This is a genomic window from Herbaspirillum sp. WKF16, from assembly GCF_028993615.1.
GTDB lineage: Bacteria > Pseudomonadota > Gammaproteobacteria > Burkholderiales > Burkholderiaceae_D > Herbaspirillum.
Genome location: NZ_CP118632.1, coordinates 2090162 through 2146254, shown reverse-complemented (window position 1 = coordinate 2146254; position 56093 = coordinate 2090162). Strand labels below are relative to the sequence as shown.

Here is a 56093-nt window from a genome sequence, read left to right as displayed (position 1 = left end):
AGATGGTGGCCACGCAGGACTGGATCACCACCCGCCTGAACGGCATCAAGTATTTCGAAAAGCCGCCGCTGCAGACCTGGATGAACGCCATCACGTTCGAACTGTTCGGCCTGGGCGAATGGCAGGCGCGGCTGTGGACCGGCCTGTGCGGCTTGCTCGGCATCGGCCTGGCCGGCTACACCGGCGCCCGCGTGTTCAGCGGGCGCGTCGGTTTCTATGCGGCGCTGGTGCTGGCGTCGAGCTTCTTCTGGGCCGGCATGGGCCATATCAACACGCTGGACATGGGCCTGTCCGGCATGATGACCATCTCGCTGTGCGCGCTGCTGATGGGGCAGCGCGACGGCGCCTCGCGCGACAGCCAGCGCAACTGGATGCTGCTGTGCTGGGCCGGCATGGCGCTGGCGGTGCTGTCCAAGGGCCTGATCGGCATCGTGCTGCCGGGCGCGGTGCTGGTGCTGTACACGCTGTTCTCGCGCGACTGGGCGATCTGGAAGCGCTTGCACCTGTTCAAGGGCCTGGTGCTGTTCTTCGTCATCACCACGCCGTGGTTCGTGGCGGTGTCGCTGCGCAACCCGGAGTTCCCGCAGTTCTTTTTCATCCACGAGCACTTCCAGCGCTTCACCTCCAAGATCCATAGCCGCACGGGCCCCTGGTACTACTTCATTCCCATCCTGCTGCTGGGCATCGTCCCCTGGCTGGGCGTGTTCTTCCAGGGCCTGTGGCAAGGCATGCGCGAGCAACGCGACACGGGCGGCTACAACAGCCTGAACGGCGGCCGCTTCCAACCCAAGAAGATGCTGCTGATCTGGGCCGTGTTCATCTTCCTGTTCTTCAGCATCTCCGACTCCAAGCTGCCGTCCTACATCCTGCCGATCTTCCCGGCGCTGGCGCTGCTGATCGCCTGCTATCTCGAACGCGCCGACTATAAGGCGCTGGCCTGGGCCGGCTCGCTGGTGGCGGTGCCCAGCGCGGTGGCGCTGGCGTTCATCCCGCGCGTGCCCGCGCTGGCCAAGGATGCGTTCTCGCTGCCGCTGGTGGAGGCGCACATCCCCTACCTGTACGCCGGCGCGCTGATCTTCTTCATCGGCGGCGTCGCCGCCATCCGCCTGGCGCGCCTGCACAAGGATGCAGCCGTGACCGCGCTGGCCGCCAGCGCCTTCATCGCCGGCCAGCTGCTGATGCTGGGCCACGACCCGCAGGGCCGCTATTCGGCCGGCGTCGACTACGTGCCGGCGCTGCAGGCCGAGCTCAAGCCGGAAACCCCGATCTACCTGGTCGGCCGCTACGAACAGGCGCTGCCCTTCTACCTGCGCCGCACGATGACGCTGGTGCAGCACGCCGATGAAATGGAATTCGGCCTGAAGCAGGAGCCGCAGCTGTGGCTGCCGACCATCGACGCCTTCGTGGCGCAGTGGGTGGCCGACAACGCGGCCGGCAAGAAAGATATCGCCATCATGGATCCGACGCGCTACAAGGAACTGCAGGAGCGCAAGCTGCCGATGCGCCTGATCGGCCAGGACCCGCGCCGCGTGATCGTGGCCAATGACCCGGCGCCGTCCGACACGGCTGCACCCGGCAAGAAGGCGGCGCAATGAACCTCGCCACCTTCGGCTTCATCTTCGCCGGCATCTGCCTCAATGCGGTGGCGCAGCTGCTGCTCAAGGCCGGCACCAATGCCGTCGGCGCGATCCACCTGACCGCCGGGAACTGGTTTGCCACCGGCCTCAAGCTGGCCACGCAGCTGCCCATCATCGGCGGCCTGTCGTGCTACGTGATCTCGGTAGTGGTGTGGATCATCGGCCTGTCGCGGGTGGATGTGACCGTCGCCTACCCGATGCTCTCGCTGGGCTACATCATCAACGCCATCGGCGCCTGGTACTTCCTGGGGGAAGTGGTTTCCGCCCAGCGCCTGCTCGCCATCGGGGTGATCATCGTCGGCGTGGTTTTGCTGACCAGAAGCTGATTTACAATAGCGCGCTGCCGGCCGCCATTGCCCGCCGCCCTGGGCGCGGGCAAGCATCGCGACCGGTGCGTCCCTCCCACGAATTCGCCTGACCAGAAACGACCCATGAGCTTGCCCTTCCTGCCGTTCGCCAAACCCACCATCGACGAGCCGACCATCGCCGCCGTAGCCGACGTGCTGCGCTCGGGCTGGATCACCAGCGGCCCCAAGGTGCAGGCGTTTGAAAAGGCCTTGTCCGACTACCTCGGCGGCCGCATCGTGCGCACCTTCAACTCCGGCACCTGCACCATGGAGATCGCGCTGCGTATCGCCGGCATCGGCGCCGGCGACGAGGTCATCACCACTCCGATCTCCTGGGTGGCGACCGCCAACGTGATCCTGGAAACCGGCGCCACGCCGGTGTTCGCCGATATTGATCCGGTCACCCGCAACATCGACCTGGACAAGCTCGAGGCCGCAATCACGCCGCGCACCAAGGCCGTGATCCCGGTCTACCTGTCCGGCCTGCCGGTGGACATGGACCGCCTCTACGCGATCGCCAAAAAGCACAACCTGCGCGTGGTGGAAGACGCCGCCCAAGCCCTGGGTTCGACCTGGAACGGCCGCCGCATCGGCGCCTTCGGCGACTTCATCTCCTTCAGCCTGCAGGCCAACAAGAACATCACCAGTTCGGAAGGCGGCTTCCTGGTCCTGAACAACGCCGAAGAAGCCCGCCTGGCTGAGAAGTATCGCCTGCAGGGCGTGACCCGCAGCGGCTTCGACGGGCTGGAAGTCGACGTACTGGGCGGCAAGTTCAACATGACCGACATCGCCGCGGCGATCGGCCTGGGCCAGTTCGCCCACATCGACGCCATCACCGCGCACCGCAAGGAACTGGCGCGCCATTATTTCGCCGCCTTCGGCGACGGCTTCGAAGCCGAATACGGCGCCCAACTGCCGGTGGCCGATTTCGAGAATTCGAACTGGCACATGTTCCAGCTGGTCTTGCCGGAGCGCATCACGCGCGCCGCCTTCATGGAAAAGATGATGGAAAAGCAAGTCGGCATCGGCTACCACTATCCGGCCATCCACCTGCTGCAGCTGTATCGCGAGCGCGGCTTCAAGGAAGGCATGTTCCCGGTGGCCGAACGCGTGGGCCGTCGCATCGTCTCCTTGCCGATGTTCAATGCAATGAGTAAAGATGACGTTCTGCGCGCGGTCGAAACAGTAAAATCGGTATTGCGTTGATTTTGTATCAATTTTCCGTTTAAATTCGGCACAATTCGCATTTTCGCTTCAAGCGGGCCTGAATGCCGCGACACCGCCGGTCGCCGCGGCTTCGGGCCTTTGACCTATTTCAGCAGCAGCCATTGATGAAACCAGAACTGTCCGTCGTCATCCCGGTATATAACGAGGAATCCGGCCTCGCCAAGCTGTTCGAGCGCCTCTACCCGGCGCTGGACGCCTTGGGCTACAGCTACGAAGTGATCTTCGTCAACGACGGCAGCCGCGACCGCTCCGCCGGCATCCTGGCCGAGCAGTACCGCATTCGCCCGGACGTTACCCGCGTCGTGCTGTTCAACGGCAACTATGGCCAGCACATGGCGATCATGGCGGGTTTCGAGGCGACCCGCGGCGAAGTGATCGTCACGCTGGACGCCGACCTGCAGAACCCGCCGGAAGAAATCGGCAACCTGGTGGCCAAGATGCGCGAGGGCTACGACTACGTCGGCTCGATCCGCCGCAAGCGCCAGGACTCTGCCTGGCGCACCTATGCCTCCAAGGCCATGAACCGCCTGCGCGAGAAGATTACCCGCATCAAGATGACCGACCAGGGCAACATGCTGCGCGCCTATGGCCGCAACGTCATCGACCTGGTCAACCAGTGCCGCGAGGTCAACACCTTCGTGCCGGCGCTGGCCTACACCTTCGCGCGCAAGCCCACTGAAATCACGGTGGAGCACGAGGAGCGCTCGGCCGGCGAATCCAAGTATTCGTTCTACAGCCTGATCCGCCTGAACTTCGACCTGGTGACCGGCTTCTCGCTGGTGCCGCTGCAGTTCTTCTCGCTGCTGGGCATCGGCCTGTCGTTCGCCTCGGCGGCGCTGTTCATCCTGATCGTGCTGCGCCGCCTGCTGATCGGCGCCGAAGTCGGCGGCGTGTTCACGCTGTTCGCCATCACCTTCTTCCTGATGGGCGTGATCCTGTTCTCGATCGGCCTCCTGGGCGAATACATCGGCCGCATCTACATGCAGGTGCGCGCGCGCCCCCGCTACGTGGTGCAAGCCATCCTCGAACAATCCTCCGAAGAGGACAAGCAGATATCATGAACGCCGTCGTATTCGCATACCATGACGTGGGCGTACGCTGCCTGAAGGTGCTGCTGGCGCGCGGCGTGCATGTGGCGCTGGTGGTCACCCATGAGGACAGTCCCGGCGAGAACATCTGGTTCGGTTCCGTGGCCGGCGTCTGCCGCGACAACGGCATCCCGTTCATCACCCCCTCCGACCCGAAGTCGCCGCAACTGCTGGCGCAGGTGCAGGCGGCCCAGCCGGACTTCATCTTCAGCTTCTACTACCGCCACATGCTGCCCATCGAGGTGCTGGCCACGGCCAAGCGCGGCGCCTACAACATGCACGGCTCGCTGCTGCCGAAGTATCGCGGCCGCGTGCCCATCAACTGGGCGGTGCTGCACGGCGAGACCGAGACCGGCGCCACCTTGCACGAGATGACCATCAAGCCCGACGCCGGCGCCATCGTGGCCCAGACCGCCGTGCCGATCCTGCCCGAAGACACCGCCTACGAGGTGTTCGGCAAGGTCGTGGTGGCCGCCGAGCAGACGCTCTGGGGCGTGTTGCCGGCCATGCTGGCCGACCGTACGCCCAACCTGCCCAACGAGCTTGCCAAGGGCAGCTATTTCGGCGGACGCAAGCCGGAAGACGGCCGCATCGACTGGCGCCGCACGGCGCGCGAGGTACATAACCTGGTGCGCGCGGTGGCTCCGCCCTACCCCGGGGCCTTCGAGGAAATCGCGGGTGATAAAATTACGGTGTCGAGAACCCGACTGGTTCCGCCGTCGGCCCATCTTGCCTTGCAGAAGGCCCACGGCATGCAGGACAAGTTCTTTGAAGGAGGCAAGCTCTACGCTCGCTGCGGCGACGGCAACTTCCTCCAGATCCTGGGCATCCAGATCAACGATCAGGATGCTTCGCTCAACAATTACCTGAAATACATGGCCAGCTGATTCCGGCCACTTAACTCGCTAACATCATGAAAAAAGTCCTCATTCTCGGCGTCAACGGCTTCATCGGCCACCACCTGTCCAAGCGCATCCTGGAAACCACGGATTGGCATGTGTACGGCATGGACATGATGACCGACCGTATCACCGACATTCTCGACAACGAGGCCTACAAGTCGCGCATGCACTTCTTCGAAGGCGACATCACGATCAACAAGGAATGGGTCGAATACCACGTCAAGAAGTGCGACGTGATCCTGCCCTTGGTGGCCATCGCCACCCCGTCGACCTACGTGAACAAGCCGCTGCGCGTGTTCGAGCTGGACTTCGAAGCGAACCTGCCGATCGTGCGCGCCGCCGCCAAGTACGGCAAGCACCTGGTGTTCCCCTCGACCTCCGAAGTCTACGGCATGTGCCACGACGAAGAGTTCGACCCGGAAGAGTCCGAACTGATCTGCGGCCCGATCAACAAGCCGCGCTGGATCTACTCCTGCTCCAAGCAGCTCATGGATCGCGTGATCTGGGGCTACGGCATGGAAGACAACCTGAACTTCACGCTGTTCCGTCCGTTCAACTGGATCGGCGCCGGCCTCGATTCCATCCACACCCCGAAGGAAGGCAGCTCGCGCGTGGTGACCCAGTTCTTCGGCCACATCGTGCGCGGCGAGAACATCTCGCTGGTCGACGGCGGCCTGCAGAAGCGCGCCTTCACCTACATCGACGACGGCATCGACGCGCTGATGAAGATCATCGCCAACGAAGGCGGCGTCGCCTCCGGCAAGATCTACAACATCGGCAACCCGGTCAACAACTACTCGATCAAGGAGCTGGCCGACATGATGCTCAAGCTGGCTGCCGAGTATCCGGAATACGCCGACACGGTCAAGAACGTGAAGCTGGTCGAAACCACCTCGGCCGCCTACTACGGCAAGGGCTACCAGGACGTGCAGAACCGCGTCCCCAAGATCACCAACACCTGCGAAGAGCTGAACTGGAAGCCGCAAACCACCATGGCCGACACGCTGCGCAACATCTTCGACGCGTATCGCGGCCAGGTGGCTGAAGCCCGCGCGCTGATGGACTGATCGCCGTCCCGGCCCGGCACCGAGAACCGCGCTTCGGCGCGGTTTTCTTTTTGCCGCGCCGCTCCTGGCCGGCGGTCATTGCCATTGCGGCAATGCCGCTGTTATGGCCCGGACCGCCGATGGAGCGGCTTGCATATTGTTCTATGCGGCATGGAATGCTAGTCTCGCATACTGATCCGCAATCGCTGCGCCGCACGCGCCGCGGCTACGCCGGCCACGCCGGCGGCCCCGGCCTCACCACCTACCTGATTCATCGACATTGCCCAAACTTACACTCAAGATCGACGCCGATACCTATCGCGGCACCCGTGTGGGCGTCCCCAACCTGATCAGCCAGCTGCGCCGCCACGGCGCCGGCGCAAGCTTCCTGTTCTCGCTCGGTCCCGACCATACCGGCTGGGCCCTGAAGCAGATCTTCCGCCCCGGCTTCTTCAGCAAGGTCTCGCGCACCTCGGTGGTCGAACACTACGGCTTGAAGACGCTGATGTACGGCACCTTGCTGCCCGCCCCCGATATCGGCAAGACCTGCGCCGAGTTCATGCGCGAAGCCTATGACGCCGGCTTCGAGTGCGGCATCCACACCTGGGACCATCGCGTCTGGCAGGACGATGTTCGCCATGCCGATGCGCAATGGACGCAGGAGACCATGCAGCGATCCTACGGCCGCTACCACGACATCTTCGGCCACGCGCCGGTCACGCACGGCGCCGCGGGTTGGCAGATGAACGGGCATGCCTTCGCGCAGCTCGACCAGTTCGGCTTCGCCTACTCCTCCGACGGCCGCTCGCAACTGCGCGAAGACGGCGGTCTGGCCGATCCGGACGCCGGCCCGCATCGCCTGTCGGCCGGCGGCCGCGCGCTGTCCTGCGTGCAGCTGCCGACCACTCTGCCGACGCTGGACGAGATCCTCGGCCGCACCATCCGCGGCAAGCTGATCGACAGCGGCAACGCCGCCGACCTGCTGCTGGAACTGACCCGGCAGCCGCGCGATCACGTGTTCACGCTGCATGCCGAGCTTGAAGGCCAGAAACTCGCCCCCATTTTCGAAAAGCTGCTGGCTGGCTGGCGCGCGCAGGGATACGAGCTGGTCTCCATGGGCGACTACTACCAAAGCGTGAAAAACGACGTGCTGCCCATCCTGCCGATCAGCTGGGGCGAATTGCCCGGCCGCTCGGGCGAACTGATCGTGCAGGCGATGTAATTCCCGCCGCAGCGAGCAAAAGACAACCAACGACAACCGACATACTGGGGCGCCATTTTGACCGACAGACCATCCATCCTGAACAAGACCGTGCCGGAATTCTCGGCGGCCATGACCGGCGGCAAGAACTTCAACCTGGCCGACTACCGGGGCAAGAACCTGGTGCTGTATTTCTATCCCAAGGACAACACGCCGGGCTGCACCACCGAGGGCATGCAGTTCCGCGACCTGCATCCGCAATTCCAGGACCTGAACACCGAAATCTTCGGCGTCAGCCGCGACAGCCTGAAGTCGCACGAGGGCTTCAAAGGCAAGCTGGGCATGCCGTTTGAACTGATTTCCGACCCCGATGAAACACTGTGCGCCATGTTCGATGTCATGAAGATGAAAAACATGTATGGCAAGCAAGTGCGCGGCGTCGAGCGCAGCACGTTTGTGATTGACGGATCGGGCAAAGTGGTGAAAGAATGGCGTGGAGTCAAGGTTCCAGCCCACGTGGACGAGGTGCTGGCCTTTATCAAAACCATTGCCTGAAAAAGCGGCCGGAACGCAAGCGATTGAAGTTCCGGGCGGGCCATGAGAACCCTCGTGACCCTGTGGCGCCCCACGGCGCCCTGCTGATGTCGGGCCGTGTCAGGATCGCCTGGCAAGCGCACCTGCCGCGTTCGATGAATATGCGGTCAATCGATACAAGCCATTGAATTCAAACAGGAAAACGTTAGTTGAAAGCCGTTTCTGGTTTAGGCCGAAGGCCTACCGAAACGGCTTTTTTACTTTTCAGTTTACCGTCGGCGCTAATCAAACCCTTGCTCCCTGTGCTCCCACCCGCGCCGCGATGCCGCATGTCGGCCCGGCGGGACTGCGCAAGGTTTTCATTAGAACCCGCGGCGCCACTCCTCAGTCGTTGTTTCCTTCGCAGTTAGCCTTATCGCACCACCTGTTCGCTCTGACAAAGCGGTATTTTCTTCATTCACTACCGAGGTCCTGATGCCCCTGCCCAAAATGCCGAGCAAACCAGCTTCGCTGCTGTCTCCCGAGGACTATCCCAAGGCTGAACGCAATAAACCTGTCAAACCGAACATCGCACTCGTAGAAACTCCCGCCATCCCCAAGCAAGAGATCGCGGCCGTTGCCGCCGTCGCCGCGCCGCAAGCCAAGGCTGCTGAGCCGCGCGCCCGCACCACCACCGGCAAGGTCGCACCGGCTGAAAAGCCGAAAGCCGCGCCCAAGGCCGTGGAGCCGCGCGCCAAGTCCAGCACCAGCCGCGTGGCCGACAAGATGGGCGTGTCCAAGCTGTTCGTGCTGGACACCAACGTCCTGATGCACGACCCGACCTCCCTGTTCCGCTTCGAAGAGCATGACATCTACCTGCCGATGATCACGCTGGAGGAGCTGGACAACCACAAGAAGGGCATGTCCGAAGTGGCCCGCAACGCGCGCCAGATTTCGCGCTCGCTGGACGCGTTGGTGTCCGATATCGCGGAGGATGCGATCGACCTCGGCATCCCCCTGGCCAAGCTGGGCAACAAGGACGCCAAGGGCCGCCTGTTCTTCCAGACCAAGCTGCAGAACGCCGCGCTGCCGGACGGCCTGCCTGAAGGCAAGGCCGACAACCAGATCCTGGGCGTGGTGCGCGCGCTGGACCAGCAATATCCGGAGCGCCCCGTGGTGCTGGTGTCCAAGGACATCAACATGCGCCTGAAGGCGCGCGCCATCGGCCTGCCTGCCGAGGACTACTTCAACGACCACGTGCTGGAAGATACCGACCTGCTGTACTCGGGCATCCAGCAACTGCCGGACGACTTCTGGAACAAGCACGGCAAGGGCATGGAGTCGTGGCAGGAGAACAAGCACGGCAGCAGCTTCACCTACTACCGCGTGACCGGCCCCTACGTGCCTTCGCTGCTGGTCAACCAGTTCGTGTTCATCGAGCCCAAGAACGGCGAGCCGTCCTTCTACGGCCAGGTCACGCAGATCAACGGCAAGACCGCCGTGCTGCAGACGCTGCGCGACTACGGCCACTCGAAGAACAGCGTGTGGGGCATTACCGCCCGCAACCGCGAGCAGAACTTCGCGCTGAACCTGCTGATGAACCCGGAGTGCGACTTCGTCACCCTGCTGGGCCAGGCCGGCACCGGCAAGACCCTGCTGGCGCTGGCGGCCGGCCTGGCGCAGGTGCTGGAGACCAAGCTCTACAACGAGATCATCGTCACCCGCGTGACGGTGCCGGTCGGTGAAGACATCGGTTTCCTGCCGGGCACCGAAGAAGAAAAGATGGGCCCGTGGATGGGCGCCTTCGACGACAACCTCGAAGTGCTCAACAAGTCCGACGGCGACGCCGGTGAATGGGGCCGCGCCGCAACCCAGGACCTGATCCGCTCGCGCATCAAGATCAAGTCGCTCAACTTCATGCGGGGACGCACCTTCGTCAACAAGTTCCTGATCATCGACGAAGCGCAGAACCTGACGCCCAAGCAAATGAAGACCCTGGTCACGCGCGCCGGCCCCGGCACCAAGATCATCTGCCTGGGCAACATCGCGCAGATCGACACGCCCTACCTGACCGAAGGTTCGAGCGGCCTGACCTACGTGGTCGACCGCTTCAAGGGCTGGTCGCACAGCGGCCACGTGACGCTGGCGCGCGGCGAGCGTTCGCGCCTGGCCGACCATGCCAGCGATGTGCTGTAAGTGAGCTTGCGCGGGCTTACCCGCGCAAGGCCGGATCCGTTTGCCGCCGCGGCGGCAAACGATGACCCAAAGAAAAAGCCACCGCAAGGTGGCTTTTTCTTTGGCTGCAAGCGATGCGATCAGAGGATCTGCACGCCGATCCACCAGGCGATCGCGGCGACGAAGGCCGAGGCCGGGATCGTAAAGATCCAGGCCCAGACGATGTTGCTCGCCACGCCCCAGCGCACCGCCGACATCTTGCGCGACGCACCCACGCCGACGATGGCGCCGGTGATGGTATGTGTGGTCGACACCGGAATGCCCAGCGCGGTGGCGATGAACAGCGTGATGGCGCCGCCGGTTTCGGCGCAGAAACCGCCGACCGGCTTGAGCTTGGTGATCTTCTGCCCCATGGTCTTGACGATGCGCCAGCCGCCGAACAGCGTGCCCAGGCTGATGGCGCAATAGCAGGAGATGATCACCCACATCGGCGGCGCTTCCGGGCTGGAATAACCGGAGGCGATCAGCAGCATCCAGATGATGCCGATGGTCTTCTGGGCGTCGTTGCCGCCGTGGCCGAGGCTGTACATCGATGCCGACAGCAACTGCAGCCGGCGGAACCAGCCATCGATCTTGCGCGGCGTGGAGCGGAAGAATATCCACGACACGATGAGCATCATGATCGACCCGAACAGCAAGCCCAGCAACGGCGAGAGCACGATGAACAGGATCGTCTTGAGCAGGCCCGCGGAAATCAGGGCGCCGGTGCCCGCCTTGGCCACGGCCGCACCGACCAGGCCGCCGATCAGCGCATGCGAGGAGGAAGACGGGATGCCGTAGTACCAGGTGACCAGGTTCCAGAAAATGGCGCCGATCAGCGCGCCGAACACCACATAGTGGTCGACCACTGCGGGCTCGATGGTGCCCTTGCCCACCGAGGCCGCGACGTGCAACTGGTGGAAAACGAACACCGCGGCCAGGTTGAAGAAGGCCGCCATGGCCACTGCCGTCTGCGGGCGCAGCACGCCGGTGGAGACCACCGTGGCGATCGCATTGGCGGCATCGTGGAAGCCGTTCATGAAGTCGAACAGCAGCGCCAGGACGATCAACAACGCGAGGATGTGTAAGCTGATTTGAATTGTTTGCATGGGGAAACCGTTGTTTGGACCGGGCGACGGCCGCATCGGGTCGCCGCTGCGCCTGCGTCAGGCGTTCTCGACGATGATGCCTTCGATGATGTTGGCCACGTCTTCGCAGCGGTCGGTGACGGTTTCCAGGATCTCGTAGATGGCCTTGAGCTTGATCAGGGTGCGCACGTCCGGCTCATCGCGGAACAGCTTGGACATGGCGGCGCGCATCACGTGGTCGGCATCCGACTCCAGGCGGTCGATCTCCTGGCAGATGGCCAGGATCTGGCGCGAGTTGTCCATGTTGTTGAGCATGCCCACCGCGGCCTGCACCTTCTCCGCACAGGCCAGGCACAGCTCGGCCAGGCGCTTGGCTTCGGGGGTGATGGCCTTGATGTCGTAGAGCGAAATGGTCTGGGCAGCGTCTTCCAGCAGGTCCAGGATGTCGTCCATGCGGGTGATCAGCTGGTGGATGTCGTCGCGGTCCAGCGGCGTGATGAAGGTCTTGTGCAGCAGGTCGATGGTGTTGTGCGTCACCTTGTCGGCTTGCTTCTCGACGGTTTCAATGGCATGCACGCGGATTTCAAGGTCATCGAAATTGGTCATCAGCGCGACCATCTCTTTCGCGCACTTGACCGCCAACTCGGCATGTTGATTGAACAGGTCAAAGAATTTGCCTTCGGTCGGCATCAATCGTCCAAACATGTTTCACTCTCTCGTCTATGATTCGCGCCCATGAAGCGCCGTCTGGACCGGCGGGCTCACCTCCCCGGCTTGCCCTGCCCGTCCCACGCGCCGCACCACAATGGTCCGGCGCCTTACATGACGCGAGCGGCACAGCGCCGCCCGCGATCCCTGCGCGGCGGCGCGAACTGGCCGCACCGCCTTGAAAAAGGCATCTCAGTCGCCGCCGTATGGCTGCGCCAGGTTGCCGATGTAGTTGTCGTACTTGGTATACATGCCCAGGAAGGCCAGGCGAATGCTGCCGATGGGGCCGTTACGTTGCTTGCCGATGATGATTTCGGCAGTGCCCTTGTCCGGCGAATCGGGATTGTAAACTTCATCGCGATAGATGAACAAAATCACGTCGGCATCCTGCTCGATGGCGCCGGATTCGCGCAAGTCGGACATCACGGGCCGTTTGTTGGGACGCTGTTCCAGCGCGCGGTTGAGCTGCGACAGCGCAATCACCGGGCAATTGAGTTCCTTGGCCAGGCCCTTCAGGCTTCGCGAGATTTCCGAGATTTCGGACGCGCGGTTCTCCGAAGAACTGCCGCCGTTGCCCGACATCAGCTGCAGGTAGTCGATGATGATCAGGCCGAGCTTGCCGCATTGGCGGGCCAGCCGGCGCGAACGGGCGCGCAATTCGATCGGCGACAGCGCCGGCGTTTCGTCGATGTAGAACTGGGCGTCGTTCATTTTCTGGATGGCGTGCGTCAGGCGCGGCCAATCCTCGTCCAGCAGGCGGCCCGTGCGCAGGCGGTGCTGGTCCAGGCGGCCGACCGAGCCCAGCATACGCATGGCCAGCTGGGCGCCGCCCATTTCCATCGAAAACACGGCCACCGGCAGGCCGCTGTCGATTGCGACGTTTTCACCGATGTTGATCGAGAACGCGGTCTTGCCCATCGACGGCCGCCCTGCCACGATGATCAGGTCGCCTGCCTGGAGGCCGGAGGTCATCTTGTCCAGGTCGATGAAACCGGTGGGCACGCCGGTGATGTCGCTGGACGCATCGCGGTTGTACAACTCGTCGATGCGCTCCACCACCTGCGTGAGCAGCGGCTGGATTTCCATGAAGCCCTGCGAGCCGCGCGAACCTTCCTCGGCGATGGCGAATATCTTCGATTCGGCTTCGTCCAGCATGGACTTGACGTCCTTGCCCTGCGGATTGAAGGCGTTGCCGGAGATCTCGTCGGCCACGGTGATCAGCTTGCGCAGGATGCCGCGGTCGCGCACGATCTCCGCGTAGCGGCGGATGTTGGCTGCGGAAGGCGTGTTCTGGGCCAACGCGTTGAGGTAGACCAGGCCGCCCACTTCCTCCGCCTTGCCGCTGGTCGACATGGCTTCGTAGACGGTGATCACGTCGGCCGGCTTGGTGCTGTTGATCAGCTTGACGATGTGCTCGAAGATGACGCGGTGGTCGAAGCGGTAGAAGTCTTCTGCGCTGACGAAGTCGGCAATGCGATCCCACGCCGCGTTATCGAGCAGCAGACCGCCGAGGACCGATTGCTCCGCCTCGATGGAATGCGGCGGCACGCGAAGAGCATCGATCTCAGGATCGGAGGACTCTTTCGGGCCGCGGAAAAACTCTTTTTTGGCGCGGGACGATTCTTTCATGGCGCGCATTATAACCTGCTGGGATTAAGCCCGTTCCGGGCCGGACGGCTATTTTGAGTGCCGGGCGCAAAGCCTTTTCGGCAGCGGCTTGCGGCGAAGCCATGCAAACCGCGGCGACAAAGTCGCCGGCCGCACGGCCTCAATGGCGTTTCCGGTGAAAACAATTTCCCCGAAACCCGGGGCAGCAATAAAAAAGCCAGGCGAACCCGGCTTTTTTATTGCAATCGAATTGCGAAGACGCAAATCTTAGGCTTGCTCGCCCTTGACTGCGATGGTCACGTCGACCACCACGTCGGTGTGCAGGGCAACCGAAACCGGGTGCTCGCCAACGATCTTCAGCGGGCCGTTCGGCAGGCGCACTTGCGACTTCTCGACGGCGAAACCTTGCTTGCCCAGGGCTTCTGCGATGTCGAAGTTGGTCACGGAACCGAACAGGCGACCGTCAACGCCGGCCTTCTGCGAGATTTCCACGGTATTGCCGTTCAGCTTCTCGCCTTGGGCTTGAGCAGCTGCCAGCTTCTCGGCGGCAGCCTTTTCCAGGTCGGCGCGCTTGGCTTCGAATTCGGCGATGGCCGATTCGGTAGCGCGACGGGCCTTGCGCTGGGGGATCAGGAAGTTGCGTGCGAAACCGTCCTTGACGCGGACGACATCACCCAGACCGCCGAGATTAACGATTTTTTCCAACAGAATAACTTGCATGTTTTTCTCCTATTTCTCGGCGTCGATTACGCGTTGTGCAGATCGGTGTAAGGCACCAAGGCCAGGTAACGAGCACGCTTGATCGCGGTGTCGACTTGACGTTGATAGTGCGCCTTGGTACCAGTCAGACGTGCCGGCATGATCTTGCCGTTTTCCTGGATGAAGTCCTTCAGGGTATCCACGTCCTTGTAATCGACCTGTTCAACGCCGGCGGCGGTGAAACGGCAGAATTTCTTGCGCTTGAACAGCGGGTTTTGCTGTTGACGCTTGTTTTTCAGCTTGCTTTTATCGAACTTTTTACCGAATGCCATTTTTGGCTCCTGTATCTAAAATTGGGTGAGATCTTGTCGGCCCCATGGGGCTCAATCGACCGGATCAAAATCAACGATGTGAAACACGATGCTCTTGCTGTTGCGATTCCTGCGGGCCAGAAATCCGGTGAACCGGAACATCCCGCCCAGCGTCGCCTTGTTGAGTCGACCGGAGATTTCCCCGGCGGCCATCGCCGCGACATCGAACTCGACCAGGCGCTTGATACCGGCTTCCATCTGCTCCGACTGATGCTGCAACCTGGCGGTCACGATCGGGATACCGGCCGGCGTATAACGCAACACATCACGTTCTGCCAGGCTGGCGATGACTTGAAGCTGGTTCACTCTCCGCTAGGAATGCTACGCAATCGCACAGCCGATCAGGCTGCCGGCGCTTCGGTACGGCTCTTGGCCGCGTCTTCCTTCTGCACTGCCTTCAGGATCGGCGAAGGACCGGTTTCGGCCTTCTTCATCTTGACGGTCAGGTGGCGCAGGACGGCGTCGTTGAACTTGAAACCGGTTTCGATTTCGGCCAGCGTTTCGCTGTCGACTTCGATATTCAGGCAGACGTAGTGTGCCTTGGCCAGTTTCTGGATCTGGTAAGCCAGTTGACGACGGCCCCAATCTTCGACACGGTGCACCTTGCCGCCGCGGGTGGTGACGATGCCCTTGTAACGCTCGATCATGGCCGGCACTTGCTCGCTTTGGTCCGGGTGGACGATAAATACGATTTCATAATGACGCATGTAGACTCCTTTTGGACTATTGACAAAACGCCCACCTCGGCGTCAAGACGAGTGTGGGAAGAGGAAAGCCGGCAATCATACAAGGTTTTCGCTGGAACAGCAATGCTGGCGGCCCCTTCTGCGGCCGCCAGCCGACATTTCCGTTCGTCGCCTATATAAATAGAGCGCGGGAGGCAAAGCGCGTACCGGCGTGACTGAAAAAATCCGCTGCGTCGCGCATGTTGCCGTTGACACAAAGATTGCACCTGTATAAAAATACAGACTGTTCATACAAACAGCCTTCCTCCAAAGAAAGGCATCCGACATGCTCAAGCTCACCGCGCGCCAGGAACAGATCCTCAACCTGATCAAGAACGCCATCGAAAACACCGGCTTCCCCCCGACGCGCGCAGAGATCGCCTCCGAACTGGGCTTTCGCTCGGCCAACGCCGCCGAAGAGCATCTTCAGGCGCTCGCCCGCAAGGGCGCCATCGAGATTTCACCGGGCACCTCGCGCGGCATCCGCCTGCGCGAATCCGGCGCCGGCCTGGCCCAGGCCGCCCGCCAGATGGCGCTGCCCCACCCCGCGCTGATGCAGCTGAACCTGCCGCTGGTCGGCCGCGTGGCGGCCGGCTCGCCCATCCTGGCGCAGGAACACATTGAAAAGAACTACCAGGTCGATCCCGCGCTGTTTTCTGCCCGCCCCGACTACCTGCTGAAGGTCCGCGGCATGTCCATGCGCGACGCCGGCATCCTGGACGGCGACATCCTGGCCGTCAAGAAAACCGGGGAAGCACGCAACGGACAGATTGTGGTGGCTCGCCTCGGCGACGACGTCACCGTCAAGCGCTACCAGAAGACCGGCGGCAATATCGCCTTGCTGCCCGAAAATCCGGATTTCGAACCCATCATCGTCTCCCCGGACACCGAGGATTTCACGCTCGAAGGCCTGGCAGTGGGCTTGCTGCGCAGCTGGTAAGCCAGGACCTCCCGACATGCCCGGTACGCCGGGCATGTCGCCCCCCCTCCCGCCCGGCCACCCGCTCCGGCACCGCAACGACAGCGTCGCAGCCGAACCTCAGCGCGCGCATTTCCCAAATCAAGGCTTTTTTGCGTTCTGTTCACACTTTCGTGCGCACGCGATGACGCATATCATGCGAACCTAACGAATTGCGCCCTGATGGCGCACACCCTCATCACATGCAAGGAACCTTTGATGTCGACGCGCAAGAGCAGTGCCAAATCATCGCCCACCACCAGCCAGCCCCAACTGCAAGACTTGCTGGACGTACGCCGCTGCCTTGACCTGCTCGACGACCACAAGACGGACGAGGCCAAGGCGCTGTGCGAGGCCGTACTCAAACGCGCCCCCAAACTGGTCTACGCCAACAATGCGCGCGGCCTCATCGCGATGCATGAAGAAAACTTCCCTGAAGCGGAAAGCTATCTGCGTCGCGCCGTCGACGCCGACCCCGAGAACCCGGAGTACATCACCAGCCTGGCCAATGCCGTCCTCAAGCAGTATCGCATCGACGAATCGGTCAAGCTGTTCGAACTTGCCATCAGCCACAACCGAGAATACCGCGATGCCCGCGTCGGCCTGGCCAACGCCCTGCATGAGAAAAACGATCCCGACGCATCGATCGCCTATTTCGAAGATGCGGTCAAGCGCGAGCCGGATGCACCAGGCCCGCTGTCGCACCTGGGACGCGCCCTGATCGACGGCCGCCGCTTCCCGGAGGCTGTCGCCACGATCCTGAAATCGCTGGAGCTGGATATTGCCTTCGCGCCATCCCACACCGCATTGGGCGAAGCTTTCCATGCGATGGCCATGTACAAGGAAGCACTGGAATCCTACAAAACCTCCCTGCTGCTGGATCCAACCGACATTTACGCCCACAACAAGATCGCAGACACCTACATCAAGCTCAACGAGCCCACCGAGGCGCACGAGCATTACCGCAAGATCATCGAGCTCGCCCCCAAGGATCCAAACAGCTACGCCAAGCTGGCCATCAGCTATGCAGCCAACAACGACCTTCATGAAGCCGCGATGTCGCTGTTCCGGCAGGCGCTCGACATCGATCCGCGCCACGTGCTGACGCTCAACAACCTCGGCGCCGTGTTGCATGACAACGGCCAGCTCCGGGAAGCTATCGAGTGTTTCGAGAAGGCGCTGAGCTACAAGCCGAACTATTCGACGGCCCGCCACAACATCGCGTTGAGCCAGTTGCTACAAGGCAATTTCAAGGCCGGCTGGGAAAATCATGAAAGCCGCCTGATCACCCGCGAGCGTTCCGACGTCTACCGGCTGATCCACAAGCTGTTCAATCTCATTCCGAAGTGGGATGGAGAATCTTCCCTGGCCGGCAAGTACATCCTGCTGATGCACGAACAGGGCTTCGGCGACAGCATCCAGTTCGTGCGCTACGTGCGCCTGCTGCAGGAGCAAGGCGCGCGCGTGGCGCTGCACGTCAAGGATCCGCTCTACCGCCTGTTCCAGACCTATTCGCCCGACGTCACCCTGGTGCGGGAAAAAGACCCCCTGCCGCCCTGCGACTGCGCCTATGTATTGATGAGCCTGCCGCTGGCCTGCGGTACCAACACGGTCGCCGACATCCCCGCATGGCCATCATATCTGTCAGCCGATCCAGGCCTGAAGGAGACCTACCGTACACTGATCGAGAGCCACAGCCCCTCAGCGCGACTGCGCGTAGGCATCGTCTGGGGCGGCAACCCCGAACACGGAAACGACCGCCGCCGGTCAATTCCGCTATCCAAGATGGAACCGCTGTTCAGGCTGCCCGGCATCGACTTCATTTCCCTGCAAAAAGGCCACCCCACCAAGGATCTCAATGGCTTGCCCAAAGAATTCCGCGTGTTTGACATGGGCGAGAAATTCAACGACTTCGCCGATACCGCGGCGGCCATTGCCAATTTGGATCTGGTCATCAGCGTGGATACATCGGTGGTCCACCTGGCCGGCGCCATCGGCGCCCGCACTTGGCTGATGTTGCCGTACACACCGGATTGGCGCTGGCTGATGGACCGGGAAGACTCACCCTGGTACCCAAGCATGCGCCTGTTCCGCCAGCCGGAGGCCGACGACTGGGACAGCGTCATCAGCAAGATGAGCAGCGAACTGGCCGCACTGCGCGACACCAAGACAGTCGGCTGAAGCACTGGCGACGCCTCCGTCGTCATAGCAAAACGACCGCCGCCCGCAAGGCCGCGGTCGTTTGCTTTTTGGCAACACAAATAGATCCCCATAAAAAGACTAAAGTTTTCAAAAAACAAGTCGAAAAAGGATTTGCTTGAACGTTTTATTAAGCACGCGGTTTTAGTTCGGAAGGCCCTGAAAAAGATTTTTGCGAATAGCCCTAAACTTTTTCCAAGGCCGCCCGATAAAGCAAACAACAGAGGTTGAAACGCCTGGGGCTCATGGGTAGAAGACCAAAGTTAAGCACTGAAACTCGGATCATCGGTCTCAAATCTTAGGAGAATTAGCATGGCATCAATCATCAATACCAACATTGCGTCGCTGAACACGCAACGTAACCTGAACAGCTCGCAAGCGTCGCTGAACACCTCGATCCAACGTCTGTCCTCGGGCCTGCGCGTCAACAGCGCCAAGGACGACGCCGCCGGCCTGGCAATTGCCGACCGCATGAACGCCCAGGTCAAGGGCCTGGCCGTTGCGCAACGTAACGCCAACGACGGTATCTCGATGGCGCAAACCGCTGAAGGCGCTCTGTCCACCGTGACCGACAACCTGCAACGTATGCGTGAACTGGCTGTGCAGGCCTCCAACGGCACCAACAGCGCCCAGGACCGCAAGACCCTGAACGACGAATACAAGCAACTGTCGGACGAAACCTTCCGCGTCCTGAACGGCACCCAGTTCAACGGCCAAAACCTGTTCACTGGCGTGGGCCAAGGCGCTTCGGCCGGTATTGGTTCCACCTCGGCCAACGTCAAGGCTGCTCTGACCCTGAGCTTCCAAGTCGGCGCCAACGTCACCGACAACAAGCTGAACGACCAGATCTCCATCTCCCTGGAAGACCTGTCGAACAACGGCACCATGGCCGACGTCATCGGCACCAGCGCCAAGGGCCTGATCGGCCAGGGCGACACCAGCGGCGTGAGCACCGCCCAAGCTACCTACACTTCGGCGAAGGCAGCTCTGGACAACCTGTTCGCTACCGGTTCGACCCTGACCTCCAACGCCCTGGCCGCTTCGGCTGTGAAGCTGCAAAGCGCCATCGACAGCGCCAAGCTGTCCCTGGACAAGGCAGTTGCCGCTCCGAGCGCACAAAGCGATGCACAAAAGGCCATCAAGAACCTGGACAAGGCCATCAGCCTGATCTCGTCCAAGCGTGCTGAATTCGGCGCCGTGCAGAACCGCTTCAACGCTGTGATCAGCAACCTGCAAGTGTCGAGCGAGAACATCACCGCGTCGCGCAGCCGTATCATGGACACCGACTACGCTGCAGAAACTGCAAACCTGACCCGTGCGCAGATCCTGCAACAAGCTGGTACCGCGATGCTGTCGCAAGCGAACTCGGCACCGCAGTCGGTCCTGTCGCTGTTGAAATAAGCCTGATAGCTAGGTAGGATGACGTGCGGAGGATAGCGAGTATTCTCCGCACGTTCCTTTAAGGAAGGGAGTAGTACCATGGCGATTGCCCCACTTAATATAAGCGCCGCTGGCGACTCCGGCACCGCGTATGCACTGCCGCAGGCCGCCGCCAAGGCAGATCCAGTGGTGTCGACCGTTGCACCGGCAGCATCCCCGGAAGCGCGCCGCGCAACCGAAAGCGATGTCAACGACGCCGTCGGCAAGTTGAATGATTTTGCAGCAAAGAACGCTTCGGCCTTGAATTTCTCCAAGGACCAGGATACCGGCAAGACCATCGTGAAAGTTGTCGACACGGCAACCGATACCGTGATCCGCCAGATCCCCACCGAAGAAGCGGTTGCCATTGCCAAGTCGATCGACAAGATGCAAGGCTTGCTGATCAACCACAAGGCTTGAGTTTGAGTCTGGTACGAACTGCAGTGGCACGAAGAGCATCATGCGCCAATGCGCTGTTCATTGCGCATGATAGTTTCGTCCACCCCAGTTCATAACGGATTTACGTATTTATCCCGCACAGCGTCAGCACCGCTACGACGCCGTACTTGAGAGCCGGACCTCGCACCTCTCCTCTTGACCGCGGCGCGCAGCCTGTAGAACGCTGTGTGCAACGCACAGTTTCAGGAGTGAACGATGGCAACTTCCACCGGCACTATTTCCACCTCCGCAGGTCCCCTTGACGTTTCTACCCTGGTCAGCCAACTGATCTCGGCGGAAAGCCAATCGCAGCTGACGCCGCTGACCACGCAGGCCAGCAGCTACAACACGCTCATTTCCGCCTACGGGAACCTCAAGAGCGCCCTGTCTACTTATCAGAATGCCATCAAGGCCCTGACCTCGGCCAGCTTCAGCTCGCAAAAATCCTCGCTGAGCAATGCCGGCACAGGCACCAACCTGACCACCGATCCCTTCTCGGCAGACATCAACACCGACTCCTCGACCAAGGTCCTGGCGCAGAAAATCCAGTCGGCAGCCGTTCCCGGCAGCAAGATCTTCAATGCGGGCGACTCCATCGCCATCAAGGTCGGCACCGGCTCGCCCACCTTCGTGACCCTGAAGGCCAATGCCACCCTTGCCGGCGTGCGCGATGCGATCAACGCCTCCAAGGCGGGCGTGAGCGCCTCCATCGTCAAGGACGGAACCGGCGACCACCTGGTGCTCGAAGCCAACACCGGCGGCACCGGCAACACCATCAAGGTGACCTCGAACGGCAGCCTGTCCGACTTTGCCTACGACCCGTCGGGCAGCACACCCAGCACCATGACGCAGACCCAGGCGCCGCGCGATGCGACGCAGGCGGCGTCGGGCGCCTACACCGTGGGCGTGTCCCAACTGGCCCAGGCGCAAAAGCTCAGCTCGGCCGGCATCACGCCAGGCACCACCTTCGAAACCGGCCTGCTGGCCATCAAGACCGGCACCGGCTCGACCACCGTCATCAAGCCGACCAGCAACACCCTGGCCGGCGTGCGCGACGCCATCAACGCCAGCGATGCGGGCGTGAATGCGACCATCGTCAGCGACGGCACCAACGACCACCTGGTGATCTCGGCCAAGGACAGCGGCGCCGCCAACACCATCCGCATCACCGGCACCGATAACTTCTCGGTGTTCTCGTTCGACCCCAGCGGCGCCTACACATCTCCCGGCGTCACGACCGGCCAGACCTATGCGTCCGGCAGCCTGACCCTGAAATCCGGCGACAAGTCCTTCACCATCAATCCCACCGGCACCGGCAGCGGCGGTGCGATCACACTCAACGACGTGATGACCGCGATCAACGGCACCACGGGCGCAGGCGTCACCGCCAGCATCACCAACGACGGCACCAAGGATCACCTGGTCCTGACGCCGACCGGCACCAACCCTGTCTCGCTGACCGGCACCACCGACTACGCCGGCCTGACCGGCGGCAGCATGGGCCAGCTGATGAAGGCCCAGGACGCCAAGCTGACCATCGACGGCGTGGCCGTCACCAGCAAGAGCAACAAGGTTGAAGATGCGATTTCGGGCGTGACCCTGAACCTGAGCAAGGTCACCACCGCCGACGACAACATCACCCTCAATATCTCCAACGATACGACGGGCATCACATCGGCGGCCAATACTTTCGTTTCCGCCTACAATTCGCTGGCCAAGACCATCAGCAGCCTGACCGCGCAGACCCCTTCCACCACGCTGGGCACGTCCACGTCGTCCTCGCCGCTGGCCAGCGAGTCCTCGGTGCAGACCATCCTGAGCCAGCTGCGCAGCACCATGTTCGCGTCGGTCGACGGCGGCAACGGCATCAGCACGCTGTCCGATATCGGCATCGGCTTCCAAAAAGACGGCACCCTGGCGCTGGACGCAACGAAGCTGTCCACCGCCACCACCAACAATTTCGCCGGCATTGCCAATCTGTTCAGCGCCACCGACCCGGACACGACCAACACCACCTCGTCCAAAAATGGTATCGTCACCAAATTGCAGACGCTGATGACCAGTCTTTTGAGCGACACCGGCCTGATCGCGACCAAGACCAATGGTCTGCAGGCCAGCCTGAAGATCAATCAGGATCGCCAGACTGCGATCCAGACGCGCCTGTCCAACATGAAGGATGCCTACACCAACCAGTTCAACCAGCTCAATGTGACGCTGGCGAGCATGCAGGCGACGCAGAGCTATCTGACCCAACAACTCGCGAACCTGCCCAAGGCAAGCAGCTGAAACTGAATCCGCGAACATAGGAGAACGTCATGTTCGGAAGCATGAAGCGTGGCGCCAATGCCTACGCCAATATCGGCGTGGAAACCGGCGTGCTCGCCGCCAGCCCGCACAAGCTCATCACCATGCTGTTCGACGGCGCGCTGGTGGCGATCGCCCTGGCCAAGAAGTACATGGCCGAAGGCGACATCAAGCACAAGGGCGAATCGATCACCAAGGCGATCCTGATCATCGACAACGGCTTGCGCGCGAGCCTGAACAAGAACGTCGGCGGCGAGCTGGCCCTGAACCTCGATTCGCTGTACGAATACATGAGCCGGCGCCTGTTCGAAGCGAATGCGACCAACAATCCGGCCATCCTGACCGAAATCCACGGCTTGCTCGACGACATCCGTTCCGCATGGGAGCAGATCGGTCCGAACGCCGGCCCGGCCTCCCAGATGTCGGCGGCGTATGACGGCGTCAATCCGCAAAACAACTTTGCGAAAGCCTGACCATGAACGGTGACCACGTCATCGCCATTTACGAGTCGATCTCCGAACTGACCGACCAGATGCTCGCGGCCGCCCGCGCTGCCGACTGGGAACTGCTGACCACCCTGGAAATGCAGTGCGGCAAGCACATTGCCACCCTGAAGGACTTCGAGGATGGCGTATCGCTCTCCGACGCGCACCGCAACCGCAAGGTCGACATCATCAGGAAGATCCTCGAAGATGACCGCGATATCCGCAACCTGACGGAGCCCGGCCTGCGCAAGCTGTCTGCGCTCATCCAAAGCAACCACACCGAACAGAAGCTGCTCAACACCTACGGCATGGGTAGCTGATCATGCTGCCGCGGGCCGACATCGCCACCGCCGTCCAGCCCGTCAACTCCGTCGCGGCGGCGACTGCGGTCGTCTCGATCGCCGACACCCGGCAGGAGGCCTACAGCCGCCTGGCCCAGATTGCCATCGGGCAGCAGATGTCCGGGCGCATCCTCTCCGACTTCAATGACGGCACCTTCCTCGTGCGCGTCGCCAATACGGCCGCGCGCATGGTGCTGCCGGCCAATGCGCGCACGGGCGACTCGCTGATCCTGACGCTGGTCTCGAAGGATCCCCGCCCCACCTTCGCCATCAAGGAAGACAGCCTGCACCAGGACGAAGACAGTGCGGCGGTCTCCCTGAGCAAGGCCGGGCGGGCCATGCAGAAGGATCTCAAGTCGCTGGAGTTCGTCACCCGCGAAGGCGCCGGCGAAGTCGGCGAGAACGAAGACGTGCCGGTCGACGGCCAGGCGCGCGGCCGCCAGGCGCAATCCAACGCCCCGTCCAGCACCACCACCACGCTCAGCAACGCCGGCAAGCTCATCGACAGCCTGCTGCAGGCGTCCCAGGAAGGTAACGTGGCCGACCACGTATCCTCACCCGCGCCGCTCATGGCAAAGGCCGGCGCACCGGCCGACCAGATGGCGGGCGCGCTGCAAAACGCCATCACCTACAGCGGCGTGTTCTACGAATCGCATGTCTCGGCCTGGGCCGCGGGCCAACGCCCGGCCGAAGAGCTCATGAAGGAGCCGCAAGCCCAGGTTGCCCGCCAGAGCAACGGCGACATCAACCTGCTCAGCCCGAGCGACCCGGCGCAAAGCCAGCTGGGCCAGATCATCAACCTGCAACTGAGCGCGCTCGAACAGCAGCGGCTCGTGTGGCACGGCGAAGTATGGCCGGGCCAGCAGATGGAATGGGAAATCGCCCAGGATCACGGCAACGGGCAACCGCAAGGCCAAAATGACGAAGCCGCGCCCCCCACCTGGCACAGCGTGGTGCGCTTCAACTTCGCGCACCTGGGCTCGGTATCGGCGTCGATACGACTGATCGGCGAGCAGATCCATGTCCAGGTCAAGGCCGACAATGAAGCCGCCGCCGCTGCGCTTCGCGGCAATACCGCCCTGTTCTCCGACGCCATGTCGGCCGCGGGCACCTCCCTGGATTCTCTGATCGTGAAGCAAGATGGAGAAGCCTAACATCCCCCTGCAGAATGCGGTCGCGCTCGCCTACAACGCCAGCCAGGCCGCACCCAAGGTCGTCGCCAAAGGCAGCGGCCTGGTGGCCGAAGCCATCATCGCCCGCGCCCGCGAAAGCGGCGTCTATGTACACGAATCCAAAGAGCTGGTTTCGCTGCTGATGCAGGTCGAACTGGACCAACAGATCCCCCCCGCGTTGTATCGCACCGTCGCCGAGTTGTTGGCGTGGTTATATCGTATTGAAAATATGCAATTAGCCCAGCCAGTAATGTATGATACGGGGTTAAATTACATAAAGAATTCCTCAGGGGAAGGCGATCCTATTCGCTGAATTCAGACGCACAGATGGCAAATAACGACGAGATCGACGACGACAGCCCGTTCCGGGTTCATTCACGGAGGGAGATCGTTTCCCTGCTCACCAGCATGATGGAAAAAAATCAGCTGCTGAGCCTGTTCATCAAAGGGGGATCGGAATCCGTCATTACGTCAATACTCGACATTGACGAAGACGACGGCAACGTCATCATCGACGCGGCCCCCAGCGCCATGCTCAACGACAGCATCGCTTCGGCGAGCCGCATCGGTTTCGAGGCGCTCTACAACAGCATCCGCATCACCTTCGTGGTCGACAAGGCCCGCAAGATCGAATACCAGAATCGTCCCGCGCTGCAGATCAGCATCCCCTCCAGCCTGGTGCGCCTGCAACGTCGCGAATTCTTCCGCATTCCGACGCCGATCGCCAAGCCGCTGCGATGCACATTCCGCATCACCCAGCCGGACGGCTCCTTCATCACCATCATCACCCTGCTCAACAACATCAGCGCGGGCGGTGTGGGCATCACCGATGAAAAGAAGATACTGCCGGTCACCCCGGGCGTGATCTACGAGGATTGCCAACTGGAACTCAACGACAACACCCTGGTGTCCGTGAAGCTGCAGATCCGCGACTGCAAGGAGTTCAAGATGACCAACGGCAAGACCGTGAACCGCTTCGGCTGCCAGTTCATCGACATTCCACGTGCGGTGCTCGGCGCCATCCAGCGCTTCATCACCAAGCTGGAACGCGAACAGAACGCCAAGGCATCCGGCATGATGTAAGCGGCAACGCCCAATGAAAAAAGCCCGCGGATGCGGGCTTTTTTTATTCGAGTCGGGCCGGCGTTACTTGCGCGGCCCGGGATCGATCACACCTGCATCGTCATGATGTCGCGGTAGGCCGACACCAGCTTGTTGCGCACCTGGATGCTGGTCTGGAAGGAAATACTGGCTTTCTGCGAGGCAATCATCACGTCCGACAGGTTGACGTTGTCGTCCCCAAGCGCAAACGCCTGCGACATCTTGGAGGCTTGCTGCTGGGAGTCGTTGACCTGGTTGATGGCGCCCTTCAGCACATCCGCAAAATCCACCCGGGCGGCCGCCTTCTCCGCCTTGACGCCACCCTGGACCGGATCGACGGCGCCCTGCGCGCGCGCGGCCGCAGCCCTCAGCTGCGCCACCATCGCCTCGATCTTGCTGGTATCAATTACACTCTCGATTGCCATTCACCACCCCACGATTTCGATATTTTTGCGATGCAACGGCATCTAACCCGCAATGCCGACTTCTACACGAGCACATTAACACCATAGCATTTACAACTCGCAACAATAAGCGGGGAATTTTCCATTCTTTTCGGGCGATCAAATTCCAGCGCCCAACGGACAATCCACACTGAGCAAAAATCCTATCAAGGGCAGGTAAGCAGTGAATAAAGTCATTATCAGCCGGGCAACCGAGGGTACGCCACAGGGGAAATCATGGCGGTAGCAGCCGACGGTACGATGACCAGCGACGCAAACAATCCGGCCGACGCCAACAATCCAGCCGCTGGCGGCATGAACGCCGCACAGCAGCCTGGCCAGGGCGGCGTGGTTGGTTACGCGCGCTCGCCGCAAGGCCGGCGCGTGCTGCTCATCGTCGCGGCCGCTGCGACTGTTGCCCTGATGATCGGCATCTGGATGTGGAGCCAGAAGATCGAGTACCGGGTCCTGTTCTCCAATTTCAATGACCGCGACGGCGGCGCCATCGTGGCGTCGCTGCAGCAGATGAACGTGCCCTACAAGTATTCCGACGGCGGCACGGCGATCCTCGTCCCGGAAAACATGGTGCACGACGCCCGCCTCAAGCTGGCGTCGCAAGGCCTTCCCAAGGGAGGCAACGTCGGCTTCGAGCTGATGGAAAACCAGAAGCTCGGCGTTTCCCAGTTCCTCGAGCAGGTCAACTTCCAGCGCGCCCTGGAGGGCGAACTGGCGCGCTCGGTGCAATCGCTGTCGTCGGTCCAGAACGCCCGCGTGCACCTGGCCCTGCCCAAGGCCTCGGTTTTCGTGCGAGATCAGCAGAAACCCACCGCCTCCGTGATTCTGAGCCTTTATCCCGGCCGATACCTTGACCAGCAGCAAGTCAGCGCCATCGTCCACCTGGTGGCCAGCAGCGTACCGGAACTCTCCCCCAAGTCAGTCACCATCGTCGACCAGAACGGCAACCTGCTCTCCGACACCACCAAGCAGGCCCAGACCAACACGCTCGACCCGACCCAGCTGAAGTATGTCCAGGACATGCAGCAGGACATCGTCAAGCGCGTCGAGTCCATCATCGCCCCCATTGTGGGCAACGGCAACGTGCGCGCCGAAGCGACCGCCGACGTCGACTTCTCCCGCACCGAGCAAGCCTCGGAGGCCTACAAGCCGAACCAGACGCAAGACACCGCAGCCGTGCGCAGCAAGCAGAGCAGCGAGGCCAACAGCGCGTCGTCGGGCACCTCCGGCGTTCCTGGCGCACTGAGCAACCAGCCCCCTGCCCCGGCCACCGCCCAGATCGTCAATCCGGCCGCGGCCAACGCACCGGGCCAGGGCGGCGCGGCAACGCCCAACGGCGCAGCGCCGGCGCCCTCCTCCAGCGGCAATTCGCGCAAGGACGAGACCGTCAACTACGAGGTCGACAAGACCGTACGCTACACCCAGCAGCCCATGGGCGGCGTGCGTCGCCTGACCGTGGCCGTGGTGGTGAACTACAAGCGCACCATCGACAACACCGGCAAGATCGTCATGCGTCCGCTGACCGAGCCCGAGCGCTACCAGATCAGCGACCTGGTCAAGGAAGCGATGGGCTACAACAAGGATCGCGGCGACTCGCTCAACGTGGTCAATACCCAGTTCAGCACCGACCTCGAGCCGGAACTGCCGCTGTGGAAGCAGCCGGGCATGATCGAGCTGGCCAAGGAAATCGGCAAGTACGTGCTGCTGGCCGCCGTGCTGCTGTACCTCTACTTCGGCGTGCTGCGCCCGATCATCTGGAAGCTGTCCGGCCGCGAGGAGCGCGAGCGCCTGGCCAAGGAAAAGGCAGAGGCCGAGGCGGAAGCCGCGGCAGCAGCAGCCGCCGCCGGCTTCGATCCGGACGATCCGGACGCCATCGTCAACCTGTCCGGGGAGCCGGAAGTCGACGAACGCGCACAGTACAAGGCCAACCTCGAAACCGCCAAGCAGTGGGCCAAGAACGATCCCAAACTGGTGGCAAGCATCATTAAGGGCTGGGTGAACAATGAGTAACGACGGCGTTCAAAAAGGTGCCATCCTGATGCTCGCGCTGGGCGAGGATGAGGCCGCCGAGGTCATGAAGTATCTCGGCCCGAAGGAAGTCCAGAAGCTGGGCGCGGCAATGTCGGCCCTCAAGAACATCAGCTTCGAGGACATCAACGAGGTGCTCAACGATTTCGTCGCCGAAACCGGCCAGGCGTCTTCGCTGGGCCTGGATTCGGACGAGTACATCCGCAGCGTGCTGACCAAGGCGCTGGGCGACGACAAGGCAACCTCCCTGCTCAACCGCATCCTGGGCGGCCGCGACGCTTCCGGTATCGAAGCCCTCAAGTGGATGGACGCGCAATCGGTTGCCGAACTCATCCGCAACGAGCACCCGCAGATCATCGCCACCATCCTGGTTCACCTGGAGCGCGACCATGCCTGCGGCATCATCAATCATTTCACGGAACGTCTGCGCAACGATACGATCCTTCGTATTGCAACCCTGGACGGCGTGCAGCCGGCCGCGTTGCGCGAGCTCAACGACGTGCTGACGAAGCTGCTGACCGGCAACGAAAGCCTGAAGAAGCAGCAGATGGGCGGTATCCGCACTGCGGCCGAGATCCTGAACTTCATGTCCGGCGAGAGCGAGACTTCGGTCATGAACAACCTGCGCTCTTACGACGAAGACATGGCGCAGAAGATCATGGACGAAATGTTCGTGTTCGAGAACCTCATCGATATCGACGGCCGCGGCATCCAGCTGCTGCTGCGCGAAGTGCAGTCCGAATCGCTCATCGTCGCGCTCAAGGGTGCATCGCAGGGCCTGCGCGACAAGATTTTCGCGAACATGTCGCAGCGCGCGGCCGAGATGATGAAGGAAGACCTGGAGTCGAAGGGCCCCGTGCGCCTGTCCGAAGTGGACGCGCAGCAGAAGGCCATCCTGCAGATCGTGCGCCGCCTGGCCGACGAAGGCCAGATCGTGCTTGGCGCCAAGGGCGAGGATGCGTTCGTCTGATGAGTTTGCTGGTGCCCCGCGGCTTGCCGTCAAGTTGGAGTTAATGTAAGCCATGCGTGCGAAGATCATTCCCAAGGAAGAAATGACGCCCTACCAGCGTTGGGAGCTGGCGTCGTTCAACGACCGGGGAGAACCTGAGCCTGAACCGGTCCCGGCACATGCTGCCGAGGATGAGTTCGACGAGGAACCGCCGCCGGTGCCGCAACTGACCGCGGAGCAGCTGGACGCGATTCGCGAAGCGGCCCGCCAGGAAGGTTTCGCCGAAGGCCGCCAGCACGGCCTGGAGGCCGGCCGCGCCGAAGGCTACATGGCCGGCTTGCAGCAAGGCCAGAAGGAAATCAACGAAGCCATCCAGCACTTCCGCCAGATTGCGGCCAACTTCAGCACCGAGGTCTCGCAATGCAGCGAAAGCATGGCGCCGGAAATGCTGGACCTTGCGCTGGACCTGTCCAAGGCCATGCTCAAGACCGCCCTGAACGTGCGCCCGGAGCTGATCCTGCCCACCGTCAGCACAGCCATTCACTCCCTGCCCGGCCTGCAATTGCCGGCCACGCTCACGCTCAATCCGGAAGACGCGACACTGGTGCGCGAACACATGGGCGAGGAGTTGGTCAAGCATGGCTGGAAGATCGAGGAAGACCAGCACATGCTGCGCGGCGGCTGCCGCGTGGAAACCCGCACCAACCAGATCGACGCGACCGCGCAAACGCGCTGGAAGCGCCTGGCCGAGTCGCTGTCCAAGCAGCTCGACTGGCTGGATTGAGCAATGAAGATCTGACCGGGAGACCCGCATGAACTCCCCCATGCCCTCTCACAGCAGCCTCTGGCAAGCCTACCTGCACAACTGCCGCAGCCTGGTCGGCATGGCCGAGCCCACCCAGACTGCCGGCCGCATTACGCGCGTGGCCGGCCTGGTGATGGAAGCCGTCGGGCTGAAGCTCCCGGTCGGCAGCCCCTGCAATGTCCCCCTGCCCAATGGCACCATGATCGAAGCGGAAGTCGTCGGCTTCCAGGACGATCGCCTGTTCCTGATGCCGCAAAGCGATGTCGAAGGCATCGTGCCCGGCACCCGCGTGTTCCCGGTCGAGCCGGTCAAGCCGCCGCCGCGCACCGGCCCCATCACCTTCACGCCGCGTCGCGCCGATGAGCACAGCCGGCGCCTGCCGGTCGGCGACGAACTGCTGGGCCGCGTGCTGGACGGCGCCGGACGCCCGCTCGACAACTACGGCCCGTTGCACACCGAACGTTCCGCGCCGCTGGCCGTGCGCGCGGCCAATCCGCTGGGCCGCGCGCCGATCCGCGACATCCTCGACACCGGCATCCGCGCCATCAATTCCATGCTCACCGTCGGCCGCGGCCAGCGCATGGGCCTGTTCGCGGGCTCAGGCGTGGGCAAGAGCGTGCTGCTGGGCATGATGGCCCGCTACACCAGCGCCGACGTCATCGTGGTCGGACTGATCGGCGAACGCGGCCGCGAAGTGAAGGAATTCATCGAGGAGATCCTGGGCGCCGAAGGCCTGGCGCGCTCCGTGGTGGTGGCCGCGCCGGCCGACACGCCCCCGCTGATGCGCCTGCAGGGAGCCGCCTACTGCACCTCGATCGCCGAATACTTCCGCGACCAGGGCAAGGATGTGCTGCTGATCATGGATTCGCTGACCCGCTACGCCATGGCGCAACGCGAAATCGCCCTGGCCATCGGCGAGCCCCCTGCGACCAAGGGCTACCCGCCCTCGGTGTTCGCCAAGCTGCCGGCGCTGGTCGAACGCGCCGGCAACGGCGATGAGGGCGGCGGCTCCATCACCGCGTTCTACACGGTGCTGACCGAGGGCGACGACCAGCAGGATCCGATCGCCGACGCCGCGCGGGCGATCCTGGACGGCCACATCGTGCTCAACCGCCAGTTGGCGGAATCCGGCCACTACCCAGCCATCGACATCGAGCAATCGATCAGCCGCGCCATGCACGGCATCACGGATGAGCAGCACCAGCGTCGCGCGCGCCACCTCAAGCAGCTGTATTCGCGCTACCAGCGCAACCGCGACCTCATCAGCGTGGGCGCTTACTCCGCCGGCAGCGACCCGGTGCTGGATGAAGCCATTGCCTTATTGCCAAGAATCGAAGCGTTTTTGCAGCAGGGAATTCATGAGCAGGCCGATGTATCAGAGAGCTTGAGGCAACTTACCGCTCTATTCGGTTGATTGAGCACCGGCACGCAAAAATATAATCAAAACCATCATGGCTACTCCCTCCGCACTCGATACGCTGATCGAATTGGCGACAAAAGAGACCGACGAAGCGACCAAACGCCTCGGCCGGGCTATTCGCGTGAGCGAGGAAGCGCAGCAGAAACTTGGCATTTTGCAACAATACCGCGACGATTACGCCGCGCGGTTCCAGGACACGCTGACCACCGGCCTGACGGCGCTGAGCTATCGCAACTTCCAGCTCTTCATCGAAAAGATCGATGTCGCCATCACCGGCCAGCACGATGTGGTGCGCAACAGCCAGCAGCGCGTGGCCGATGCGCGCGCCGCGTGGCAGGCGTGCGAACGCAAGCGCATGTCCTACGGCACGCTGGCCGCGCGCGCCAAGGAAAAGGAAATGCGCAAGGAAAGCAAGCGCGACCAGAAGGCGATGGACGAGCATGCCGCTCGCATCACCTTCTACAAACGATAGACACGACGAAGCAACGACCTGCACCTACCGACAGGCTTACACCATGAACACTTCCCTGCCGCTGCTGAACGTGATTACCGGCTCGCAAAGCGCGACCACCGGCTCCCGCTCGTCCAATCCGGCCGACAGCTTCAGCGCCGACGCGCCCTTCAACCAGGTGCTCAACAGCCAGGTCAACAACCGCAACGCCGAAAATAAATCGCAGGACAAGCCGCGCGCCGCCGAAGAGCCGGCCAAGCCGAGCCAGCCTGCGCAGACGGCCGCGGCCAGCAAGCCGGCCGACGCCGACGCCGCCGCGAAGAAGCAGGATGCCGACAAGGACGACGACGAGTCCGACGACACCACCACCCAGGCGTCTGCCGAGCTGCTGGCGCTGGTCGCCAACCTGGAGCAGAACGCGGTCAAGCCGGTCAGCAACGGCAAGAGCGAAGACACCGAGGCCGATCTGCTGGCGCAAGCCAAGCGCAACGGCGGCAAGCTCTCGCTGCAAGGCGACGACCAGCCGCTGGCGCTGGACGCCAAGGACAAGAAGATCGACTTCGCCGGCCTGCAAAGCGCCGTGAACGCCAACAACGCAAAGAAGGAAGCCGCGCCGGACCTGGCGCAGCAGAATGCAGACGCCGCCGCGCGCCCCGTCAAGAGCGACAAGCCGGCAATCGATCTGAGCGCGGAAAACAAGACCGCGCCGAAGGAAGATGCGAGCGCGCTGGCCGCCAAGTCGCAAGGCGCCAAGCTGGCGCCGGAAGTCGCCCTGGCCAAGCAGGATGCCGCGCAAGCCGCGCCGTCGCCGGTGATCATGCCCGCGATGCAGCAGGCATTGGCCGCCAACCAGCCGCAGGCAGTCTTCCCCGCCGCCTATACGGACAAGATCCAGCCCAACGTCGGCAGCGCCGGCTGGGACCAGGCCGTCGGTCAAAAGATCACCTGGATGGTCAGCGGCGGCATCCAGAGCGCCTCGTTGACGCTGACCCCACCCGACCTGGGCCCCATGCAGGTGGTGCTGAACGTGCACAACCAGCAAGCGGACGCCACCTTCATCACCGCCCAGCCTGAAGTCAAGCAGGCGCTGGAAGCCGCCATGCCCAAGCTGCGCGAGATGATGGACCAGGCAGGCATTCAGCTGGGCCAGGCCACCGTCAATACCGGTATGCCCAACCAGCAGCAAGGCGCCAATGGCCAGCAACAACAGGCCCGCTCCTCTTCCGGCCGCTTCGGCAAGGACGATGAAGGCGATGTCGCCGTGGCAGCGGCCGGCAACGCCGCCGTCACCAGCGCTGGCCTGGGCCTGGTCGACACCTTCGTCTGACGACGCGCCGGCACGACGGCGCATCCGAAGGCGGCTCGCCAAGCACTGAACGACAAAATGCAGTACGGGGAAAAGTTTTATCGTCCGCGCAAGACTCAACAATAAGAATTCTTTGCCGATAAGCACACTACCAAGCAATACGCGCAGACGAACTGAAAGGAAAACAGTAGATGGCAACAAAAGGAAAAGCCCCGGCCAAGGGAGCTGAAGCAGACGCGGCGCCAGCCAAATCCAGCAAGAAAATGCTGTTCATCATCGTCGGCGCCGTACTGGTGCTGGTGATCGGGGGCGCCGCCGCATTCTTCATGATGGGCGGCAAGAAGAAAGGCGAGGAAGAGCACGCTGAAGAGAAGGTCGAGGCCAAGGCGCCTACCTTCGTGGTCATCGAACCCTTCGTGGTCAACCTGCAGCAGGAAAGCGGCGATCAATACCTGCAAGTGGCGATGACCCTGCAGGTCGCCGACGGCGGAACCGCCGAAGCGCTCAAGCTCTACATGCCCCAGGTGCGCAGCCGCCTGCTGATGGTGCTGTCGAGCAAGAAGGCATCCGAGCTGCTGACCAACGAAGGCAAGCGCAAGCTGACCGACGAGATCGTCGACCAGTTGGGCGAGCCGTTCTCCGGCAAGGGCAAGGGACCGCAGATCACCGACGTGTTCTACACCTCCTTTGTGATCCAGCAGCAGTAAGCGTCAGAAGAGTTACACGACCATGGCCGAGCACTTTCTATCGCAGGAAGAAGTCGATGCCCTTTTAAAGGGCGTGACGGGGGATGACGACGAAGAAAAGATCGTCGAAGAATCTCCTGGTACGGTACGTACCTACAACCTGGCAACGCAGGAACGCATCGTCCGCGGACGCATGCCCACGCTCGAAATCATCAACGAGCGTTTCGCCCGTCTGTTCCGCATCGGCCTGTTCAACTTCCTGCACCGCACCGCCGAGATCTCGGTCGGTCCGGTGAAGGTGTCCAAGTACAGCGAGTTCATCCGCAACCTGGTGGTGCCGACCAACCTCAACCTGGTCCACATCAAACCGTTCCGCGGCATCGGCCTGGTGGTGTTCGATCCCCAGTTCGTGTTCATGCTGGTGGACAACATGTTCGGCGGCGACGGTCGCTTCCACACCCGCATCGAAGGCCGCGAATTCACGCCCACCGAGCAGCGCATCATCATGCGCGTGCTGGAAATCACCTTCGAGAACTACGCCAAGTCGTGGGAACCCATCTATCCGATCGAATTCGAATTCATCCGGTCGGAAATGAACACCCAGTTCGCCAACATCGCCACGCCCAATGAAGTGGTGGTCTCGACCACCTTCACCATCGAGCTTGGCCCGGTGTCGGGCGAAATTCATATCTGCACGCCCTACTCGATGATCGAGCCGGTGCGTGACCGCCTCACCAGCAGCATGCAGGGTGAGGCCCTGGAGGTCGACAAGCGCTGGATCCGCCTGATGAAGCAGCAGATCCAGACCGCTGAAGTCGAACTGATCGTCAATTTCGGCACCGCCCGCGTTACCTTCACCGACCTGCTCAACATGCAAGTCGGCGACGTGATCCCGCTGCAAACCACCGAGACCGTCAATGCCCAGGTCGACGGCGTGCCTGTGATGGAATGCAACTACGGCCAATTCAATGGCCAATACGCCTTACGCGTCGAGAAGCTGCTTTCCATCACCCAAGAAACACCAGAAAGCTTTCAAGGAGAGTAGTAATGGCTGATGAGAACGTAGAAGGTCAAACTGCGGCGGAGGACGATCCGTGGGGCGCGGCCATGGCCGAACAGTCGCAAGCCGAAGACGCGCAGAAAAAGGGCCAGATGGAGGATGAGAAGGGTATCGCCGCCACGGCAGCCCAGGCTACCGTGTTCAAGGACCTGAGCTCGGCCGACATCCAAACCAACACGCCCAACGACATCGATTTCATCCTCGATATCCCGGTGCAGCTGACGGTGGAACTGGGCCGCACCAAGATCGCCATCAAGAACCTGCTGCAACTGGCGCAGGGTTCGGTGGTCGAACTCGACGGCATGGCCGGCGAACCGATGGACGTGCTGGTCAACGGCTGCCTCATCGCCCAGGGCGAAGTGGTGGTGGTGAACGACAAGTTCGGTATTCGCCTGACCGATATCATCACGCCGGCAGAACGTATCCGCAAACTGAACCGCTGAGCGGAACGGTTGCACGTCGATGAAGCCTATTTGATGAAGCGTATCTTCGCAGTATCCCGCACCAACAGCCCAAGGCGGACGCAGGCAGGCCTGTCGTCCGCCCTGCTGTTTCTGGGCGCCCATTTCCTTCTGCTGAACCAGGCCTGGGCCCAGGCTGCGACCGGCGGCGCCGGATCCGCGGCGCCTGCGCTGGGCGGCGCCTCGCTGCCCTCTTCTACCGGCAGCGTCTTCACCATGCTGCTCGGCCTGATCGCCGTGCTGGCCCTGATCGCCGGCGTGGCCTGGCTGTTCAAGCGGCTCGGCCTGACGCAGAACCTGGCCGGCAACGCCGCGGCCAGGGTGATCGGCGGCGTCAGCGTCGGCACCCGCGAACGGGTGATGGTGATCGAAGTCGGCGACCAGTGGATCGTGGTCGGCGTGGCGCCCGGCCGCGTCAATGCGTTGACCACCATGCCGCGCCAGGAAGTCGCGGCAACCCAGCAAGCCGCCGGCGCGCCGGCGTTCGCTTCCTGGCTCAAGCAAACCATGGACAAACGTAACGCGGCTTCTGCCAGCCAGAACCGCACAGGCAATGATGGCAGCACAACCTAACCCGCAAGGGACTTCTCCGGCTACCGTGCGCGGCATGGCCGGACGCTGGATGACGCAGGCGGCTTCGCTGCTGCGCTCCGGCCGTTTCTGGATCCTCCTGCTGCTGTGCCTGCCGCTGGCGGCCTCGGCCCAGCAAGGCATCCCCGCATTGAACAGCACCCCTGCGCCTGGCGGCGGCACGAACTACACGCTGCCGATCCAGACCATGCTGTTGCTGACGTCGCTGTCGTTCATCCCGGCGGCGTTGCTGATGATGACCTGCTTCACGCGCATCATGATCGTGCTGTCCCTCCTGCGCCAGGCATTGGGCACGCAATCCACGCCGCCCAACCAGGTGCTGATCGGATTGTCGCTGTTCCTGACCTTCTTCGTGATGGGCCCGGCCTTCGACCGCATCTATACGGAAGCCTACCAGCCCTTCTCCGAAAACAAGATCCAGATGATGGAAGCGCTGGACAAGGGTGCCGCCCCGCTCAAGGAGTTCATGCTCAAGCAGACCCGCCAGGCCGACCTGGCTCTGTACGTCAAGCTCTCGCGCGGCCCCGATTTGCAAGGACCGGAAGACGTTCCGCTGCGCCTCCTGGTGCCGGCCTTCGTCACCAGCGAACTGAAGACCGCGTTCCAGATCGGTTTCGCCATCTTCATTCCCTTCCTCATCATCGACATGGTGGTCGCCAGTATCCTGATGTCCATGGGGATGATGATGATGTCGCCGGCCATCGTGTCGCTGCCCTTCAAGCTGATGCTGTTCGTGCTGGTGGACGGTTGGCAGCTGCTGATCGGCTCCCTTGCCCAAAGTTTCTACTAGGAGAGCGCGATGACTCCTGAAAGCGTCATGACGATGGGCCGCCAGGCCATGGAAGTCACCCTGCTGGTTGCCGCGCCCATGCTGCTGACGGCGCTGATCATCGGCCTGCTGGTGAGCATCTTCCAGGCCGCCACGCAGATCAACGAACAAACCCTGTCGTTCATTCCCAAGCTGGTGGGCGTATTCCTTGCGCTCATCATCGCCGGCCCGTGGATGCTGACCGTGATGCTGGACTACATGCATACGCTGTTCTCCGGCATCCCGGCCATGGTCCAGTAATCCGATAACGGCCGCCCTGCGGCGGCTCTTTCCAGGCGCTTGCCGCTTTCCTCGATGCTCACTTTCACCAGCCAGCAGCTCTACGCCTGGATCGCCATGTTCATCTGGCCGACCACGCGCATCCTCGGCTTGCTGAGCATCGCCCCGCCATTCGGCAATACCAGCGTGCCGATGCTGGTCAAGATCCTGCTGGGCATCGCGATCTCGGGCGTCATTTCCTCCGACGTGCCCATCCCCGCCGCGCTCGATCCCATGTCGATGACGGGGCTCCTGATCCTCCTGCAGCAGCTGCTCATCGGACTGTCGATGGGCCTGGCCATGCGCGTCGTGTTCGCTTCCGTCGAGGCCGCGGGCGAACTGGTGAGCTCCACCATGGGCCTGTCGTTCGCCGCTTTCTTCGACCCCATGTCGCAAGGTCGCACCTCGGTGGTCAGCCAAGTGTTCTCGCTGCTGGCGACCATGGTCTTCCTCAGCCTGAACGGCCACCTGCTTCTGCTTCAAGTGATGGCGGAGAGTTTCCATTCCCTGCCGATCAGCGCCCAGCCCATCACCACCGAGGGATTTCACCAGCTGGCCTTGTGGGGCGCCAAGGTATTCAGCATGGGCCTGCAGATGTCGCTGCCGCTGCTCGTCGCGCTGCTCATCACCAACCTGGCGCTGGGCATCCTGACGCGCGCAGCGCCGCAGCTGAACCTGTTCGGGATCGGCTTTTCCATCACGATGCTGGCGGGTTTCATCCTGATCGGATTCGGCCTGCCCTACATGCTCACGCCCATGCAGCGCTTCCTCTCGGACGGCATAGAAATGGTGCGCCTGCTGGGCAGCGTGCCGCCGGTCAATGCGCTGCCCAAGCCCTGACCGCATTCCAGATAGCGCAACTTCGCCCTGAGCGGCAACGCGCGCGTGCCGTCGGCCGGCCTGGCGCAAGCGGGAGATGTGGGGCCGCAGGTGGCCAACAGCGTCGCGTGCCCTGCCGGCCAGCAATAAAAAAGGCGAACCGAGGTTCGCCTTTTTTTCATCGCGGCGCCGCCATGTAGCGGCAACGGCCGGATCGATTACTTCAGGTAGTTCAGCAGCGACAGGCTGCTGGTGGACACGAACACCTTCTGCGCGGCCGCCAGGTAAGTCTGCTGCAGCGTCAGTTCGCTGATCTTGGCGCTGGTGTCCGACAGATTGCGGCCCAGCAGATCGTTGATGGTCGCGGTGTAGCCCTGGTCCTTGACGGTGCCGGCGGCGTCAAGGCTGTCCAGTTCGTTCTGGCGCGCGCCGACCGATGCGTTGACGGTGCCGACGTTGTCGATCATGGCGTCGACCTGGCCGCCGAAGGAGGCCAGCTTGCGCGTCAGCGCCGCCTGGCTGCCCTGCACCGGGGTACGGGCGGCATCCGCAGCGTCCGACTTGAGCTTGGCCGCGGCGGTGGCCGCGAACTGGGTCGAATAGTTCGGATCCTTCGGATCCATCGCATCCAGCGTGGCCTGCGCGGTCTTGTAGTCGCGGATCGGGTATTGGGTCGAACCTGCGGGATATTCGAAATTGTTCGCGGCGGTCACGTCCGCCTCGTTGGCGGCTTCGGTCACCGGCACGGACAGCACGTTGATCAGGTTGTTCATGGTCTGGAACACGTCCTGGCCATTGCCCTGGAAGATGCTCTGGCCGGAGGCGCTGATCTCCATCGTGCGCGAGGAGTCCACCTGCAGGGTCATCGCGCCCTGGTCGCCGTTGTAGACGATATTGCCGTTGCCATCCTGCGTGAACGGCTGGGTGGTGCTCTTGAAGCCGCTGAACAGGTAGTTGCCCTGGCCATCGGTGGCGTTGGCGTAGCCCAGCACTTCCTGGAAGTTGCCCTTCAGCTCGGAAGCCAGGTTGGCGCGCTCGGCATTGCTGAACGATTGGTTGCCCGACTTGATGACGTCGGACTTCAGCTTGGTCAGCATGTCGGTCAGGCTGGTCAGCGTGCCTTGTACCTGCGCCAGCGAGCTGTTGGCGTTTTCGCGATTGGTCGCGTACTGCTTGTTCAGCTTCTGGCTCTGGTCCAGGTCCAGCGCGCGCGCCGAGGCCACCGGATCGTCGGACGGCACCAGCACGTTCTGGCCCGCGGTCACTTGTTGGTTCAGCTTCAGGATCGAGCCCTGCATGCTGGTCAGATCGCCGGTGCTGATCTGATACAACATCTGAGTGCTAATACGCATGTCGGTCTTCCTCTAAAACTTTCAGCTGATCACTTGGAACAGCACGTTGAGCATGTCGCTGGCAGCCTGGATGACCTTCGCCGCAGCCTGGTATTGCTGCTGGTTCTTGATCATGTTGGCCAGTTCTTCATCCTGGCTCACGCCCGACTCGGACTGTACCTCGGTCGTGATCGCCTCCAGCCGCGCCTTCTCGGCGGTGTTGGTGACGTTGATCTCGTTGGTCTTGTTGCCGATCGTGGCGACCAGCTGCGAGTACGAACCCTGGTAGCTGGTGTTGCCGATGGTGTTCTTGGTCTGCAGCCCGGCCAGCAACTGGGCGTTGCGGTTGTCGGACGTGGCGTTGGTATTGGGCGCGATGGTGAACTGATCGCCCGCCGACGGCTGGCCGGTGATCGAGAACGACATGCCCTGGTACGTGTACGTGTCGCCGGCGGTATAGGTGAGCGGCGCGCCGGCGGCAATGGTCGCGGTCGTGCCGTCCTTGTGCGTGACCGTCACGGGAGCGGTGGTCGCGGGCGAAACCGCGAAGCCGACCGCCGGCGTGGTCTGGTATTTCAGCGTCAATGGCGCCGTCAACGGCGTCGCCAGGTAATTCTTGTCAACCGAACCAGCGCTGATGCTGGCCGTGCCCTGATTGGCCGCTACCGGCGCAAAATTGAATTGGTCGCCCGTAGCCGGGGTGCCGGTCAATGTGAAGCTCACGCCGCCGCTGCTGATCACCGCGCCGGTCTGGTAGTTGAACGGCGTGTTGCCCGACACGGTGGAGACCGTGCCGTCAGGATAGGTGACGGTCACATCCGGAGCCGGGGTGGCGTTGGCCCAGGTAGCGGCCAGCTGCAGCTGAGGCGGAGTACCTGCGACGACCGAGGTGGCGAACGACACCGACGATCCTTGTACGAAGGTCTTCGGATCCAGCGAAGTATTGGAAATCACGCCGCTGCCGGTATTGGCCGCCGGCGTGCTGGCGTTGACCGCGCTGGTGGCATTGCCCGACGTCGTGATCGGCGCTGCGGCCGCAATCAGTTGCGTGTTGTTGATTGCCAGCGACAGGCTGGCCGCGCCGTTGATGGTCGGCTGGATCTTGAAGCTGTCGCCGGCCGCCATGGTCGGGGCGCCGGGCGTGGGCGTGCCGCCATCCGAATAGGTCACGCCATCGACCGTCAGCGGGAAGGCCGTTCCGGCCACGGTGGTCTTGGTGTTGTCGGAAAGACGGGTCAGCGTGTAGTTGGTGCCGTCGTACGACAGCGTGTAGTCGCTGGTCGTCAATGCAGAGGCATTGGTGATGGTGGCCGACATCGGACCCGAACCGGTGTTGGTCGATTTCGGAAGCACCACCGGAGGAGCGACGTTGAAGAAATCCGTGCCCGGCGTGCCGTTCTGGTCCAGGCCGAGCTTTTGCTGGTCGTTGAAGGTGCTGCCCAGCACGGTGGCGATGCGGCCCAGCGTATTCTGCGCCGAATCCAGCGTTTCGCTGCGGTATTTCAGCAGGCCGCCCAGGCTGCCGCCGTCGTAGAAGAAATTGTCCGGGATGATCGCGGTCTTGCCGCCGGCAACCGAGTAACCGATCTGCAGGCGCGAGACGTCGTCGGCCGAGGGCGCAGCAACCAGCGTGGTGACCTGCTCGCCGATCACCAGCGGCTGGCCGGAACCGATGAACACGCTCATCGAGCCGTTGTCCTGCGCCACCGTGGTGACCTTGGCGAGCTTGTTGATGTTGGCGACCACCTGGTCGCGCTGGTCCAGCAAGTCGTTAGGAGCCTGGCCGCCGCCGGCGCCCTGCGCCTTGACGATGGCCTTGTTGAGCTCGGCCAGCTGGGCCGAATACGAATTCAGGCTGTCGACGGTCGAGGTGATCTGGGTGTTGACGCTGGTGCGGCTCTGCGCCATCTGGTCGTTCAGCGCCTGGAAGCGGGCCACCAGGGTCGAGGCGCCAGACAGCACCGATTGACGCGACGCATCGGTATTGGGAGTGGACGCAAAGTTCTGGATCGACTTGAAGAAGTCCTGCAGCGCGGGCGACAGGCCGGCATCCTTGTCGGCCAGCAAGTTGTCGAGCTGCGAAATTTGCGAATAGTAGGAGTCCAGCGAGCTGGCGCTGGTCTGCGAGGCCAGCTGCTGCTTGACCAGGAAATCGTTGTAGACGCGCTTGATCTCGGCGACCTGGGTGCCCTGGCCGACGAAACCGTAGCCGTAGTTGATGCCGCCGGCGCTGCTCTGCACGACAACCTGGCGGTTGTAACCCGGGGTCAGGGCGTTCGCAAGGTTGTGGCTGGTGGTGGCCTGCGCTGCCATGGCCGCCTGCAACGCGCTCTGTCCGATGCTGAAGATGTTTGTTGCCATGCTAGGTCGTCGTCCTAAAAGCTTTTAGCGGAATACCCAAGTCAACGGCACGCTTTACAAAAACTTTAGACGATGCGAACCGGATTTGTTTCCGGTCGGAACGGCTCAGCTTTGCGGCGTGTTATGCCGACAGGGATTGGCGAATGATGCGCGAGAGCTTCTCGGCGTAGTGCGGGTCGGTCGCATAGCCCGCGCGCTGCAGGCCGTAGGCGAACCCGTGCGCGTCCTGGGCGCTGGCCAGCACCTTCTCGTAACGCGGATTGCTCTTGAGCAAATTGGCGTAATCCTTGAAGGCGTCGGCGTAGGAATCGTAGGCGCGGAATTTCTCCACGCGCTTTTGCGGCTTGCCGTTGATGTATTCGATCGTGGTCGCTTCGACAACCTTGCCCGTCCAGTTGCCGGTGGCCTTGATGCCGAACAGGTTGTGCGCCGAGCGACCGTCGCGGGTGATGATTTCCTTCTTGCCCCAGCCGGTTTCCAGCGCGGCCTGGGCCAGCATGAACTTGGCGGGGATGCCGGTCATCTTGCTGGCGATCTCGGCATCGGCCTGCAGGCGGTTCTGGAAGGCTTCCACGTGCGCCGGCTTGTTGGGATTGCGGCGCTTGTTGCGGCCGTCCTGGTCGGTGCTGTCGGCCGCTTGCTGGCTGGCGAAGCTCTGGATGAACTTGGCCCGATCGGCTTCGCTCATGTCCTTGACCAGGGGAATGCCCATCGGCAATCCATCGTCGCCCTGTTGCGCGTCCAGATCCTGGGCGTCCGGCAACTTCTTGGGCAGCGAGGCCGACAGCTGGCGCGTCAGCACATCGGCCAGGCCGATGCCGCGCTGGGCCAGGTTCTGGCTCATCTGCTGGTCCAGCATCGACGTAAACATCTTGGTCGACTCGTTGTCGAACGGGCCGTTCTGCGGCGTGGCGTCGCGCATGCTCTTCATCACCATGTTCAGGAACATGGCTTCGAACTGCTTGGCCGCGCCTTTGATCGCCTCCGGCGAGCCGCCGTTCTGGCGCGCAGCTTCACGCAGGCTGTTCAGCCCATTCGCATCGACGGCCAGACTCTCGGTCGGATTGGATGGGTTGATCTTGTTGAGCATGGAATACCTTGGATGAGAGATCGGTTGTTTGTTGATCCGGACCGTTGGCAACGGCCCGGCCAGCTGACTCGCCTCGTTTAAATCACTTCAAGTTCTGCGCGCAGCGAACCGGCCGCCTTCATCGCCTGCAGGATGGCCAGCAAGTCTTGCGGGGTCGCGCCGATGGCATTGAGCGCCTTCACCACGTCGGACAGCGATGCGCCGCCCTTGAGCAGCATGACCTTGCCGGGTTCCTTGTTGATCGAGATCTGCGCGTTCTGCACCGCGGCGGTATTGCCGCCGGCAAGCGCATTGGGCTGGGAGACGGCGTTGTCGGCCTGGATCACCACCGACAGGTTGCCGTGCGAGACCGCGCAGGTGTCCAGCATCACGCTCTGGTTCATCACCACCGAGCCGGTACGGGCGTTCAAAATGACCTTGGCGGCCAGCTTGCCCGGCGTCACATCCACGTTCTCCAGCGCGCCCAGGAAGGCCACGCGGTCGCCGCTGGAAATCGGCGCGCGGATACGGATCACGCGGCCGTCCTGCGCCACGGCGGTGTCCATGCCGAAACGCTTGTTGACCGCATCCACCACGCGGCTGGCGGTCGAGAAATCGTTGTCGTTGAGTTCCAGCATGACCATCTCGCCGCCGCCCAGTGCGCTGGGCACGGAGCGTTCCACGGTGGCGCCGCCTGAAATCCGGCCGGCCGACAGCTGGTTGATCGTCGTGCTGCTGCCGGCGGCCGATGCGCCTGCGCCGCCCACCACGATGTTGCCCTGGGCAATCGCGTAGATCTGGCCGTCGGCGCCTTTCAGCGGCGCCATCAGCAGCGTGCCGCCGCGGATGCTCTTGGCGTTGCCGATGGAGGACACGGTCACGTCGATCAGTTGTCCGGGCTGGGCGAAGGCCGGCAGGGTCGCCGTCACCATCGCCGCGGCGACGTTCTTCAGCTGCATGTTGCTGCTGGTGCCGGTCGGCACGTTCACGCCCAGCTGCTGCAGCATGCTGATCACGCTCTGCACGGTAAACGGAGTCTGGGTGGTCTGGTCACCGCTGCCGTCGAGGCCGACCACGAGACCGTAGCCGACCAGCTGGTTCTGACGCACGCCCTGGATGCTGGCGAGGTCCTTCAGGCGTTCCGCGTGGGCCGGCACGGCCGCCACCAGGCACAGCCCGGCCGCAGCCGCGGCTGCCAGCGCCTTGCGCGTCAAATGCATCATGTCCATCGCGGTAAATCCTTTCCTAAACATTGAACTGCCACTCCATCAGAAAGGAGAAACGCTGAAGAAGAAACGTCCCAGCGAGGACATGAAATCAGCCATGTCGACCCGGGTGTTGGTGCGGTACTCGACCTTGGCGTCCGCCACCAGGGTGGACGACACGGTATTGCCGGTTTGAATATTGTCGGGGCTGACGGTGCCCGAGAAGCGCACGTATTCCACGCCCTTGTCCAGCGCGACCTGCTTCTCGCCGCTGACCACCAGGTTGCCGTTGGGCAGCACCTCGACCACGGTCACGCCGATGGTGCCGGTGAAGGTGTTGCTGGAGGTGGTGGCGCCCTTGTCTTCAAACTTGTTGGACGAGGTGCCGCTGGCGGACAGTTCCTTGATGCTCGTCCCGAAGATGGTCGGCGCCGGCGAAGCCACGGTGCCGGTCTTGCTGGCGGAGCTGCCGGCCGATTTGCCGGCGCTGGTCTTCTCGTTGATCACGATGGTGATCGTATCGCCGACCAGGCGCGCGCGGCGATCTTCCAGCAACGGACGATAAGCCGCCGACTGGAAAATCGCGCCGGAAGTCGGTGGCGCATACGAAGCCGGCTGCGGGCGCGCCGTGGTGGGGCCCGTCACGATGGTATCGGGCACCGTGGTGCAACCGCCGATGGCGAATGCAACCGCGATGGCGGCCAGTTTCAGCAAGCTGTTCATATCTGCCTCGTCCTTCTTCACACGCACACTGCGCACAACAAATTCAACTACTTGAACCACCCGATTACAGCTGCGACAGCTTGGCCAGCATCTGATCCGAGGTGGTGATGGCCTTGCTGTTGATTTCGTAGGCGCGCTGGGTCTGGATCATGTTGACCAGCTCTTCCACCACGTTGACGTTGGAGGTTTCCACATAGCCCTGCCACAGCGCGCCGGCGCCGTTGGTGCCCGGCGTGTTCGGGTTGGGCGTGCCGGAGGCCGCGGTTTCCACGTACAGGTTCTCGCCGCGGCTTTCCAGGCCGGCCGGGTTGATGAAGGTGGCCACCTGGATGGTGCCGATCTGGGTGGTCGCGGTCGAGCCGGCCTGCATGATCGACACGGTGCCGTCGCGGCCCACGCTCAGCTTGGTGGTGTTGAGCGGCACGGTGATCGGCGGCTGCAGGGTGTAGCCGCTGGAAGTCACCAGCTGGCCCTGGCTGTCGGTCTGGAAGGCGCCGTCGCGGGTGTAGGCGGTAGTGCCGTCCGGCAGCAGGATCTGGAAGAAGCCAGCGCCCTGGATCGCCAGATCCTTGTCGTTATTGGTCTGGTTGACGTTGCCCTGGGTGAAGATGCGCTCGGTCGCCACCGGACGCACGCCGGTGCCGATCTGCAGGCCCGATGGCAGCTGGGTCTGCTGCGAGGACTGCGCGCCGGGCTGGCGCACGGTCTGGTACAACAGGTCCTCGAACACCGCGCGCGAACGCTTGAAGCCGTTGGTGCTGACGTTGGCCAGGTTGTTCGAAATCACGTCCAGCTGCGTCTGTTGCGCATCCAGGCCGGTCTTGGAAATCCAAAGGGAACGAATCATCTATTTCTCCGGTAATCGGCGGTCACATCAATCAGGACAGCGACAGGATCTGGGTCGCCTTGGTGGCGTCGTCCTGGGCAGTCTGGATCATCTTCATGTTCATTTCGAACTGGCGCGACAGGTTGATCATGTTGACCATCGCCTCCACCACGTTCACGTTGCTGCCTTCGAGCGCACCGCTGGCCAGGCGCACGTTGGCGTCAGGCTGGGCCGCGCCGGTGATGGTGCGGAACATGCCGTCGTCGCCGCGCTTCATGTTCTTGTCGTCGGGATTGACCAGCTTGATGCGGCCAAGCACGTTGACTGCGTTGGGAATGCCGTTGGTCGGGATCGACGACACCGTGCCGTCGGCGGCGATGGCCACCGTGGTGTCGGGCGGGATGGTGATCGGGCCGCCGTCGCCCATCACGGTCTGGCCGGACTGGGTCTGCAGGATGCCGTTCTCGTTGATCTTGAAGCTGCCGTTGCGCGTGTAGGCTTCGCCGCCATCGGCGCTCTGCACGGCAATCCAGCCGCGTCCTTGCACCGCCACGTCGAGCGCGCGGCCAGTGTCCTGGAGCGGCCCCTGCGAAAAGTCATTGCCCGCGGTGGAATCCACCACGAACGCGCGCGTAGCCAGCCCCTCCCCCTTCACCGGCGCCGAGCGGAACGTATTGAGCTGGGCGCGGAAACCCGTCGTCGTGGCATTGGCCAGGTTGTTGCTGGCGGTAGCCTGCTGCTCCATCGTGTGCTTGGCGCCAGACATCGCGGTATAGACCAAACGATCCATAAAACCCCTTTGCGCATCGCCGCGGTGCGGCGCTGCTGATTGAAACCGGCCGCCGGCAACGCCGGCGGCCTTGAAACATGCGCGCCTTGCGGCACGCATCCATCATGCGATCAGCGCAGGCTGACCAGGGTCTGCAGGACGGTATCCTGCACCTTGATGGTTTGCGAGTTGGCCTGGTAGACGCGCTGGGCCACGATCATGTTGACCAGTTCAGCGGTCAGGTCGACGTTGGAGTCTTCCACCGCGCGCGCCTGCAGCGTGCCGAAGGTGCCGGTGGTCGGCTTGCCCACCAGGGGCACGCCGGCGTCGGCGGTGGCCTGGTACAGGTTGTTGCCCAGCGGCTGCAGGCCGTTCGGGTTGGCGAAGTTCACCAGCACCACGCTGCCCAGGTTCTTGGTCTGCTGGTTGCTGTAGGAACCGACGATGGTGCCGTCCTTGGCCACCGAGAAGGAAGACAGCGTGCCCGGCGCCATGCCGTCCTGGCTGGCGGCCAGCGGCACGAAGGCCGAACCGGTCTGGGTCGAACCCACGAAATTGTAGGAGATGGTGCCCGGGAAGGTGCCGCCCAGCTTGGTGTAGCCGGTCGTATCCAGGGTGACGGTCGGCGCGGCGATCAACGAACCGGTGGAGTCGAAGGTCATGGAGCCGAGCTTGGTCGGCACCACCGGCGTACCGGTGCCCACGGTCTTGCCGTCGATCGTCGCATAGACGTCCCAGGTGGTCTGGGGAGTCGCGCGCGGCGGCGTGGCGGCAGGGTCGGCCGGCAGCGTGGCGTTCTTCACGAAGTAGGTCTGCACGCTGTACGGATTGCCCAGGCTGTCATACATGGTCATGCCGGTGGCGCTGGTGTACGAATTCGGCTGCGCGGGATCGAACGGGGTGACGGTCGGCGGATCCACGCGCGAGTCCAGGTTCAGCTTGGTGGTGACCTTGGTGGTCGGCGTCGCCGCCATGGCGGAGGTATCGATCTGCAGGCGCACCGGGTCGCCGCCGGTCACGCCGGCAGCGTAGCCCATCAGGAAGGCGCCGTTCATGCTGGGGTTGATGATGTAGCCGTCCTTGTCCAGCTCGAACTGGCCGTTGCGGCCGTACAGGGGCGACAGGTCGGTCGCGCTGCCTGCCAGCTGGAAGAAGCCGTCGCCGTTGATGGCGATATCCAGCGGGTTGTTGGTCGAGGTGATGTTGCCCTGGGTGAACGCCTGGGCCACGTTGGCGACGGTCACGCCGATGCCGACCGGCGAGTTGCCGGAACGGTTCATCGAGTTCGCGTACATGTCGGCGAACTGCGTCTGCGATTGCTTGAAGCCGACCGTGCTGGCGTTGGCCACGTTATTACCGATGACATCCAGGCTCTTCGCTGCGCCGTTCAGTCCGCTCAGACCTTGTTGAAAACTCATGTGATACCCCTTTTACCCCGAAAGTTGTCGGTAATAACGATTAAAGAATTTGCACAACATCGGTCGGCTTGATGGTGCCGATGTTGGAGACGTTCAGTTTGACGCCGTCGGAGGCGGTCGTGACGCTGGCCACCGTGCCGAATGCCAGCGCGGTCGCATTGACGGCGGTGCCGTTGTTGGACGCGGTGACGGTGAAGGTGTACTTGCCGTCGGCAGCCTTGCCGCCGGCGTCGTTGGTGCCGTCCCAGATCACCGGCGCGGTGCCGGCAGGCTGCGTGCCCAGGTCCATCGTGCGCACCACGGCGCCGGTGGAATCCTTGACGGTGACGATGACCGACGACGCGGTCGAATCGAGCTGCACGCCGAACACCGCCTTTTGCGTGGTGGTTTCGGTGCCGTCGTCGGCCTTGGTGGTGTCCGAGGTCAGCTGGATGTTGTTGCCCGGGGCAAACACGCTGTGGCCGATCATGTTGGCCGACTGCAGTCCCTGCGAGGAGCTCAGGTTGCCCATCAGGGTCGACAGCGTGCTGTTCAACTGGCTGATGCCCGACACCGTCGACAGCTGCGCCATCTGGGTGGTCATCTGCGAGTTGTCCATCGGGTTGCTGGGATCCTGGTTCTTCATCTGCGCGATCAGCAGCGTCAGGAAGCGGTTCTGGATGGCGTCCGGGCTGTTGTCGTTGAGGCTGCTGGTGCTGCTGGACGAGCTGGTGCCGCTCGTGCCGTTCATGGTGTTCAGCAGGTCGCTGGAGACGGTTGTCATGGCGTTGATTCCTATTGACCGATAGTAAGGGTTTTAACCAGCATGGCCTTCGCGGTGTTCATCGTTTCCACGTTGGTCTGGTACGAGCGGGAAGCCGAGATCATGTTGACCATTTCCTCGACCGGATTGACATTGGGCATGGCCACGTAGCCGTTGGCGTCGGCCATCGGATGCTTCGGATCGTAGATCAGCTTGGGCGGGGCCTGGTCTTCGACCACTGCCGCGACCTTGACGCCGCTGTCCTTGACGCCGCCCACCGGGATGGCCTGGAACACCACCTGCTTGGCCTTGTAGGGCGTGCCGTCCGGGCTGGTGGCGCTGTCGGCGTTGGCGATATTGCTGGCGGTGGCGTTGAGGCGCTGCGACTGCGCGCTCATGGCCGAACCGGCAACATTGAAGATATTGGAAAGGGACATGGCTTATTAACCCGGTTGGATGGCGTTGATCATGGCCTTGATCTGGCCATTGACTGCAGTGACGCCGGCTTCGTAGCGGATGCCGTTGTCGACGAATTCATTGCGCTCGACGTCGAGGTCGACCGTATTGCCGTCCACGCTGCCCTGGTCCGGCTTGCGGTACAGCAGGGGCGAACCGCCGATGCTGCCCTCGCCCGAACCGACGGCCGTGCCCGCCACGTGGGACGCGGTGGTGCGCGCCAGCTCCAGCGGCGGCATCGCGGCGGCCTTGTTGTCCAGCGCGTTCTTCAAGGTGTCGGCGAAATTGATGTCGCGCGCCTTGTAGTTGGGCGTGTCCGCATTGGCAATGTTGGAGGCAATCAATTGCTGGCGCTGGGCGCGCAGGTTCAGCGCCAGTTCATTGAAGCGAAAGAAGTCGTCGAGCTTAGAGACCATCAGGTCCTCCAGGAATACGGGCGCCGCTCAAGTTCCAGCGGACTGCGCCGATGATGGAATTACGTAGGCTTGATCATACGTTCCACCCCGGATCTCTAATGGGCGATAAGCAGAGAAAAGCCTCCCCTGTTTCTGCTTTTGACCTCGTGCGCGCGAAGTAACATTGCTGCCAAGATTCGCCAATGCCCCGTTTGGGGCGAGTTGCATAAAATGAAACACCCTCTCCGCGCCTTGCGCAGCGTCGCCGCCCTCGCCTTGCTGGCGCTCGGCGTCACTGCCGGCGCCGCCGCATTCGCGCAAAACGACCCCAACAGCCCCCAGCGTCAAAACTTGACGGTGCTGCAACAAACGGCCGAGCAGTTCCTGAAAAGCCAGACATCCGGCCTGCCGGGCAGCGTGACGATCGAGGTCGACCCGGTCGACCAGCGCCTGAACCTGGCCGCCTGCCTGGAGCCGCAAGCCTTCATGCCCAACGGCGCGCGCCTGTGGGGCAAGACCACCATCGGCATCAAATGCGTGGCGCCCTCGCCGTGGACCATCTACGTGCGCGCCAGCGTCCAGGTCATTTCCGATTATCTGGTCGCCGCCGTGCCGCTGGTACAGGGCCAGACCATCAGCCTGAGCGATGTGACCCGCGTGCGCGGCGACATGTCCAGCCTGCCCAACGGCGTCATCACCGAAGAAGCGCAGGCCGTCGGACGGGTGGCCGCCATGTCGGTGCGCGCCGGCACTCCGCTGCGCATGGATTCGATCCGCAACCAGCGCGTGGTGCAGCAAGGCCAGGCGGTGCGGGTCATTTCCAACGGCCCGGGATTCCAGATTTCCACCGAAGCGCGCGCGCTGACCAATGCCACCGAAGGCCAGATGGCGCAAGCCCGCACGGCGGCAGGACAAGTCGTCAGCGGCATCGCGAAGGCCGGCGGAATCCTGGAAATCAACTATTGATATACGGAAATGATTCCGATGGGAATTCTCTGCGCCGGGCTTGTAAAGAAAAATGCGTCCAAGGCCTAAATTTAGGGCCTCCGGTATTAAAGTTTGCGAAGAAATGGCCGATAATCAGAGCGACAGGCGGGTGCATTGCGCCCCCACCCTACAAGGAATACTGCCGTGAACGTTAATGACGCCCTGAAATCCGCCGCCGGACGCACTACCGAGCAGACCCCGGCACAGCCGCGCAATGGCGCCCAAGCCGGTGCAACGGCCGGCAACTCCGCGGCCGCAACGGCAGCCGCATCGGACAGCGTGCGCCTCTCGTCGACTTACCAGACGCTCGAAACCAAGGCCAGCGGCAGCAACGGCAGCTTCGACGCGAAGAAAGTTGCCGAGATCAAGGCCGCCATCGCCAACGGCACCTTCCAGGTTGATCCCGAGAAAGTCGCGACCGGCCTGCTCGATACCGTCAAGACGCTGATCAGCGCGCGCAAGGCCTGACCTCGTCCCAGACGCTTTACACGGAATCGGCATGAGCAATCCCGCAAGCAGTCTCCCCCAGGAAAAGGCGGCATTGGTTCGCCTGGTCGAAAAGCTCCGCCAGGAGCAGGCCTTGTTGGCGGAAACCTCGGCCGAAGGCGTAACCGACATCATCTCCGAAAAAGCCTCGCTGGTTGCCGAAATGACCACACTGGCCGGCAATCGCCACCAGCTCCTGGCCAGCATCGGCTATACCGAGGACGAAGCCGGCATGCAACGCTGGATGAATGAGCAAGGTTCGGATGCCGACAAGGATATCTGGGCCGACCTGTTCGAACTGGCCCAGGACGCCAAGGAAGTCAATCGCGTCAACGGCATCCTGATCGGCAAGAAGCTGTCGGTCAACCAGGGCGCCCTGACCATCCTGCAAGGCAAGACCGGCACCGGCAACTTCTACGGCCCCGACGGCCAGAACAGCATCAAGTCCAGCGGCCGACGGCTCGGCGTAGTCTGACCGGCAAACACTGGACCGCAAACAAGAAAGCCCGGCAATGCCGGGCTTTTTGCTTGGACAAGCGGAGCATCCGCTCAATGCGCCGGCTTCACGCCACCCCCGTCCAGGAGTGCTCGCGCAGATAGGAGCGCATGCGCGAAATCGCCTGGCTGTGCAGCTGGCACACGCGCGACTCCGACACCCCCATCACGGCGCCGATTTCCTTCAGGTTCATCTCCTGCTCATAGTACAAACCCATCAGGATCTGCTCGCGCTCCGGCAAGGCGCGGATGGACTCCACCACCGCCTCGCGAAAACCGCCATTGATCAGGTTCTGCAGCGGATCATCCGAGCCGGCGCTGGACTGATAGCGATCGAGAAAATGCTCGTGTCCGCCATCGTCGTCGTGGAAGTCCTCGTAATAGATCAGCTGGTGGCCGCCGCACTCGGTGAGCAGGGCCTGGTACTCGACCAGGCTCATCTTCATGTGCTGGGCCACTTCGTTTTCCTGGGGCGGGCGCCCCAGCTGCTGCAGCAGCGATTGCAAGGCCTCTTCCACCTTGCGCGCATTCTGGCGGATGCTGCGCGGCAGCCAGTCGCTGCTGCGCAGCTCATCCAGCATGGCGCCGCGGATGCGCTGCACGGCGTAGGTTTCAAACTGGGCGCCGTGGGTTTCCTCGTAACGATTGACGGCATCCAGCAAGCCCATCATGCCAGCCTGAATCAGGTCATCCACCTCGACGCTAGGGGGCAATTTTGCCTTCAGCTGATGCGCCAGCTTCTTGACCAGCGGCGCATGCAGCTGCAACAAATCATTCTTGCCTGTTTTTCCCTTGACGTTATACATGCACGTCACACTCCGAGACTCGCACCATCGGTTGCCATGCCGTAAGTGCTGCGCGCCGCTTCCGGCGCTACAAAACGTTTGGCCAGGCGGTGGAAGGCAATGGTAGCGCCCGCGAACGGGAACACGTCCATCACCGCCCTGCCTTGGCCGCAAGCCCGCCGAATATGCTCATCGGCAGGAATCGATCCGAGGAAATTCAATTGCGCCGCCAGATAACGGCTGGCAGCCTGCGCCATGTTCGCATACACCGTTTGCGCCTCCGCCTCGGTGGCGTCGTTGACGATGAGGCTGAAGGGACGACGACCGAGCCGGTCGCTCAAGCTCTTCAGCAGCACGTAGGCCGCCTTGATGGATGAGGCTGTCGTCGAGACCTGGATGATGATTTCGCCCATTTCCATGGTCGACACCGGCAGCGACTGGTCGTCCGCCAATACTCCGTTGACCAGCGTAATTTCAGCTTGTTCAATCAGGGCGTCAAAGATCTCGGCCAACCGGCCGGCCTGGGGATTGGCGGCCGAAGGTACGGTGCGGCGGGCGATGCGCGCCATCGAGAAGCCTTCAGGCAACAGCCGCATGGCCTCGTGCATGGAGCGTTCTTTTTGCGCAACTTCCTGCAGGGTGGCGACATCGTGGCGCAGCCCGATGCGAGTGAGCAGGCCGGACGAGGCGACTCCGCCATCGACCACCAGCACGTTGTGACCCGACTGCGAGATCGACGCCGCCAGGTTGATCAGCGTGGCGCTCTTGTCTTCCTCGCCGAGAACGGAAAAGAAGGTGAACAGGCGCGGCACCGGACGCTCCAGCATCCGGCGCAGGCCTGCCGCCTGGTCAAAGTCGTAACTAGCCAAAGCTCACCTCGCGCAGGCCTTTGTCATTCATGGACAGGGCCGTCGGGCCGACTACGCCCGGTAACTCGCCCTCCTGGAATTCGAACGGCGCGGTCTCGCGCTTTTGCTTGAAGGCGCGATCGGCAAGGTAGAGCTTGTTGGCCACGTGCAGGTCTTCCGGCACGCGCTGTCCGTTGGCCACATAGTGCAGGTTGAGCTTGTGGCGGATCACCACGTCGAGCACGTTGCCGATGGTGGCCGCTTCATCCAGCTTGGTGATGATGCAGCCGGCCAGGCCCGACTTCGAGTAGGCGTGGATCACTTCGTTGAGGGTGCCGCCGGTGGCCGTGGAGTTCAGGCACAGCAGGCGCTTGATGTCCACGCCGGCGCCGGCCAGCATGGCATCCTGCTCGGCCACCATCTGGTCGCGCTGGCCGACGCCTGCGGTATCGATCAGCACGGTGTGCTTGCCCTTCAGCTCTTCCAGCGCGATGCGCAGGTCGGTTTCATCCTTGACCGAGTGCACCATCACACCCAGGATCTTGCCGTAGATGCGCAGTTGCTCGTAGCCGCCGATACGGTAGCCGTCGGTGGTGATCAGCGCCAGCTTGCCGGAGCCGTGACGCATCACGCAGCGCGCCGCCAGCTTGGCCGTGGTGGTAGTCTTGCCCACGCCGGTCGGGCCGACCAGCGCGAACACGCCGCCGTTTTCCAGCAGTTCGTTTTCGTTGCCCAGCGTGCTCAGGTTGCGCGCCAGCACCGACTTGACCCAGAACATGATGTCTTGCGACTTCGAGTTGGTCGGCAGGTTCTCGGTGATCAGGCGCGACAGGCTGGCCGAGAAGCCGGCCGCCAGCATTTCCTTCATGACCTGGCCCTTGAGCGGTTCGCGCTTCTGCGCGCCGCCCCAGGAGATCTCCGCCAGCTGGGTTTCCAGCACGCCGCGCATGGAGCGGATTTCGGTCATCACTTCGGACAGGATCTCATCGTAGTCCTTGCCGTCGAACTCAGGCAGGGCCGAACGCGGGCGCTGATCCTGGTCCTGGTCTTGCTCCTGCGCGTCGGCCGCCTCACGCCGGCGATTGCCGTCGCTGTCGCTGCCGCGGCTGCGCCACACGCGCGCATCGGCGGCCGGAACCTGCTCCGCGTCGCGTGCCGGGATGCGGCCCAGCGCCTGCTGATTGAGCAGCGGCGCATCTTCGGGACGCTTGGCGCGAGCCGGCTGCTGGGCAATCGGGGAAGAAAGCAAGGCCGGCCGCTTGGGCTGCTGCGCCGGGGGCAGGCCGGACTGCTGCTGCAGCGAGGCGGCCTGCGCGGCACCGGGCACCTGTCGCGTACCGTTGGGACCGACCAGGGTGGTCATGTCCTCGTTGGCCATGGCGAGGATTTCCACGCCATCGGGAATATTGCGGTTGGAGAGGATGACCGCGTCCGGACCCAACGCTTCGCGAACCTGGCGCCACGCCTCGCGAGACGAATTGGCGATAAATTTCTTGACGTTCATGCTTGCCCTCCAACTAGGCTGGTAACTTTAATCGTTTTCGATTCAGGAACTTCAGCGTGCGACAGCACGCGCAAATTAGGCAGAGCGCGACGCAGGAAACGCGCCATCAATGTACGCAACGGCCCGGATACCAGCAATACGGCCGGCAACCCCATCTGCTCCTGGCGCTGCGCGGCCTGCTCGGCCTGCATCACCAGCGAATCGGCCAGGCCGGGCTCGATGCCGCCGCTGTCGCCGCTGGCCTGCAGCGCCTGCATCAGCAGGCGCTCGAGCTTGGCGTCCAGCGCCATGACAGGCAACTCGCTCTCGCCCGGGAAGATCTGCTGCACGATGGCGCGACCCAGGGCGATACGCACGATTGCCGTCAGCTCGCTGGGCTCCTGGCTGCGCGCCACATGTTCGGCCAAGGTTTCGATAATAGTGCGCATATCGCGAATATGCACGCCCTCGATGAGGAGGTTCTGCAACACTTTCTGCAACGTACCCAGCGGCAACATCTTCGGCACCAGGTCTTCGACCAGCTTGGGCGCGTCCTTGGCCAGGTGATCCAGCAAGCTCTGCACTTCCTGCCGGCCCAGCAATTCGGCGGCATGGGTCGTGATCAGGTGGTTCAGGTGGGTCGCCACCACGGTGCCGGCATCGACCACCGTGTAGCCCATGGTGGATGCTTGCTCGCGCAGGCTGTTGTCGATCCAGACCGCAGGCAGCCCGAAGGCCGGATCGGTGGTCATCATGCCCGGCAGCGGACCGGTGACCATGCCGGGATTGATCGCCAGGAACTGGCCGGCATGCGCCTCGCCCTTGCCCACGTCCACGCCCTTGAGGGTGATGCGGTAGGCCGACGGCTTCAATTCCAGGTTGTCGCGGATATGGATGGGCGGCGACAGGAAGCCCACTTCCTGGGCGAACTTCTTGCGAATGCCCTTGATCCGCTTGAGCAGCTCGCCGCCCTGCGACTTGTCCACCAGCGGAATCAGACGATATCCCACTTCCAGGCCGAGCGTATCGACCGGCATGACGTCGCTCCAGGTGGCCTCTTCCATTTCCTGCGCAGGCGCCGCAGCAGAGGCGGCAGCGCCCGACTCCGATTGCGCCTTGTCGTCCTTGGCTTCCTGCGCGCGCTTGCTGACGGCGTAGGCGCCGCCGGCCATGGCGGCGGCCAGCAGGATGAAGGCGAAATGCGGCATCCCCGGAATCAGGCCCATGCCGCCGATGATGACCGCCGTGATGTAGAGCACTTCCGGCTTGGCGAACAGCTGGTTGATCAGCTGCCCGCCGACGTCCTGGTCGTTGGCCACGCGCGAGACCACCACACCGGCCGCGGTGGAAATGATCAGCGAGGGAATCTGCGCGACCAGGCCGTCACCGATGGCCAGCAGCGTGTAGTTCTTGATCGCGGCATCGAAGGCCATGTCGTGCTGGACCATCCCCACGATCAGGCCGCCGACGATGTTGACCACCGTCACGATGATGCCGGCGATGGCGTCGCCGCGCACGTATTTCGAGGCGCCGTCCATGGCGCCGTAGAACTCCGACTCCTGCGCCACTTCCTTGCGGCGGGCGCGGGCTTCGGGTTCGCCGATGAGGCCGGCGTTGAGGTCGGCGTCGATCGCCATTTGCTTGCCGGGCATCGCGTCCAGGGTAAAGCGCGCGCCCACTTCGGCAATACGGCCGGCGCCCTTGGTGACCACCATGAAGTTGATGATGGTCAGGATGACGAACACCACGATACCGACGGTGTAATTGCCGCCGATCAGGAAGTGGCCGAAGGCCTCGATCAC

Annotated in this window: 58 protein-coding genes (2 of these 58 running past the window's edge); 35 read left to right on the top strand and 23 right to left on the bottom strand. The window is 62.7% G+C overall.

Translation table 11 applies throughout. The features are described 5' to 3' along the window. The 9 genes from Herbaro_RS09870 to Herbaro_RS09830 form a co-directional block, all read left to right on the top strand. A protein-coding gene (locus tag Herbaro_RS09870) for a glycosyltransferase family 39 protein (protein WP_275013643.1) crosses the window boundary here: on the top strand, window positions 1-1595 show its 3' portion. Its footprint begins 133 nt before the window's first position; only the last 1595 of its 1728 coding nucleotides appear in the window; its start codon lies beyond the left edge, outside the window; the stop codon is at window positions 1593-1595. Next, window positions 1592-1963: an EamA family transporter gene (locus Herbaro_RS09865; RefSeq protein WP_275013642.1), complete on the top strand. Its 372-nt coding sequence runs from the start codon at window positions 1592-1594 to the stop codon at window positions 1961-1963. The genes Herbaro_RS09870 and Herbaro_RS09865 overlap by 4 nt, the downstream gene beginning before the upstream one ends. A 105-nt stretch (window positions 1964-2068) precedes the next feature. Continuing rightward, window positions 2069-3190 carry a DegT/DnrJ/EryC1/StrS family aminotransferase gene (locus Herbaro_RS09860; RefSeq protein WP_275013641.1) on the top strand — a complete coding sequence of 374 codons (1122 nt, stop codon included), beginning with the start codon at window positions 2069-2071 and terminating at the stop codon, window positions 3188-3190. Window positions 3191-3315: 125 nt separating this feature from the next. Beyond that, a complete protein-coding gene (locus tag Herbaro_RS09855; protein ID WP_275013640.1) occupies window positions 3316-4272 on the top strand; it encodes a glycosyltransferase in 957 nt (318 codons plus the stop codon). Beyond that, window positions 4269-5186, top strand: a complete 918-nt coding sequence (locus tag Herbaro_RS09850; RefSeq protein ID WP_275013639.1) for a formyltransferase — start codon at window positions 4269-4271, stop codon at window positions 5184-5186. The genes Herbaro_RS09855 and Herbaro_RS09850 overlap by 4 nt, the downstream gene beginning before the upstream one ends. 26 nt (window positions 5187-5212) lie before the next feature. Then, the gene (locus Herbaro_RS09845; protein ID WP_275013638.1) at window positions 5213-6268 is read left to right on the top strand and encodes a bifunctional UDP-4-keto-pentose/UDP-xylose synthase; all 1056 of its coding nucleotides are present in this window, start codon (window positions 5213-5215) and stop codon (window positions 6266-6268) included. 259 nt (window positions 6269-6527) lie between these two features. Then, on the top strand, window positions 6528-7469 hold the full coding sequence (locus Herbaro_RS09840) for a polysaccharide deacetylase family protein (protein ID WP_275013637.1): 942 nt from the start codon (window positions 6528-6530) through the stop codon (window positions 7467-7469). 57 nt (window positions 7470-7526) lie between these two features. After that, window positions 7527-8003, top strand: coding sequence for a peroxiredoxin (locus Herbaro_RS09835; protein WP_275013636.1), 477 nt, complete (start codon window positions 7527-7529; stop codon window positions 8001-8003). A 453-nt stretch (window positions 8004-8456) separates the two neighbouring features. Then, a complete protein-coding gene (locus tag Herbaro_RS09830; protein ID WP_275013634.1) occupies window positions 8457-10157 on the top strand; it encodes a PhoH family protein in 1701 nt (566 codons plus the stop codon). A 119-nt stretch (window positions 10158-10276) separates the two neighbouring features. On the opposite strand, the gene Herbaro_RS09825 is transcribed toward Herbaro_RS09830, so the two are convergent. From Herbaro_RS09825 to rpsF, 7 genes are all read right to left on the bottom strand, one after another. After that, window positions 10277-11284 carry an inorganic phosphate transporter gene (locus Herbaro_RS09825; RefSeq protein ID WP_275013633.1) on the bottom strand — a complete coding sequence of 336 codons (1008 nt, stop codon included), beginning with the start codon at window positions 11282-11284 and terminating at the stop codon, window positions 10277-10279. A 57-nt stretch (window positions 11285-11341) separates the two neighbouring features. After that, on the bottom strand, window positions 11342-11968 hold the full coding sequence (locus tag Herbaro_RS09820) for a DUF47 domain-containing protein (RefSeq protein ID WP_275013632.1): 627 nt from the start codon (window positions 11966-11968) through the stop codon (window positions 11342-11344). 195 nt (window positions 11969-12163) lie between these two features. Next, complete coding sequence (locus tag Herbaro_RS09815; RefSeq protein ID WP_446719317.1) at window positions 12164-13609, bottom strand: replicative DNA helicase; 1446 nt, start codon at window positions 13607-13609, stop codon at window positions 12164-12166. A gap of 237 nt (window positions 13610-13846) precedes the next feature. After that, window positions 13847-14299: a 50S ribosomal protein L9 gene (gene rplI / locus Herbaro_RS09810; RefSeq protein WP_275013630.1), complete on the bottom strand. Its 453-nt coding sequence runs from the start codon at window positions 14297-14299 to the stop codon at window positions 13847-13849. 26 nt (window positions 14300-14325) lie between these two features. Continuing rightward, the gene (gene rpsR, locus Herbaro_RS09805; RefSeq protein WP_275013629.1) at window positions 14326-14610 is read right to left on the bottom strand and encodes a 30S ribosomal protein S18; all 285 of its coding nucleotides are present in this window, start codon (window positions 14608-14610) and stop codon (window positions 14326-14328) included. A gap of 51 nt (window positions 14611-14661) precedes the next feature. Next, complete coding sequence (gene priB / locus Herbaro_RS09800) at window positions 14662-14955, bottom strand: primosomal replication protein N (RefSeq protein ID WP_275013628.1); 294 nt, start codon at window positions 14953-14955, stop codon at window positions 14662-14664. Between the two features lie 35 nt (window positions 14956-14990). After that, entirely contained in the window at window positions 14991-15356 is a 366-nt protein-coding gene (gene rpsF, locus Herbaro_RS09795; protein WP_006462645.1) for a 30S ribosomal protein S6, read from the bottom strand. A 304-nt stretch (window positions 15357-15660) separates the two neighbouring features. Here rpsF and lexA point away from each other — a divergent pair, with 304 nt between their 5' ends. From lexA to Herbaro_RS09745, 10 genes are all read left to right on the top strand, one after another. Then, on the top strand, window positions 15661-16314 hold the full coding sequence (gene lexA / locus Herbaro_RS09790; RefSeq protein WP_275013627.1) for a transcriptional repressor LexA: 654 nt from the start codon (window positions 15661-15663) through the stop codon (window positions 16312-16314). A gap of 237 nt (window positions 16315-16551) precedes the next feature. Next, on the top strand, window positions 16552-18513 hold the full coding sequence (locus tag Herbaro_RS09785; protein ID WP_275013626.1) for a tetratricopeptide repeat protein: 1962 nt from the start codon (window positions 16552-16554) through the stop codon (window positions 18511-18513). Window positions 18514-18843: 330 nt separating this feature from the next. Next, the gene (locus Herbaro_RS09780; RefSeq protein WP_275013625.1) at window positions 18844-19932 is read left to right on the top strand and encodes a flagellin N-terminal helical domain-containing protein; all 1089 of its coding nucleotides are present in this window, start codon (window positions 18844-18846) and stop codon (window positions 19930-19932) included. A gap of 78 nt (window positions 19933-20010) precedes the next feature. Further along, window positions 20011-20370, top strand: coding sequence for a flagellar protein FlaG (locus Herbaro_RS09775; protein ID WP_275013624.1), 360 nt, complete (start codon window positions 20011-20013; stop codon window positions 20368-20370). 234 nt (window positions 20371-20604) lie between these two features. After that, on the top strand, window positions 20605-22674 hold the full coding sequence (fliD, locus tag Herbaro_RS09770) for a flagellar filament capping protein FliD (RefSeq protein WP_275013623.1): 2070 nt from the start codon (window positions 20605-20607) through the stop codon (window positions 22672-22674). Between the two features lie 29 nt (window positions 22675-22703). Continuing rightward, window positions 22704-23165: a flagellar export chaperone FliS gene (gene fliS, locus Herbaro_RS09765; RefSeq protein ID WP_275013622.1), complete on the top strand. Its 462-nt coding sequence runs from the start codon at window positions 22704-22706 to the stop codon at window positions 23163-23165. Between the two features lie 2 nt (window positions 23166-23167). After that, the gene (locus tag Herbaro_RS09760) at window positions 23168-23497 is read left to right on the top strand and encodes a flagellar protein FliT (protein WP_275013621.1); all 330 of its coding nucleotides are present in this window, start codon (window positions 23168-23170) and stop codon (window positions 23495-23497) included. A gap of 2 nt (window positions 23498-23499) precedes the next feature. After that, a complete protein-coding gene (gene fliK / locus Herbaro_RS09755; RefSeq protein ID WP_275013620.1) occupies window positions 23500-24672 on the top strand; it encodes a flagellar hook-length control protein FliK in 1173 nt (390 codons plus the stop codon). After that, on the top strand, window positions 24659-25003 hold the full coding sequence (locus tag Herbaro_RS09750) for an EscU/YscU/HrcU family type III secretion system export apparatus switch protein (RefSeq protein WP_275013619.1): 345 nt from the start codon (window positions 24659-24661) through the stop codon (window positions 25001-25003). Before fliK ends, Herbaro_RS09750 begins: the two co-directional genes overlap by 14 nt. Window positions 25004-25017: 14 nt before the next feature. After that, a complete protein-coding gene (locus Herbaro_RS09745) occupies window positions 25018-25773 on the top strand; it encodes a flagellar brake protein (protein WP_275013618.1) in 756 nt (251 codons plus the stop codon). 86 nt (window positions 25774-25859) lie between these two features. Here the strand turns inward: Herbaro_RS09745 and fliE are convergent, their stop codons facing one another. Beyond that, complete coding sequence (gene fliE / locus Herbaro_RS09740; RefSeq protein ID WP_275013617.1) at window positions 25860-26216, bottom strand: flagellar hook-basal body complex protein FliE; 357 nt, start codon at window positions 26214-26216, stop codon at window positions 25860-25862. Between the two features lie 255 nt (window positions 26217-26471). Between fliE and fliF the strand changes: the two genes are divergently transcribed. The 13 genes from fliF (at window position 26472) to fliR (ending at window position 37933) form a co-directional block, all read left to right on the top strand. After that, a complete protein-coding gene (gene fliF, locus Herbaro_RS09735) occupies window positions 26472-28259 on the top strand; it encodes a flagellar basal-body MS-ring/collar protein FliF (protein ID WP_275013616.1) in 1788 nt (595 codons plus the stop codon). After that, window positions 28252-29247, top strand: a complete 996-nt coding sequence (fliG, locus tag Herbaro_RS09730; protein WP_275013615.1) for a flagellar motor switch protein FliG — start codon at window positions 28252-28254, stop codon at window positions 29245-29247. Before fliF ends, fliG begins: the two co-directional genes overlap by 8 nt. Before the next feature lie 52 nt (window positions 29248-29299). Then, window positions 29300-30010, top strand: a complete 711-nt coding sequence (fliH, locus tag Herbaro_RS09725) for a flagellar assembly protein FliH (protein ID WP_275013614.1) — start codon at window positions 29300-29302, stop codon at window positions 30008-30010. Between the two features lie 28 nt (window positions 30011-30038). Continuing rightward, complete coding sequence (gene fliI / locus Herbaro_RS09720; protein ID WP_275013613.1) at window positions 30039-31445, top strand: flagellar protein export ATPase FliI; 1407 nt, start codon at window positions 30039-30041, stop codon at window positions 31443-31445. Between the two features lie 37 nt (window positions 31446-31482). Then, on the top strand, window positions 31483-31923 hold the full coding sequence (fliJ, locus tag Herbaro_RS09715; protein WP_275013612.1) for a flagellar export protein FliJ: 441 nt from the start codon (window positions 31483-31485) through the stop codon (window positions 31921-31923). 43 nt (window positions 31924-31966) lie between these two features. Further along, window positions 31967-33229: a flagellar hook-length control protein FliK gene (locus tag Herbaro_RS09710; protein WP_275013611.1), complete on the top strand. Its 1263-nt coding sequence runs from the start codon at window positions 31967-31969 to the stop codon at window positions 33227-33229. 170 nt (window positions 33230-33399) lie between these two features. Next, entirely contained in the window at window positions 33400-33915 is a 516-nt protein-coding gene (gene fliL / locus Herbaro_RS09705) for a flagellar basal body-associated protein FliL (protein WP_275013610.1), read from the top strand. A gap of 22 nt (window positions 33916-33937) precedes the next feature. After that, a complete protein-coding gene (gene fliM, locus Herbaro_RS09700) occupies window positions 33938-34939 on the top strand; it encodes a flagellar motor switch protein FliM (protein WP_275013609.1) in 1002 nt (333 codons plus the stop codon). A 2-nt stretch (window positions 34940-34941) separates the two neighbouring features. Further along, window positions 34942-35397: a flagellar motor switch protein FliN gene (gene fliN / locus Herbaro_RS09695; protein ID WP_275013608.1), complete on the top strand. Its 456-nt coding sequence runs from the start codon at window positions 34942-34944 to the stop codon at window positions 35395-35397. A gap of 33 nt (window positions 35398-35430) precedes the next feature. Further along, on the top strand, window positions 35431-35988 hold the full coding sequence (fliO, locus tag Herbaro_RS09690) for a flagellar biosynthetic protein FliO (protein WP_275013607.1): 558 nt from the start codon (window positions 35431-35433) through the stop codon (window positions 35986-35988). Continuing rightward, a complete protein-coding gene (gene fliP / locus Herbaro_RS09685) occupies window positions 35972-36796 on the top strand; it encodes a flagellar type III secretion system pore protein FliP (RefSeq protein ID WP_446719316.1) in 825 nt (274 codons plus the stop codon). The genes fliO and fliP overlap by 17 nt, the downstream gene beginning before the upstream one ends. 9 nt (window positions 36797-36805) lie before the next feature. Continuing rightward, on the top strand, window positions 36806-37075 hold the full coding sequence (gene fliQ, locus Herbaro_RS09680; protein ID WP_275013606.1) for a flagellar biosynthesis protein FliQ: 270 nt from the start codon (window positions 36806-36808) through the stop codon (window positions 37073-37075). A gap of 54 nt (window positions 37076-37129) precedes the next feature. Continuing rightward, window positions 37130-37933, top strand: coding sequence for a flagellar biosynthetic protein FliR (gene fliR / locus Herbaro_RS09675; protein WP_275013605.1), 804 nt, complete (start codon window positions 37130-37132; stop codon window positions 37931-37933). A 197-nt stretch (window positions 37934-38130) separates the two neighbouring features. On the opposite strand, the gene flgL is transcribed toward fliR, so the two are convergent. The 11 genes from flgL to flgB all read right to left on the bottom strand — a co-directional run bounded on the left by flgL (window position 38131) and on the right by flgB (window position 49228). Then, window positions 38131-39264 carry a flagellar hook-associated protein FlgL gene (gene flgL, locus Herbaro_RS09670; RefSeq protein ID WP_275013604.1) on the bottom strand — a complete coding sequence of 378 codons (1134 nt, stop codon included), beginning with the start codon at window positions 39262-39264 and terminating at the stop codon, window positions 38131-38133. 21 nt (window positions 39265-39285) lie between these two features. Further along, window positions 39286-41604, bottom strand: a complete 2319-nt coding sequence (flgK, locus tag Herbaro_RS09665) for a flagellar hook-associated protein FlgK (protein WP_275013603.1) — start codon at window positions 41602-41604, stop codon at window positions 39286-39288. Between the two features lie 121 nt (window positions 41605-41725). Continuing rightward, window positions 41726-42694: a flagellar assembly peptidoglycan hydrolase FlgJ gene (gene flgJ / locus Herbaro_RS09660; RefSeq protein WP_275013602.1), complete on the bottom strand. Its 969-nt coding sequence runs from the start codon at window positions 42692-42694 to the stop codon at window positions 41726-41728. A 77-nt stretch (window positions 42695-42771) separates the two neighbouring features. Beyond that, window positions 42772-43893: a flagellar basal body P-ring protein FlgI gene (locus Herbaro_RS09655; RefSeq protein WP_446719334.1), complete on the bottom strand. Its 1122-nt coding sequence runs from the start codon at window positions 43891-43893 to the stop codon at window positions 42772-42774. Window positions 43894-43941: 48 nt separating this feature from the next. After that, the gene (locus tag Herbaro_RS09650) at window positions 43942-44601 is read right to left on the bottom strand and encodes a flagellar basal body L-ring protein FlgH (protein WP_275013600.1); all 660 of its coding nucleotides are present in this window, start codon (window positions 44599-44601) and stop codon (window positions 43942-43944) included. A gap of 64 nt (window positions 44602-44665) precedes the next feature. Next, on the bottom strand, window positions 44666-45448 hold the full coding sequence (gene flgG / locus Herbaro_RS09645; RefSeq protein WP_275013599.1) for a flagellar basal-body rod protein FlgG: 783 nt from the start codon (window positions 45446-45448) through the stop codon (window positions 44666-44668). A 31-nt stretch (window positions 45449-45479) separates the two neighbouring features. Further along, window positions 45480-46217, bottom strand: coding sequence for a flagellar basal-body rod protein FlgF (gene flgF / locus Herbaro_RS09640; RefSeq protein WP_275013598.1), 738 nt, complete (start codon window positions 46215-46217; stop codon window positions 45480-45482). A 110-nt stretch (window positions 46218-46327) separates the two neighbouring features. Beyond that, window positions 46328-47614, bottom strand: a complete 1287-nt coding sequence (gene flgE, locus Herbaro_RS09635; protein ID WP_275013597.1) for a flagellar hook protein FlgE — start codon at window positions 47612-47614, stop codon at window positions 46328-46330. A 40-nt stretch (window positions 47615-47654) separates the two neighbouring features. Continuing rightward, the gene (locus Herbaro_RS09630) at window positions 47655-48377 is read right to left on the bottom strand and encodes a flagellar hook assembly protein FlgD (RefSeq protein ID WP_275013596.1); all 723 of its coding nucleotides are present in this window, start codon (window positions 48375-48377) and stop codon (window positions 47655-47657) included. A gap of 11 nt (window positions 48378-48388) precedes the next feature. Continuing rightward, on the bottom strand, window positions 48389-48793 hold the full coding sequence (flgC, locus tag Herbaro_RS09625) for a flagellar basal body rod protein FlgC (protein WP_275013595.1): 405 nt from the start codon (window positions 48791-48793) through the stop codon (window positions 48389-48391). 6 nt (window positions 48794-48799) lie between these two features. Further along, a complete protein-coding gene (gene flgB / locus Herbaro_RS09620) occupies window positions 48800-49228 on the bottom strand; it encodes a flagellar basal body rod protein FlgB (RefSeq protein WP_275013594.1) in 429 nt (142 codons plus the stop codon). A gap of 210 nt (window positions 49229-49438) precedes the next feature. On the opposite strand from flgB, the gene flgA reads away from it, so the two are divergent. From flgA to Herbaro_RS09605, 3 genes are all read left to right on the top strand, one after another. After that, window positions 49439-50173, top strand: a complete 735-nt coding sequence (gene flgA, locus Herbaro_RS09615; protein ID WP_275013593.1) for a flagellar basal body P-ring formation chaperone FlgA — start codon at window positions 49439-49441, stop codon at window positions 50171-50173. Window positions 50174-50338: 165 nt separating this feature from the next. Then, entirely contained in the window at window positions 50339-50662 is a 324-nt protein-coding gene (flgM, locus tag Herbaro_RS09610; protein WP_275013592.1) for a flagellar biosynthesis anti-sigma factor FlgM, read from the top strand. A gap of 31 nt (window positions 50663-50693) precedes the next feature. Continuing rightward, window positions 50694-51155, top strand: a complete 462-nt coding sequence (locus Herbaro_RS09605; protein ID WP_275013591.1) for a flagellar protein FlgN — start codon at window positions 50694-50696, stop codon at window positions 51153-51155. Window positions 51156-51243: 88 nt separating this feature from the next. On the opposite strand, the gene Herbaro_RS09600 is transcribed toward Herbaro_RS09605, so the two are convergent. The 4 genes in view from Herbaro_RS09600 to flhA are tightly spaced (at most 34 nt apart) and all read right to left on the bottom strand, a layout consistent with a single transcriptional unit that may run on beyond the window. After that, window positions 51244-51981, bottom strand: a complete 738-nt coding sequence (locus tag Herbaro_RS09600; protein ID WP_275013590.1) for an RNA polymerase sigma factor FliA — start codon at window positions 51979-51981, stop codon at window positions 51244-51246. Between the two features lie 5 nt (window positions 51982-51986). Further along, complete coding sequence (locus Herbaro_RS09595; protein ID WP_275013995.1) at window positions 51987-52787, bottom strand: MinD/ParA family ATP-binding protein; 801 nt, start codon at window positions 52785-52787, stop codon at window positions 51987-51989. A 34-nt stretch (window positions 52788-52821) separates the two neighbouring features. Then, window positions 52822-54312 carry a flagellar biosynthesis GTPase FlhF gene (flhF, locus tag Herbaro_RS09590; protein ID WP_275013589.1) on the bottom strand — a complete coding sequence of 497 codons (1491 nt, stop codon included), beginning with the start codon at window positions 54310-54312 and terminating at the stop codon, window positions 52822-52824. Then, on the bottom strand, window positions 54309-56093 hold the 3' portion of the coding sequence (gene flhA / locus Herbaro_RS09585; protein ID WP_275013588.1) for a flagellar biosynthesis protein FlhA. The gene runs 324 nt beyond the window's last position; only the last 1785 of its 2109 coding nucleotides appear in the window; its start codon lies off the right edge, out of view — the gene reads right to left on this strand; the stop codon is at window positions 54309-54311. The genes flhF and flhA overlap by 4 nt, the downstream gene beginning before the upstream one ends.

Excerpts from the sequence above, each read along its gene's own strand:
- Herbaro_RS09855 (WP_275013640.1), top strand. The coding sequence starts at position 3,316 with ATGAAACCAGAACTGTCCGTCGTCATCCCGGTATATAACGAGGAATCC.
- rpsF (WP_006462645.1), bottom strand. The coding sequence starts at position 15,356 with ATGCGTCATTATGAAATCGTATTTATCGTCCACCCGGACCAAAGCGAG.
- Herbaro_RS09750 (WP_275013619.1), top strand. The coding sequence starts at position 24,659 with ATGGAGAAGCCTAACATCCCCCTGCAGAATGCGGTCGCGCTCGCCTAC.
- Herbaro_RS09780 (WP_275013625.1), top strand. The coding sequence starts at position 18,844 with ATGGCATCAATCATCAATACCAACATTGCGTCGCTGAACACGCAACGT.
- Herbaro_RS09710 (WP_275013611.1), top strand. The coding sequence starts at position 31,967 with ATGAACACTTCCCTGCCGCTGCTGAACGTGATTACCGGCTCGCAAAGC.
- flgK (WP_275013603.1), bottom strand. The coding sequence starts at position 41,604 with ATGGCAACAAACATCTTCAGCATCGGACAGAGCGCGTTGCAGGCGGCC.
- fliL (WP_275013610.1), top strand. The coding sequence starts at position 33,400 with ATGGCAACAAAAGGAAAAGCCCCGGCCAAGGGAGCTGAAGCAGACGCG.
- Herbaro_RS09605 (WP_275013591.1), top strand. The coding sequence starts at position 50,694 with ATGAGCAATCCCGCAAGCAGTCTCCCCCAGGAAAAGGCGGCATTGGTT.
- Herbaro_RS09785 (WP_275013626.1), top strand. The coding sequence starts at position 16,552 with ATGTCGACGCGCAAGAGCAGTGCCAAATCATCGCCCACCACCAGCCAG.
- Herbaro_RS09830 (WP_275013634.1), top strand. The coding sequence starts at position 8,457 with ATGCCCCTGCCCAAAATGCCGAGCAAACCAGCTTCGCTGCTGTCTCCC.
- Herbaro_RS09595 (WP_275013995.1), bottom strand. The coding sequence starts at position 52,787 with ATGCTGGAGCGTCCGGTGCCGCGCCTGTTCACCTTCTTTTCCGTTCTC.
- Herbaro_RS09655 (WP_446719334.1), bottom strand. The coding sequence starts at position 43,893 with ATGCATTTGACGCGCAAGGCGCTGGCAGCCGCGGCTGCGGCCGGGCTG.
- fliF (WP_275013616.1), top strand. The coding sequence starts at position 26,472 with ATGGCGGTAGCAGCCGACGGTACGATGACCAGCGACGCAAACAATCCG.
- flgB (WP_275013594.1), bottom strand. The coding sequence starts at position 49,228 with ATGGTCTCTAAGCTCGACGACTTCTTTCGCTTCAATGAACTGGCGCTG.
- Herbaro_RS09600 (WP_275013590.1), bottom strand. The coding sequence starts at position 51,981 with ATGTATAACGTCAAGGGAAAAACAGGCAAGAATGATTTGTTGCAGCTG.
- fliK (WP_275013620.1), top strand. The coding sequence starts at position 23,500 with ATGCTGCCGCGGGCCGACATCGCCACCGCCGTCCAGCCCGTCAACTCC.
- fliE (WP_275013617.1), bottom strand. The coding sequence starts at position 26,216 with ATGGCAATCGAGAGTGTAATTGATACCAGCAAGATCGAGGCGATGGTG.
- Herbaro_RS09845 (WP_275013638.1), top strand. The coding sequence starts at position 5,213 with ATGAAAAAAGTCCTCATTCTCGGCGTCAACGGCTTCATCGGCCACCAC.
- Herbaro_RS09820 (WP_275013632.1), bottom strand. The coding sequence starts at position 11,968 with ATGTTTGGACGATTGATGCCGACCGAAGGCAAATTCTTTGACCTGTTC.
- fliD (WP_275013623.1), top strand. The coding sequence starts at position 20,605 with ATGGCAACTTCCACCGGCACTATTTCCACCTCCGCAGGTCCCCTTGAC.
- Herbaro_RS09860 (WP_275013641.1), top strand. The coding sequence starts at position 2,069 with ATGAGCTTGCCCTTCCTGCCGTTCGCCAAACCCACCATCGACGAGCCG.
- flgF (WP_275013598.1), bottom strand. The coding sequence starts at position 46,217 with ATGGATCGTTTGGTCTATACCGCGATGTCTGGCGCCAAGCACACGATG.
- Herbaro_RS09775 (WP_275013624.1), top strand. The coding sequence starts at position 20,011 with ATGGCGATTGCCCCACTTAATATAAGCGCCGCTGGCGACTCCGGCACC.
- fliJ (WP_275013612.1), top strand. The coding sequence starts at position 31,483 with ATGGCTACTCCCTCCGCACTCGATACGCTGATCGAATTGGCGACAAAA.
- flgJ (WP_275013602.1), bottom strand. The coding sequence starts at position 42,694 with ATGCTCAACAAGATCAACCCATCCAATCCGACCGAGAGTCTGGCCGTC.
- rplI (WP_275013630.1), bottom strand. The coding sequence starts at position 14,299 with ATGCAAGTTATTCTGTTGGAAAAAATCGTTAATCTCGGCGGTCTGGGT.
- Herbaro_RS09850 (WP_275013639.1), top strand. The coding sequence starts at position 4,269 with ATGAACGCCGTCGTATTCGCATACCATGACGTGGGCGTACGCTGCCTG.
- Herbaro_RS09760 (WP_275013621.1), top strand. The coding sequence starts at position 23,168 with ATGAACGGTGACCACGTCATCGCCATTTACGAGTCGATCTCCGAACTG.
- flgG (WP_275013599.1), bottom strand. The coding sequence starts at position 45,448 with ATGATTCGTTCCCTTTGGATTTCCAAGACCGGCCTGGATGCGCAACAG.
- fliG (WP_275013615.1), top strand. The coding sequence starts at position 28,252 with ATGAGTAACGACGGCGTTCAAAAAGGTGCCATCCTGATGCTCGCGCTG.
- Herbaro_RS09630 (WP_275013596.1), bottom strand. The coding sequence starts at position 48,377 with ATGACAACCGTCTCCAGCGACCTGCTGAACACCATGAACGGCACGAGC.
- flgC (WP_275013595.1), bottom strand. The coding sequence starts at position 48,793 with ATGTCCCTTTCCAATATCTTCAATGTTGCCGGTTCGGCCATGAGCGCG.
- rpsR (WP_275013629.1), bottom strand. The coding sequence starts at position 14,610 with ATGGCATTCGGTAAAAAGTTCGATAAAAGCAAGCTGAAAAACAAGCGT.
- fliS (WP_275013622.1), top strand. The coding sequence starts at position 22,704 with ATGTTCGGAAGCATGAAGCGTGGCGCCAATGCCTACGCCAATATCGGC.
- fliM (WP_275013609.1), top strand. The coding sequence starts at position 33,938 with ATGGCCGAGCACTTTCTATCGCAGGAAGAAGTCGATGCCCTTTTAAAG.
- flgA (WP_275013593.1), top strand. The coding sequence starts at position 49,439 with ATGAAACACCCTCTCCGCGCCTTGCGCAGCGTCGCCGCCCTCGCCTTG.
- fliO (WP_275013607.1), top strand. The coding sequence starts at position 35,431 with ATGAAGCGTATCTTCGCAGTATCCCGCACCAACAGCCCAAGGCGGACG.
- fliN (WP_275013608.1), top strand. The coding sequence starts at position 34,942 with ATGGCTGATGAGAACGTAGAAGGTCAAACTGCGGCGGAGGACGATCCG.
- fliH (WP_275013614.1), top strand. The coding sequence starts at position 29,300 with ATGCGTGCGAAGATCATTCCCAAGGAAGAAATGACGCCCTACCAGCGT.
- Herbaro_RS09825 (WP_275013633.1), bottom strand. The coding sequence starts at position 11,284 with ATGCAAACAATTCAAATCAGCTTACACATCCTCGCGTTGTTGATCGTC.
- Herbaro_RS09745 (WP_275013618.1), top strand. The coding sequence starts at position 25,018 with ATGGCAAATAACGACGAGATCGACGACGACAGCCCGTTCCGGGTTCAT.
- fliP (WP_446719316.1), top strand. The coding sequence starts at position 35,972 with ATGGCAGCACAACCTAACCCGCAAGGGACTTCTCCGGCTACCGTGCGC.
- Herbaro_RS09650 (WP_275013600.1), bottom strand. The coding sequence starts at position 44,601 with ATGAACAGCTTGCTGAAACTGGCCGCCATCGCGGTTGCATTCGCCATC.
- fliI (WP_275013613.1), top strand. The coding sequence starts at position 30,039 with ATGAACTCCCCCATGCCCTCTCACAGCAGCCTCTGGCAAGCCTACCTG.
- Herbaro_RS09815 (WP_446719317.1), bottom strand. The coding sequence starts at position 13,609 with ATGCGCGCCATGAAAGAATCGTCCCGCGCCAAAAAAGAGTTTTTCCGC.
- flhF (WP_275013589.1), bottom strand. The coding sequence starts at position 54,312 with ATGAACGTCAAGAAATTTATCGCCAATTCGTCTCGCGAGGCGTGGCGC.
- flgL (WP_275013604.1), bottom strand. The coding sequence starts at position 39,264 with ATGCGTATTAGCACTCAGATGTTGTATCAGATCAGCACCGGCGATCTG.
- fliR (WP_275013605.1), top strand. The coding sequence starts at position 37,130 with ATGCTCACTTTCACCAGCCAGCAGCTCTACGCCTGGATCGCCATGTTC.
- lexA (WP_275013627.1), top strand. The coding sequence starts at position 15,661 with ATGCTCAAGCTCACCGCGCGCCAGGAACAGATCCTCAACCTGATCAAG.
- flgE (WP_275013597.1), bottom strand. The coding sequence starts at position 47,614 with ATGAGTTTTCAACAAGGTCTGAGCGGACTGAACGGCGCAGCGAAGAGC.
- fliQ (WP_275013606.1), top strand. The coding sequence starts at position 36,806 with ATGACTCCTGAAAGCGTCATGACGATGGGCCGCCAGGCCATGGAAGTC.
- Herbaro_RS09865 (WP_275013642.1), top strand. The coding sequence starts at position 1,592 with ATGAACCTCGCCACCTTCGGCTTCATCTTCGCCGGCATCTGCCTCAAT.